The organism is Arthrobacter sp. GMC3, assembly GCF_002929305.1.
Classification (GTDB): Bacteria; Actinomycetota; Actinomycetes; order Actinomycetales; family Micrococcaceae; genus Specibacter.
The window spans coordinates 622,154-673,117 of record NZ_PJIO01000001.1 but is presented as its reverse complement, the minus strand read 5'-3'; the positions used below and the strand labels follow the sequence as shown (position 1 = coordinate 673,117).

Below are 50,964 nucleotides of genomic sequence, written 5' to 3'. Positions count from 1 at the left end.
CCCGCATCGGCCCCACCGTATGAGAACTCGAGGGACCAATACCCACCGAAAACAAATCAAAAACACCAACGGACATGTGAGTCCCTCACTAAAGACTAAATTCTTCCCGCCAGTGAAACCTGGCGGAGAGCTGGACACACCCTGTCGGGGTGCCCGGCCGATCCCCCTGCCGTGGCCGTCAAAGCGGCCACCGCAGGGAGCAACTGTACCGTCTAGGAAAGATTGGCCACGGACGGGTAGAGCGGGTGGGCTGTGGCCAGAACCTCAACCCGGGCGCGCAAACCGGACAGATCCGCGTCGGAATCGGCCAAAAGGGCCTCGGCAATGATGTCCGCCACTTCGGCAAAAGCGGCCTCGCCGAAGCCTCGAGTTGCCAAGGCGGGGGTGCCAATGCGCAGACCGGAGGTGACCATGGGCGGGCGCGGATCGAACGGCACGGCGTTGCGGTTGACGGTGATGTCGATGGCCGCCAACCGGTCCTCAGCCTCCTGGCCGTTGAGCTCGCAGTTGCGCAGGTCCACCAGAACCAGGTGAACGTCCGTGCCGCCGGAAATCACGGAGATTCCCTTGGCAGCAACATCAGGCTGGATCAGGCGGTCGGCCAGCAGGCGGGCACCAAGCAACACCCGCTCCTGGCGTTCTTTGAACTCCTCCGATGCGGCGATCTTAAACGCCACAGCCTTGCCAGCGATGACATGCTCCAACGGGCCGCCCTGCTGTCCCGGGAACACAGCCGAGTTGATCTTCTTGGCGATGTCGGCGTCGTTGCTCAAGATGATGCCGCCGCGCGGACCGGCCAGGGTCTTGTGCGTGGTGGACGTGGTGACGTGAGCGTGCGGCACCGGTGAGGGGTGCAGCCCGGCGGCCACCAGGCCGGCGAAGTGAGCCATATCCACCATGAGGTAGGCACCCACCAGGTCAGCGATGCGGCGGAATTCGGCGAAGTCCAGCTGGCGGGCGTAAGCGGACCAGCCGGCAACGATCAGGGCCGGCTTGTGTTCGAGCGCCAGACGCTCCACCTCAGCCATGTCCACCTGGTGCGTGTCTTCGCGCACCTGGTACGGGACCACGTTGTAGAGACGGCCGGAGAAGTTGATCCTCATGCCGTGCGTGAGGTGGCCGCCGTGGGCCAGGTTCAGGCCCATGATGGTGTCGCCGGGCTTGATCAGAGCGTGCATGACGGATGCGTTGGCCTGGGCACCGGAGTGCGGCTGCACGTTCGCGAATCCTGCGCCGAACAAGTCCTTGACGCGGTCGATGGCCAGCTGCTCGACGACGTCGACATGCTCGCAGCCACCGTAGTAGCGGCGTCCCGGGTAACCCTCGGCGTACTTGTTGGTCAGCACCGAACCCTGGGCTGCCATGACGGCGGCCGCTGTGTGGTTTTCCGAGGCGATCATTTCCAGGCCGGTCCGCTGGCGGGACAGTTCGGCGTCGATCTGGACGGCGATTTCTGGATCCAGCTCGGACAGCGGAGCATCCAGGCTGGCGGAGACTACCTGAACGTAGTCCACTCCGACGGCGCTCACAGCTCGCCACCGTTGGCAGCGGCGTACTCCGCTGCGGAAAGCAGCGGGCCCTCGGATTCCACGGACACCTTGAACAACCAGCCTGCACCGTAGGGATCGGAGTTGATCAGGGCCGGGTCATCGACGACGGCGGTGTTCACTTCGGTGACTTCGCCCGTGACCGGGGAGTACAGATCGGAGACGGACTTGGTCGATTCGATCTCACCGCAGGTGTCCCCGGCGGTGACGGTGGCGCCCACTTCGGGCAGGTCGACGTAGACGATGTCACCGAGGGCGTCGGCCGCCACAGCGGAGACACCGATGGTGGAAGGGCCGGCGCCATCGGCGGCGATCCACTCGTGTTCGACGGAGTACTTTAGTTCGGCAGCTACTTTGCTCATGATGATCCGTTCTGTTGGTTTGGTGAAGACTATGTACGTTGTGAAGGCGGCAGCGACGGAGCCGGTATTTCCTCGGCTGGGCCCACAGACGCGAGGGTCCCGTTGCGAGCTTGCGAGCGTCAGGGGCCTATCGGTCTGTCGTCCAGGGAAGGTGCCGACTACGCCGAGGCAACGGAGCCGGTGTTTTCGTAGGCGACGTAAAGGAGGCCTCCAAGGCCGCCCGCGGCCGACGGGCCGGATAGTCGCCGAGAAAATACCGGTCCGTTGCCGGGGCCAGAGAAGCAGGGCCCCGGCGACGCGGGTGTTACTTTTGGCGCTTGTAGAACGGCAGGGCAACCACTTCGAAGGGCTCAGCCTTGCCGCGGAGGTCCACGTCCAGCAGGGTACCGACTTCGGCATGAGCCACGTCCACATAGGCCATCGCGACCGGGTAGCCCAGGGTGGGACTCGGCTGGCCGGAGGTGACTTCGCCGATCGTGGCGCCGTCCTTGAGGACCGGGTAGTGTCCGCGCGCGGAGCGGCGGCCAAGGCCCTTCAGTCCCACGAGCTTGCGGCCAATGGTGGAGCCTTCACCGGATTCCTTGATGGCTGCGAGGGCCGTCTTGCCGACGAAGTCGCTTTCCTTGGCCAGTGAGACCACTGGGCCCAGGCCGGCGGAGTAGGCGTGGCCTTCCAACGAAAGTTCGTTGCCGTAGAGCGGCATGCCTGCTTCCAGGCGCAGGGAGTCGCGGGCAGCGAGCCCGGCCGGGATGAGGCCGTGCTCGGTGCCGTTGGCAAGCAGTGCCTGCCACAGCGCTGCAGCACCGGCGTTGGGGATGTAGATTTCGAAGCCGTCTTCGCCGGTGTAGCCCGTGCGTGCCAGCAACAGTTCCTGGCCATTGATGGTGACGTCCACGGCGGCGTAGTACTTCAGCTCGGTGACCAGGGCGTGCTGTTCGGCTGGTACCAGCGTCAGCAGGATCGCCTCGGCGTTGGGTCCCTGCACGGCGATGAGCGAGGTTTCGCTGGAGACGTCGTTGACCTCGACGTCGAACCCGGCGGCACGCTTGGCCAGCAGCGCAGCAACGGTGGCCGCGTTACCGGCGTTGGGGACCACCAGGTACTTATCATCGGAGCGTCGGTAAGAGATCAGGTCGTCGATGATGCCGCCGTCGGCGTTGCAGATCAGCGAGTACTTGGCCTTTCCCACGGCAACGGCGGACAGTTTGCCTGCCAGTGCGTAGTCCAGGAATGCGGCGGCGTCGGGGCCGCTGACCCAGACTTCCCCCATGTGGGAGAGGTCGAAGAGGCCCGCCGCGTTACGGACAGCGTGGTGTTCGGCCAGTTCGGAGGAATACTTCAGCGGCATCTGCCAGCCACCGAAGTCGGTGAAGGAGGCGCCGGCTTTTTCGTGTTCGCCGTAAAGGGCTGTGTGGTTCTCAGTCATGGGAATTCCTTTGCGGGTTAGTTTGAAAAGTCTTCGGCGAAGTCTTCGATGGGCGGGCAGGAGCAGACCAGGTTGCGGTCGCCCGCTGCGCCGTCAATGCGGCCCACGGGCGGGAAGTACTTGTCCTGGCGCAGTGCGGCCACCGGGAAGACGGCCTGTTCGCGCGGGTAGCCGCGCTCCCAGCTTGAATCGACGACGGCGGCGGCGGTGTGGGGTGCGTTGCGCAGCGGGCTGTCGGCCAGGGTGAATGCGCCGTCGGCGACCTGATCGATTTCGGCACGGATCGAAACCATGGCCGTGATGAAACGGTTGATTTCGGTCAGGTCCTCGGACTCGGTGGGCTCGACCATGAGGGTGCCGGCCACGGGGAAGGACAAGGTGGGTGCGTGGAAGCCGTAGTCGATGAGGCGCTTGGCCACATCTTCGGCCGTGACACCCGTGGTGGCTGTCAGTTCGCGCAAGTCCAGGATGCACTCGTGGGCAACCAGGTCGCCGGCGCCCGTGTAGAGGACCGGGAAGTGCTCGTTGAGCTGGGAGGCAATGTAGTTCGCGGCCAGCAGCGCCGACTTGGTGGCTTCGGTCAGGCCCTGCCCGCCCATGAGCTTCACGTAGGCCCAGGAGATGGGCAGCACGCCGGCGGAGCCGAAGCGTGAGGCGGAAATCGGGACACCGGCCCCTGCAACATCTGAAGAGTTGGCATCACCGGGCATGAACGGTGCCAGGTGGGCCTTGGCTGCGACCGGGCCCACGCCGGGGCCGCCACCGCCGTGCGGGATGCAGAAGGTTTTGTGCAGGTTCAGGTGGCTGACATCGCCGCCGAACTTTCCGGGCTGAGCCAGTCCTACAAGAGCGTTGAGGTTGGCACCGTCAACGTAGACCTGTCCACCGGCGGCGTGGATGGCGTCGCACACCTCGCGGACGTCGGCGTCGTACACGCCATGGGTGGAGGGGTAGGTGATCATGATGCACGACAGCTGGTCCTTGTGCGTCTCGATCTTGGCGGTCAGGTCGGCGTGGTCGATGGTGCCGTCTGATGCCGTGGCAACTACAACGACCTTCATGCCGGCCAGAACCGCGGAGGCAGCGTTGGTGCCGTGAGCGGACTGCGGAATGAGGCAGATGGTGCGCTGCTCATCGCCGCGGGAGAGGTGGTAGCCGCGGATGGCCAGCAGGCCGGCCAGCTCGCCCTGAGATCCGGCGTTGGGCTGGATGGAGACCTGGTCGTAGCCGGTGATCTCGCAGAGATCAGCCTCCAGGCCGCCGATCAGTTCACGCCAGCCCTCGGTCTGGGAATCCGGTGCGAAGGGGTGAATGGAGGCGAATTCGGGCCAGGAGATGGCTTCCATTTCGGCCGTGGCGTTGAGCTTCATGGTGCAGGAGCCCAACGGGATCATGGTCCGGTCCAGTGCCAGGTCGCGGTCGCTGAGGCGTCGGATGTAGCGCAGGATCTGGGTTTCGGAACGGTGCGTGTTGAAGACGGGGTGGGTCAGGAAGTCCGAGGTCCGCTCGGTGTCCGCGGCGAGCGCGAAGGCTGCAACGCCTGCGTGGTCGGTGCCGTCTCCTGCCGGTGCGGCACCAAACACGGCGGCCACGCGAGCCACGATGTCCGCCGTCGTGGTTTCATCAACGGAGATGCCCACGTGATCGGCGTCGATGGGGCGCAGGTTGATGCCGCCTCGTTCGGCCAGTGCAATGATGGCACCGGCGCGGCCGGGAACCCGCACCGTGAGGGTGTCGAAGAAGGAGGTGTGCGCGAGCTCCACGCCGGATGCATGCAGGGCTGCAGCGAGGCTGCGGGCGCGGCCGTGGACGGTTTCGGCGATCGCTTTCAGGCCCTCGGGACCGTGGTAGACGGCGTACATCGAGGCGACAATGGCCAGCAGCGCCTGGGCGGTGCAGATGTTGGAGGTGGCCTTCTCGCGGCGGATGTGCTGCTCGCGGGTCTGCAGGGCCAGACGGTACGCGGGCAGGCCGGTGTTGTCCTTCGAGACGCCCACGATGCGGCCGGGCAGTGAGCGTTCCATGCCATTACGGACGGCCATGTAGGCGGCGTGCGGGCCACCGAAGAACAGGGGCACGCCGAAGCGCTGGGCGGTTCCGACGGCGATGTCGGCGCCCTGCTCCCCGGGAGGGGTGATCAGGGTCAGGGCCAGCAGGTCAGCGGATACGGTGACAAGTGCGCCGCGTTCCTTGGCTGCCGCAATGACGGGTGCGTGGTTGAAGACGCGCCCTGATACACCCGGCTGCTGGAGGACCACGCCGTTGATCTCGCCGTCGGGCAGGCCCGCAGAAAGATCGGCAACCTCTACCTCGAAGCCGAGTGCCTCGGCGCGGCCCTTGACCAGTGCGATGGTCTGCGGGAGCAGGTCTGCGTCCAGGACGGTCTTGCCGTTGGCGGCGGTCTTGGACTTGTTGGCCCGGCGCATGAGCAGCACGGCCTCGGCCACGGCGGTGGCTTCATCGAGTAGGGAGGCGTTGGCCACCGGCAGTGCGGTCAGGTCGCTGACCATGGTCTGGAAGTTCAGCAGTGCCTCGAGGCGGCCCTGGGAGATTTCGGGCTGGTAGGGGGTGTAGGCGGTGTACCAGGCCGGCCCCTCCAGAATGTTGCGGCGGATGACGGCGGGGGTGACGGTGTCGTAGTAGCCCTGCCCGATCATCTGGATGGCTGTCTTGTTCTTCGCGGCCAGTGCGCGCAGTTCGGCGAGCACCTCAACTTCGCTCAGTGCGCCCTGAAGTTCCAGCGGGCTTCCCTGGCGGATGGAATCGGGAACCGCAGTGTCAACCAGCGAATCGACGCTGTCATAGCCGATGGCCTTGAGCATGGTGTCAACGTCGCTCTGGCGGCGGGCGCCAATGTGCCTATCGGCGAACACCGTGGGATTGGATGTGATTGTCATGAGGAACTCCAAAGAACGGCCGTCCCTGTAAAAGGGGTGCGGCAAGGGCTGGGTTCCTCCCCGCTCTGTCTTGGACCTGAGAGATTCCGCGTCCCTTGGAGATCAAGGGTGGCGCTTGCACCGTCGGTGAGTGAGGCTTTCGCAGCACTACTTTCCAGAGTTGCCTCGCCGTGGCGGTACAGGGGCCTGAGAGATTCCTGGGGAGGATTTGCTCCTACGGCGCCGCCGAAACTGCGGGAGGACTCTCCCGCCACGGTTCAAAAGGCGTTTTAAGTTGTGGGTGACTCGGCTCACAGATTACACGATGAAAGCAATCCGGGCAAAATCCGCGGATTCGAGCCACCCCTTGACCCAACCTTCGGCATGTCCGCCGGCATAGGGTCCGCCAATCTGACGCCGTCGCCGGTTTTGCATCTCAAGCACCTCAGGGTCTAGTGTGTGACTCGCATCACCTAAAAAGTGAAGCGCCCATTGATCCGCGGCGGGAGAGTTCTGCCGGTACGTTCTGCAGGCGCCGAAGGAGCAAACCCTCCCCGGGAATCTCTCAGGCCCATGTACCGCCGTGGCTAGGCAACTCTGGAAAGCAGTTCGGGAAACCGGGCTCACCGAAGGTGCAAGCGATCCCTTGCTGGCAAGGCATCGCGGAAACTCTCAGGTCCCAGACAGAGCGGGGAGGAACCCCAATCATCGTGGCACCCCTGCCACCGCAACGATGGAGTTCCTTTTGACGATCCACAAATCCGCGGCGACCCAGAATGCGGCGCCACAGCTTGAGCGTCAGCTGAGCAACCGGCACATCCAGCTGATCGCGATCGGCGGTGCCATTGGAACGGGCCTGTTCATGGGTTCGGGTAAGACCATCTCGGCGGCCGGCCCGTCGGTGATCTTCGTGTACATGATCATCGGTTTCATGCTGTTCTTTGTCATGCGTGCCATGGGTGAGCTGCTGCTGAGCAACCTCCACTACAAGTCGTTTAGCGATTTCGCCGCTGACCTGCTGGGCCCCTGGGCGGGCTTCTTCACCGGCTGGACATACTGGTTCTGCTGGGTGATTACCGGGATCGCCGACGTCATCGCCATCGCCGGTTATTCACAGGAACTCTGGCCGCGGCTTCCGCTCTGGATCCCCGGTCTTGTGACCATCGGCATCCTTTTGCTGCTGAACCTGACCACGGTGAAGGCCTTTGGTGAGACAGAATTCTGGTTTGCCTTGATCAAGATCCTCGCCATTGCGGCCCTGATCATTGTGGGCTTGTTCATGATCTTCAGCGGCTTCCGCTCTGAGGCCGGCCCGGCGACTTTCACGAACCTGTGGAGCCATGGAGGCTTCTTCCCGAACGAGTTCATGGGCTTTGTGGCCGGCTTCCAGATTGCCGTTTTCGCGTTTGTGGGCATTGAACTGGTGGGCACCACCGCGGCCGAGGCGAAGGACCCGGAGAAGAACCTCCCCAAAGCCATCAACTCCATCCCGATCCGGGTACTGCTCTTCTACGTGGGCGCCCTGATCATCTTGATGTCCGTCATCCCCTGGACCCAGTTCGCCGCCGGCCACAGCCCCTTCATCGCCATGTTCTCGCTCGCCGGGCTAGGTGCAGCGGCCACCGTGGTGAATCTTGTGGTGCTAACCTCAGCCATGTCCAGCGCCAATTCCGGCATCTACTCCACCTCGCGCATGGTCTACGGCCTGGCCCAGGAGGGTGATGCGCCGAAGCGTTTCGGCAAGCTCTCCAGCCGCAAAGTACCCAGCAACGCGCTGTTCCTTTCCTGCATCTTGCTGCTTTCCGGCGTCATTTTGATGTACGCCGGCCAGGACATTGGCCAGGCTTTTGAAATGGTGACCACAGTCTCCGCCGTCTGCTTCGTGTTTGTCTGGTCCATCATTTTGGCCAGCTACGTGGCCTTCCGCCGACGCCGCCCGGAGCTTCACAACAGCTCAAAGTTCAAGATGCCCGGCGGCATTCCCATGGTGATTGTGGTGTTCGCTTTCTTCGCCTTTGTGCTGTGGGCCCTGACCACCCAAAAAGACACCCTGCAGGCCCTTCTGGTGACACCGATCTGGTTCATTTTGCTCGGGGTTGTCTGGTTCTTCCTGCGGCGCCGCCCGAACCACCTGGCCCGCTACGCCACCTTCCAGGGCGACCTGGAGGCGGAGCGGATTGTGGCCGCCGAGCTCCTGGAGAACGGCAAGTAGGCGCACAAGCCACTCAGCGGGCGAGACGTTCGAGCACTTCTAGCGATGTGCACAAAATGAAGAACGACGGCGGTGCAAGGTACAGCCAGTTTCTGGCCGCCTTGCGCCGCCGTTCCGTCGTCGCCCTAACCACAGCGGCAGCGTCATAGATAGCAAAAGGGGTAATGACGATAAGTCCCGCCAGCGTGGACACCACTGGTCGTCCAACGCGGATTCGGAGGTGTGCCAGGTCTGTGGTCACCGTTTCTGCGCCATCAAGTACGCCTGGGGCGTTTTTTCGTCGTGGTCAGCGGCCCTGACGAGTTGCGCCTCGATGGCGAATCCGGCGGCTTCCAATTGCCCGGTGATGTGTTCCGGGGCCATCAGGTAGGCGTCCATGCTGATCTCGTGGCCGTAGGCGCGCTCGATGCGCCTCTTCGCCGTTCCCGTTTGGAAAGCGAGGAGGAGGAATCCACCTGCGGCCAAGGCGTTGTTCAGTGACACGAACACTCCCTGCAGGCGTTCGGGCGGGGTGTGGATGAGCGAGTACCAGGCAACAATTCCACCCAGTGTTCCCTCCCCTGGGTCCAAGGCTTCAAGGTTCCCCTCCGCAAAGGTGATGCCTGGATGGCTCTTTTGCGCCACGGCGACCATCTCCGGGGATAGGTCCATGCCGCTGGCGTCGAGCCCGAGCGAGGCCAGATGTGCGGTGATTCTCCCGGGGCCGCTTCCGACGTCGAGTACTCTCAGATTTCCGGTGCTGGCGACCCGCTCGGCGAAGGCTGCCAGCATGGCGCGGTCGTATACCTTTTCCGCCATGAGGTTGCGCAGGAGTTCCTCGTAGCTGACGGCGACGGCGTCATAAGCGGCGCGGGTATCTCTTACATCAAGCGGCTCAGTCATTTCATTGACCTTCGCTGGAAACGGAGCCGTTGTCTTTCTGCCATTTGGGGGCAGGCGGCGTCCAGTCGTTGAGGGCCGAGAGCAATGTCGCCGGGTTGTCTTCCACAATGAGAGTTGACCTTGTGCCCTCGGAGATGAAGCCGTTCGCCGTCATCTGGTCCAAGGCTCCCAACAGCGGTTCCCAGTACCCGTCGACGTCGTAGAGGGCCACTGGTTTGCGGTGGATGCCCAGTTGCTGCCAGGTCCATACTTCAAAGAGTTCTTCAAGAGTTCCCGCACCACCGGGGAGTGCAATAAAGGCGTCACCGAGTTCTGCCATGCGCATCTTCCGCGCATGCATGTCGCTGACAACCTCAAGCTGTGTCAATCCCGGATGCGCGATCTCACCACTAACAAGCGCCTGGGGTATGACGCCGGTTACCTCGCCCCCAGCGGCCAGGGCAGCGTCGGCCACCACACCCATCAACCCCACGTTCCCGCCTCCGTAAACGATCCCGATGGCGGATTGTGCCAGGTGTGCCGCCAGCTTGGCTGCTTCGTTGGGAAAGGACTCACGTGCCCCCATTGCCGAACCCGTGAAAACGGCGACCCGGCGGAGTCGCCCTCCAGCGGCGGCGGTCGGGGCGGTGTTCTGATCGTTCTGGTTCATGGGGCTATTCTCTCAGGGCAAAGCGCCCACTCAGCCACCGGATTGCTTGGCCGATGCCCCGATAGCTGTGAAACTAGGGACTACTGCGGTCGGCCGCTCGCTTCGGAGCCGCTGGACAGGCGCTGGTTCATTGGATTGAGGTTTCACATGTTCGACGTGATCATTAGTGGCGGAGGGCCCACGGGCATGATGCTGGCTGGCGAGCTACGGTTACACGGCGTTGACGTGCTCGTGTTGGAGAAGGACCCAGAACCAAACAAGGCCGTCCGCTCACTGGGCCTCCACCCACGCAGCATCGAGATCATGGACCAGCGCGGACTGTTGGAGACGTTCCTGGCCCATGGGAAGCAATATCCCGGCGGTGTGGGCCACTTCGCCGGAATCCCGACGCCGCGGCCGGTAGATCTCGACACGGCGCACAGCTATATCCTTGGCATCCCGCAACCTGTCACCGACAAGCTACTGGAGGAGCACGCCGTCGAACTCGGGGCGCAGATCAGACGCGGCGCCGAGGTGACAGGCGTCGAACAGGACGACGACGGCGTGACCGTAGCTCTAGCCGACGGCTCACGGCTGCGCTCGCGCTGGTTGGTTGGCTGCGACGGCGGCCGAAGCTTGGTTCGCAGACTGCTGGGCATCGACTTTCCTGGCGAAGCTGCAACCACAGAGTGGCTCCTTGGCGAAGTGAAAGTCACCGCGGATCCAGAGGAGCTTGCCCGGGTGGCGGGTGAGGTTCGAAAGATTCACAAGGGCTTCGGTATTGGTCCCGCCGGTGACGGCCTGTTCCGTGCCGTGGTGCCGGCGGCGACCGTGGCCGAGGACCGCACAGTTGCACCAACCCTCCATGAGTTTTCAACGCAGTTGCGGGCGTACGCTGGCACCGACTTCGGTGTTCACTCCCCGCGCTCACTATCCCGTTTTAGCGACGCCACCCGGCTTGCCGAAAAGTACCGTGTGGGGCGGGTCCTTCTCGCCGGTGACGCCGCACACGTCCACCCGCCGCTGGGCGGTCAGGGCTTGAACCTGGGGATCCAGGATGCTTTCAACCTCGGTTGGAAGCTTGCCGCAGAGGTCAACGGATGGGCGCCAAAGGGGCTGCTGGACAGCTACGAAGCCGAACGTCGCCCTGTCGCGGAAGATGTCCTGACCACCACCCGGGCCCAAAGTGAGCTGCTCTCCCCCGAGCCCGGCCCGCAGGCAGTACGGCGGCTGCTCACCGAGCTGATGGCGTTTGAGGACGTCAGCCGGTTCCTGGCCGAGAAGATCAGCTCCATCGGGGTCCGGTACGACTTTGGGGATGGTCCGGAACTGCTCGGGCGTCGACTGCGCGACACTCCCGTTTTCTCCGGGCGCCTCTATGAGCACATGCACGCGGGCCGCGGGCTCCTGTTGGATGCCAGCGGCAAGTTCTCGGTAGCGGGATGGGCAGATCGGATCGACCATGTGACGGCAGGCAGCGGCGAACTCGGCGCGCCCGCGATTTTGCTCCGGCCCGACGGGCACGTGGCATGGATCGGTGATGACCAGGGCGATCTCCTGCACCAGCTGCCAACATGGTTCGGTGCTCGCTCAGGAACGACGTCGGCCCGCCACTAGACCGTAAAGTAGCGGGAGTGCTGAGGCGATCATCAGCACGTTGCCGAGTACTGTGTCGCCGGCACGGACCACGGCACCGGCTATCAGCAGCGCACCGAAGACCAGTGCCGATCCGGCCCGCTGAACCGTGCGATTAAGCCGTGCCACTTGCCGTTCCAGGCGTCGGTTGCCCACCTGCAGCGAACCACCCTCGATCCTCTCAAGGAGCCCGTCCAGCCGTTTCGGCAGGCGCAATGCAGCTGCTGCTGTCTCGAGCACCTGTGTAGCCGCGTCCTTGACGAGGTGGCTCCCTTCATCGCGCAGTAACTGTGCGGCAAAGGGCTCCACCGAATCCCACAGATTGAACTTGGCATCCAGGGAGCTGCATACCCCCGAGGTCAAGGACATAGCACGGATTATGAGCAGGAAATTCTCCGGCAGCTGGAACGGCAAGGAGCGAACCACATCACCGAACTCCACCCCAAAATCACGGAACTCGCGCGGGTCCACGTCCCGAAGCTCGGCGAACCCCATCCCACCAAACCGGGCAAACAGTTGCGTCATGGCCCGCTCCAGGGCTGCGGTGTCGGCCGACGGTACCAACACACCCACGTCACTGATCGCGGCCACCAGTCCCTTGCCATCACGCGAGGCAGCGGCAATCAGCAGCTTCCGCAGCCCACTTCGGGTCGTGTCCGGCACCTCGCCCATCATGCCGAAATCGATAAATGTCAGCTTCCACGGATGCTTCGACGCCGAATCGGCGATCGGGGTGATGAAGATGTTGCCGGGGTGCGGATCGGCATGAAAGAAACCGTTGGTGAACAGCTGCTCGAACATGACCGATGCGAATACCGGGGCCACCTCCGCTGGATCGATGCCCGCGGCACGAAGCGCCTGCGAGTCCGTAATCTTGATGGCCGTAACATCTTCGAGGGTGAGCACGCGACGGGTGGTTCGTTCCCAGACGACGCCGGGCACGCTCACCCTCGGGTCGTCGGCGAAATCTGCGGCAAAGCGTTCAGCATTCGCCGCCTCATTCAAGTAGTCGATCTCCTCGAGACTGGTCTTTGCGAACTCCTCAACGAGGGCAGGGGCGTTGGCACGGTCGGACACCAGGCGCACACGACTGAGCCAGCCACCCACCTTGCGCAAAGCGGCAAGATCCACGTCGACAATCGCGTCGGTGCCCGGGCGCTGCACCTTCACCACCACGCTCTCAAGCCCGGTGTCGACGGCGTTGGCCGGGAGAAGTTGCGCCCGGTGGGCCTGTCCCAGAGAGGCGGCGGCGATGGGCGTCTCGTCGACCCACGCGAATACCGCTTCTAGAGGCGCACCCAGCTCCGCCTCGGCAGAGGCCCGGATGGAGTGGAACGGGACGGGCGGCACCTCGTCCTGCAGCCCTTCTAATTCGGCGGTGATTTCCGGGGGCAGCACATCGAGCCTTGAGGACATGAACTGACCTACTTTAATCATCAGACCGCCAAGATCCACTGCGAGCGCATGAAAGCGCTGAGCGAAGCGGCGCATCCGCTTCGCCCTATTGCGATCGGCAATCCGGCGCATTCCAAGGCGAGGCAGGAATAGTTCAAACCACCAGGTCACGCCAAGATTCCACGCGGCAAAGCGCAGGATCTTTCGGTAACGGGCACGGGTGCCCTTTGCCGCGGGCCGCGGATTTGCCTGCTCGCCTTGAACCGACTCCACCCGTTTCAGTCCTGGGCGAGGATTGAGTACAGTCTCCGGCGTGCCTCATCGAGGACCGCCACAGCCTCCTGCACCTGCTTCGAATTGCCCGTGCGGCCTACCTGAGCCGCCGCCTGGGCAAGCTCGACGCCGGCCTTGGGCAGTGCTGCGAACCCGCCTCCTGCTGCAGTGCCCGAGGATTCCCACGGTGCCGGCGCATCCCCACCGGCAACCTCCTCCCGACCGGCTTCGGTCAGCGAGTAGATCTTGCGTCCGTTGGATTCTTCGGCGATGATCAGTCCCTCATCGGCCAGCAACTGCAGCGTGGGGTAGACGGAACCCGCACTGGGCTTCCAGCTGCCACCGCTGCGCTCCTCAATTTCGTGGATGATCTGGTAGCCATGCATGGGCTGCTCCGCAAGGAGGGCCAGCACCGCGGACCGTACTTCACCTCGACCGGCTCGGGTACCCGAGCGCTTCTCAAACCTTGAACGCAGTTCCTCGACGGCCTGCCACACGCCGTCGATGTTGTTGGGGCCGAATCCGCCTGCCGGAAATGAATTATGCATCGCGATCTCCTTTGTCAATCCGAACGATTTACAACGATAGTTAACGATACGTCCAGTATTGCGCAGAAATCTATATTTCCAGGGTATGAAATTGTTTTCATAAAAATATTGCGATAGTGAACGATACACGTAGCGATCCCTTGACGGATCGCGAGGAGTTGCTAGTGTGTGCTCATGTCGACCTTTGACGCTTCCGGCCAGCGTAGGCGGACGGACCACTTGCCGTGGGCTTCAATCATTAGCTTGCTCGCTGCCGCAGGTCTCTTTATGGGCTCTGCACTCTTGCAGCTGATTGCCTCTCTCCAGCGGTGGGTCGTGTTCAGCGGTTCTCGGCAACTTGGTGACATCTCGGCCGAAGACCACCTCTTTGACTACTACTTTCCCTTCGACCCTTGGGTTCCCGTGGGGACGGCGGCACAGCTCTTCGGAATAGGTGCGCTGATTCAGGCGCTCGGCGTCCTCGTGATGGCGGTCGGCGTCGCGACCCTACCAAACGTGTCAGAGCGTCACAGGGGCATCGCGGCCATCATGGTTTCCGTCGAGATTGCGCTTGCCGTCCTCGTCGCGGCATGGTTCGGCTTACACGGAGCCCATGCCCTGGCGTCAGGGACCAGCGGCACTCCTTCTTCGCTGCAACACTTGTTTTTGCTGGGCTTTGTCTCGACCGACGCCCTGATAGCTCTTGCCGTTCTGTGGCGGAACAAATTGTGGGCAGCTTCCGTCGCTTGTGTGTTTTTGATCGGCCTGAGCCTGGCGGGCTACCTCCTAGCCACCTACGTGATTGCGCCGCTGTTCGCAGGGTCCTCCCACGACACGGCTCCCTGGACGGAGACTGTTGTTGCGGCGTCGACGGCGGCGGCGGGAATCGCGATGCTCTTCGCGTCAGGGCGGCTCGTCGCGGGGCGCCTCCACAACCGCTAGACCACAACTAGCTGATCGAGAGGCCAAGTCCCACACTGTTAATATTGCATTAGTGTGCCAGCGGGGCACTTGGAATCGTGTACCAAAGAGAATGAGTCGGGAATGTACATAAAGATCTGCGGTCTGCAGACCGAAGAAACTGTCGCTGCCGCCGTCGATGCCGGGGCCAACGCCGTCGGATTCGTCTTTGCACCCGGCAGTCCTCGGATCATCTCCGCTGAGCTCGCCGCAACGCTAGGACGCAGGGTTCCCTCCACTGTTGAAACGGTGGGCGTCTTCCGCAACCAGCCGATTGACACGGTCATCGAAACTGCGCGCCGCGCAGCCCTGACAACTGTCCAGTTGCACGGCGATGAGCCCCTGGCAGACATGTCCCGGCTTCGCGATGAGGGGTTCCGCACTTTGCGAGCTTTTTCGGCTTCCGCCTACACCGCCCTGGCCCCGGCCGAAAAGCTGGCCTGGGAATCCGAGCGCATCCTGCTCGACGCCGTCGAGCCCGGTGCCGGTGTGGCCTTTGATGCCGCCCTGCTTGAAGGTGCCATACCGCCGGTCTATTGGTTGCTGGCGGGCGGGCTCAACCCCGGCAACGTGGCGCAATTAATCGCAGCTCTGAACCCCAGCGGGGTGGATGTTTCCAGCGGCGTGGAATCTAGCCGTGGCGTCAAGGACTCCGGGTTGATCCGTGACTTCATCAGGGCGGCCAGCTAGGGCCAGGTTTGGCGCCTTTCAAGGGATCCTCGGCGTTTGAGCGTTCGTATTATGCTCTGTCTATGCCATCAACTGCCGCCTCGCCAGCGGTCCCCGCCCGATCCCAGGCGATTGCCTGCTCCAAAGCAGCATGGACACTTCTGCGCCATCGGCTGCTCCTTGTCATCGTGGTCACGGTGACAACGCAAGGCATCTACGCCTGGGCTGTGTTGCCGCTTTTGCTCATGCTTTTCCAGGCTGCCCTAAGCGCTGCGGGTGTTGACGGGCTCAGCCAGACAAGCCTTCTTGGTCTTCTTGGGAATCCGCTCTCCCTACTTGCCCTCATCCTGGTGATACTGCTCGCCACTTTCTTCGCCCTGTTGGAGATCTGCGTCTTTACCGTCATCGTGCAACTCTGCTTTCACGGGGAATCGCCGTCAATCAGCCCCGTTCTCCGTGGCCTGGGCCGAATTGGGCGGCGGGCCATGAGCTGGCAGATCATACTTTTCGCAGGCTACGCGCTTCTCGTAATTCCGCTGTCCCACATTGGCGTCGGGTCGGCGTTGACCTCTCATATTGCGATTCCAAAATTCGTCAGCGGTGAGATCACAAAGACTCTCCCGGGATCCATCGCCTATGTTCTCGTCGTCATCTCACTCATCTATCTGGGCTTGCGGCTCGCCGGAACAGCAGCTGCGCTCAGCGATGAAGAGCGCACCGTCCTTGACGCGATGCGGCGGAGCATGGCACTGACCAAACGCACACAAATCCACATAGTCGTGGTCACACTCGCCGTGGGGGCAGCCGCTGTACTCGTATTCTTCATGGCGGCGCTCCTTGGTGCCGTGCCAGTCGCCCTCTCCGCGTCCGGTGGAGCGGGGGCCCAGATGGCCGGAAGCATGCTGGCAGTCCTGAAACTCGTCCAGTTCATCGGCACAGGGATCGCGGCGGCGTTCCTCGCATTCTTCTTTGTCGCCCTCCTGTGCGGCGGCCAGCTCGCACCACCGCGCGAGGTACCTGCGCCCGATCGCATCTCACGGGTGAGTGCCGCCGTTGTTCTTACACTCTTCGTCATTCTCGCAACGCCACCCACCGTCTTCGCTACGTTGGCCGCGCAGCCGTCAGCATCACCGCTTGTCATCGCCCATCGCGGGTACACCGCTGGCGGGGTTGAGAACACCATCGAGTCACTGCGAGCCGCAGCGGCTGCCGGAGCCGACGTCGTCGAGATGGACATCCAAGAGACGGCTGACCAGAAGTTTGTTGTCATTCACGACGTCGGCCTGAAACGCCTGGCTGGAGACCCGCGCAGCGTGTACGAACTCACCCAGGCGGAATTGACCGGCGTCGTGGTTAGGCAGGACGGTCTTAGCGGGCATATTCCGACCCTTGAGGACTATTTGCATACGGCTGACGAGCTCGGGATCCGTGTTTTGGTCGAGGTCAAGCCGCACGGTCATGAAGCCCCGGGGTTCGCCAAGCGGGTGGTCCAGGTGATGGACCGTCTCGATCCCACGCGAAACCACATGATTCAGTCTCTGGACGCAGGCATCGTCGAGGCGATCGTCAGCGCGGACCCTGGTCGCGACGTCGTCCTCGTTACGGGATTTCAGCTCGGCAACGCCCCAAGGACGGGGGCCGCAGGTGTCGCCATCGAGGACTGGTCCTACTCGGACGAAATGCTGGTGAATCTGCACGACGACAGAAAGCGGTTGTTTGTCTGGACCGTCAACGATTCAGCCCTCATCAATGAGTACCTGGGCAAGGGTGTGGACGGGATCATCACGGACCGGGTTGCCGAGGCAGTCACCACTCGTCAGCTCCAAGAAACCATCAAGAACCCGCTCTCCCGATACCTTAATCAGTCCCTTCGCGATATTTCCGGGCCGTGACGAATCCGCCTTTGTGAAAGCCGCTCTTGTCCCCGGAGCTAGCGTTGGGCGTGATTGGCGATTGCGGTGATGTCTTCGACAGTGCCATCGGCAATAGTTCGGACATGCTCGGTGATCATTGCCAGCGGCCAGTCCCACCATGCGGCATTGAGTAGTTGCTGGATCTGCGGTGCGGTGAAGCGGTGGCGGATGAGCGTCGCGGGGTTGCCTCCCACGATCCCATAGTCGGGCACGTCTTTTGTAACGATCGAGCCGGTGGAAATGATGGCGCCGTTGCCGATGCGGATGCCGGGCATGACTGTCACATTGCCGCCGATCCAAACATCATTTCCCACCACCGTATCGCCGCGATTGGGCAGGTCAGTGACCAAGTCGATGTGCTGGCTCCACGAGCCGCCCATTATCGGAAACGGGTAGGTGGACGGCCCGTTCATACGGTGGTTGGCCCCGTTCATAATGAACTGAACGCCGGCTGCGATGGCGCAGAACCTTCCGATGACCAAACGTTCCGGACCGTAGTGGTGGAGCACATTTTTGCTTTCGAATGCTGTGGCGTCCACTGGATCGTCATAGTAGGTGAAGTCGCCGACCATGATCAGGGGATTGGTGATGAGCGGTTTCAGCAGGACGACGCGATCCTGGCCCGGTATCGGGTGAAGTATGTTCGGGTTTGGAGGACTATCTATTGAGGTCACCCGTTCATCCTAGATCCTGCTCCAACCAGACTCGTTGGAATCCCGGGGCCTGCGTGGACCCAGTCTGCGCCTTGGGCCTGCGAGAATGAGCGTATGCCGTTCCAGAACTACCCGGTACGGGGTCTGTCGGAAGACCCCACGAATATCCTTGACCGTGGTCAATGGCCAGCGACTCTGCCACCCGTGGCCCAGGTATTGGACCACGGCCTCAATCTGACGCCCGCGACAGTCTTCGTTGGTGAGAATGGTTCGGGTAAATCCACCCTGGTGGAGGCGATCGCACTCGCCTACGGATTGTCACCCGAAGGTGGTTCGACAGGCGCCCGTCACACTACGAGGTCCACCGAATCTGTACTCTCCGATCACTTGCAACTCATCAAAAATGCCGGAACGACGAGGCGCGGCTACTTCCTGCGCGCAGAAACCATGCATGGATTCTTTAGCTATCTAGAGGACAATCCGGGCCGAAACGGCGACATCCCGTTCCATGAGATGTCGCATGGTGAGTCATTTTTGGAGTTGGCTCTCGATCGATTCCGAGGACCCGGACTATGGGTACTAGATGAACCGGAGTCCGCGCTTTCCTTCTCGGGGTGCCTTGCCTTGCTCGGTGTCCTCAAAGACCTTTTGGCAGCTGGGAAGTCCCAGGTAATCCTGTCCACGCACTCGCCAGTTCTCGCGGCCCTGCCCGGGGCCCAGATTCTGGAAGTTGGATCGTGGGGTCTGCGACCACAGACTTGGGAAGACCTGGATCTGGTCGGGAACTGGAAGTCATTCTTGGATTCACCCCAGCGCTTCCTCCGACATTTATAGGCGCCGGTCCACCACGGGCCTGCCGGTGGTGGACGATTGTTGAGACAATGGTGGAGTGTATTCGGAACTAGCCCTTGATGGAGGGCCCACGATTTGGCGTTCGATCGGCAGTCACGGCGCGATCATTGCCGCTGATGGATGCGCAGACCTGATCCTCCGGGATGAGGAGGTTTTCGTGGCGGGTCCGTCAACTTGTTGGATAGAGACGCGCGCCGATGGTGATGACGGCGCCCTGGGCCTGCGTTTCTCGCCCGGGCGGGCGAAGACTGCACTTGCCCTCGATCTCAGCGAAATCAGCGATCAATTGGTGCCGTTGTCCGATTTGGTGGGGCGCGAGGCCACTATTCAAGCGCGTGAGCTGCTGCTTCGCGCCAGGGAAACCTGGCCAGCCGCACCCGACCTTGTCGCCGTGCTCTGTGCAACCGCAGGCCAAGCCCGGCCATGGACGTCGCTCGTGAGCTTTCATGCGCGGCGTGGAACACCGTCGTGGAAAGTCGCGCAGCTACTTGATTGGTCGCCGCGTACCTTCCGACGTCGGATGCTCGCCGATTTCGGGTACCCCTACCTAACGCTGGTGCGCATCGATCGCGCCAAGCGAGCACAGGCATATATGAGGGACGGCGCTAGCCCCATCGAGGCCGCAGCGAGGGCAGGCTATGCCGACCAGCCGCACCTCTCACGAGAGTTCCGGCGGCTGGTCGGGGCGAGCCCGGGTCAGTTTTCTACGAGCGCCGCGTAGAGGTCGATGGAATTGCCGTCTGGGTCAAGGAGCGTCGCGTAGCGCTGTCCCCAGTGCGCATCCCACGGCTCCACATGCGCAACGTATCCGGCTTTAGTCAACTCAGCGAACGCCGCATCAACAGCCGCAGGACTGCCTTTGTCGAACGCCAATGCAATGTGATGCCCGCCCGTTGGTGAGACGTAGCCGGCGTCGAACCCGCGAATTGTCTCGATGGTGTCCCACGCCAGGACCGTCCCGTCGTCGAGTCTCGCATCGACGTGCGGCGAGTCATCCTGGCCTTGTTCTATATTCACGCCCAGCGTCCGGTAGAACGCCAGCGACGCGGCCATGTCCTTGGTGACGATGCCGATAAATCCTAGTTTGAGTGTCATGCCCTCACTCTACGAGCCTCGAAACTACCCGTCTTGAACAAAACGGCCAGCACAGCGACTGCATGCGGAATCGATCGGGATAGCTGATGCCAGAATGACGAATTGATTTCAATCATCTCCGCCCCTAGCAACCTGGGTTTGCGGCCTCCAGCGCCGGTCGGCAGGACTCGTGCGCAACGAGACCGCCATGATCGGGCATGCCATCGGTCTTGCCGGCGGCCGCCGTCGAAAGTCCTGATCCTGGAGGCCTAAGTCCCGAGGCCCTGGTGACGCTGCTACACACCTTGGTCGTGGCGGTGTGTGCGGATGCGCAGGCTGACTAGCGCGGCCAGGAGCAGTGCGGCAGCGGCGATGGTGAAGCTGGTTTGCATGCCTGCCACAAACGTGTCCAGGGTGGCGATGAGAGCACCGAAAACGGCGATCGCAACCGCGCCCCCTATCTGACGGAAAGTGTTGAAGACTGCGCTGGCGGTCCCGGCGCGTTCGGCCGGAACACTGGAGAGGACCACGGCGGTCACGGGAGGCATGGCGATGGCACCGCCAGCGCCGGTGAAGATGAGGAAGAGGCCGGCCAAAACTGGGGATCCCATGGGGGCGGTAGTGACCAGGCCGATGAAACCTGCGGCCATCACGGTAAGCCCCAAGGTGATCGGCATGTGGGGGCCGAACCTGTTCGAGAGAGTTCCACTGATGATGTTGCCTGTAATACTGAACGCCGCTGCCGGAAGGAAGACCAGGCCGGCCAGCAATGGTGAGAGACCAAGATGTTGCTGAAGGTAGAGGCTGACGACGAACACGGAGCCGAAATTGCCGACCATGAAAACGAACCCGTCAAGGAGGGCAATGCGCATCCCCGTGGACCGGAAGAGATCCAGCGGCATCATCGGGTGCGGGACACGGGCTTGGATAAGCAGGAAGCCAGCTACCCCGACGCCGGCGATCACGAGCGAAACGATCACGGAAGCATGCCCGAAGCCCTGCCCCCCACCCGTGATCAGCCCGAACATCAGCGCCGTCAACGCGATGAGGGCCGCCCCCTGGCCAGCCCAGTCGAATGGCATGGGCCGTTTAGGGGAATGGGCCACAAATCCCAGGAACACAAGCATGGTGATGCAGACCGGGAGGTTGATGCCAAACACGAGCCTCCAGTCCACAGTTGTGAGCAGTCCGCCTGCCAGAGGGCCCACCGCACCAGCGACGGCACCGCCTACCGCCCAGATGCCGAGCGCGTGCGTGCGTCGCCTCGGGTCAGGGAATGCTTCCCGAATCAATGCCATCGATGCTGGCAGCATGACCGCTGCCCCGGCGCCCTGAACGACGCGCGCCGCTATCAGTACGCCCAGGCTGGGAGCGACTGCACATCCGATCGAGGCGAACAGGAACAGCACGATGCCACTGCCTAGGGCCCGCTTCGCACCGATCCGGTCAGAGAGGTTGCCGGCAAAAAGAAGGAGTGCTGCAAACGGCAGGGTGTAGCCATCGATCACCCACTGCCGCCCAATAGTCCCGCCTCCGAGTTCTTGCCCGATCTTGGCCAAGGCCAGGTTCACGATCAGGATGTCAAGGGTGATGAGGAAGAATCCCATAGAGGCCAAGACAAGGGTGACACGTGCCCGGGGCGGGTCAACCTTGACCGTTGTGGTGGAGGGCGAGGCGATCCCGGTGTTCATGCGTCTCCATGTTCGGCCATGGTCTGGAGCGCCTCAGCAGCTGTTTCGCTGGCGCCTGTCCGGGTGGCGGCCCAGCTGGCTAACAGACGCAGGCGCTCCTCCGACGGGGACCCCGGCTCTGCAGCGTAGATCAAGAATGAAAGGTCGGGTTCGGTGGTCAGCTCGAGTCCTTCATAGGCCAGGGTGAGGTCTCCGACAATTGCGTGGTGGAAACTTTTGACGCCGGTGCCGTGACGTCGCACATTGTGCGCTCCCCATCGTGTCCGGAATTCGTCGCTGCGGGTAGAGAGCTCCCCAATGAGGTCCTGCAGGCCCTTGTCGTAGGGATCGCGGCCGGCTTCCGTTCTGAGAATGGCGACAGAGGCATCTGCGGCTGTGTCCCAGTCGGGGTAAAAGACACGGGAGCGTGCCAGGTCGAGGAAGTTGAAGCGGGCAAGGTTTCCGAGGCCGGGAGCCGCAAAGACATCCTCGTAGAACGCCCGGCCCAAGGCGTTGGTTGCCAGAATATCCATGCGGCCGTTGCGTACGAAGGCAGGCCCGGTGGTGATGGTGTCCAACGCCAACTGCAGCCCCCGGCGAATGGGCGCTGGCTTCTTGACGGCTCGCCGCTGGAACTTCAGTCCGGGGGTGGCGGCGGCACGGGCGAGATCGCTCAGGTGTGACCGCTCCGCGTCATCGAGTTGGAGGGCGCCGGCAATGGCGTCCAACACTCCGGCGGACGCCCCTGCGATGTTGCCGCGCTCCAACTTCGCGTAGTACTCCACGCTGAGGTCGGCGAGCATTGCAACCTCAGCGCGGCGCAATCCTGGTACGCGCCGGTGGCTGCCGCCTGCGGGAAGTCCCGCCTGTTCGGGTCTGATTCGTGCACGCCGCGACGTCAGGAATTCGCGGACCTCCGTTTGATTTTCCACACCCCCACGGTACGCGCCAACGCCGCCAGAAGGGATGCCCTACCAGTACACCTCTCATCAGGGACTCCCCCACCCGTACGAAAAGACGTTGACTAGAAACACCAAATACAACCGAGCACTTAGATCAATGGGAGATGCACCATGACAGAGAACGCAACGTCGAAATGGACGGGAGGACAGCGCGCGTTCGGTGATTTCGCCCCCGGACTCGTCCACTACACAGATGAGGTGCTTTTCGATGAAGTCTGGGAACGCCCTGAACTCTCTAAGCGCGATCGCAGCCTGATCACCGTCACAGCACTCATCGCCGGTGGAAACACCGAACAACTCGCCTTTCATCTGGCCTACGCCCGGGACAACGGGGTGACCGAACAAGAACTCATCGAGGCGATCACCCACTTGGCCTTCTACTCAGGCTGGCCGAAAGCCATGTCGGCCATGACCGTGGCCAAGCAAGTATTCTCAACCACCCGGCAAGATGCCTAGACAACAGAACCAAGGAAACGAGAAAGAGACCCATATGAGCAAGGTCATTCTGATCACCGGGGCCGGACGCGGGCTCGGTCCCAACATCGCCCGGCAGGCGCTCTCTGCCGGCCACCGCGTCATCGCGACGGGTCGCAGACCCGAGAAGATCCAGGAACTGCTGGGAGAGAGTGAGAATCTCCTGGTCACCGCCCTGGATATCACCAGCACCAGTGAGGCCGTCAAAGTCGTGAAGTCCGCAGTCGAGAAGTTCGGCCAGATGGACGCCCTGATCAACAACGCCTCCACTTTTCAGGCCGGCTACTTCGAAGAAATCTCGCCAGAGGCGATGCGCCAGCAGCTCGAAACAAACCTGTTCGGCCCGATGAACGTCACACGCGCCGTCCTGCCGCAGATGCGCCGGCAGCGATCCGGCCACGTCGTCACCATCTCCTCGACGGCGGGGATCATCGGCCAGGAGTTCTGCGCAGCCTATGCCACCAGCAAGTTCGGTGTCGAAGGATGGATGGAATCTCTTCGTTTCGATCTGGAACCTTTCGGCATCAACACGACGATCGTCGAACCCGGGTTCTTCCGCACCGAGCTACTCGAAGAAGCATCCACGTCTTGGGCGGACCTGACGATTGAGGACTACGCCGACCGGACTAGGGAAACCAAGGCCGGCTGGCAGTCAATGAACGGGCAGCAAGCCGGTGACCCGGTCAAGCTGGCGCGAGCCATCATCGCCGTCGTTGGAGCCGGACAGCCGCCCTTGCGGTTCGTCGCCGGAGCCGATGCGATACCGGCTGTTGCCGACAAGGGCCGTGAGATCACGGCACAGGCAGAAGCGTCCCGCGAGCTCGGCTTCGACCTCAACATCACCAACTAAGGAGATTACTCATGGAATTCATAAATGTAGCCCCGACGGGCAAGGGACCTGCCGCACAGTTCACAGGCGACGTCTGGTACGACGTGATCTACACAGGCACAGATCCCTCCCGAACACGCACGAACATGGTTCGCTTCTCCCCCGGAGCACACACCTTCTGGCACCACCACGTCCTGGGCCAGACCCTGCACGTCGTTGCCGGCATCGCCCTTGTGGGCACCCGTGACGGTGTCATTTTCGAGGCCCATCCCGGTCAGACCATAACTTGCCCTCCCGGTGAGGAACACTGGCATGGCGCTACCGAGGACCGGTTCATGGAACACCTTGCCATCTGGGAAAGCGCAGTAGAGGGCACCCCCGAGACTACTTGGCTCGAGGAAGTCACCGACGACCAATACCAGGCTCCGCGCAGCCGCCAGTTCTGAAGGACGACCCCGCCACCGTCCTCGCCAAAGCCATTCCGCGTTCGCGTGGCTTACCAATCCGTCGAGCTTGAACAGGGTGGAGGGCAAAAACCCCTACAAACTACGGTTTACCGCAGCTTGTAGGGGTTTTGTCGTGGAGCTAAGGAGATTCGAACTCCTGACCTCTTCTTAAATGGTCATGTTTTTAATGGTTTCTAACGTTACCTAAAACCCCTAGAATCCGCGGCAAACCGGGGTTTTCGACAAGCTATCACAACACTCGGAAATCGCTTATTTTGGGCTCAAAGCGTGTCGTTTCCGTGTCGATCTCGCAGGGCCAGAAGCGGACCAAAGTTTGCTCGCTTGCGACCACTTGAGCCTTTGCCGTGTTCGAACCTTCGCTGGCTCCGATCCGGCGCCGGATTCCCCTTGCACCCACCCCGGTCCGGGGCCACGATTGTTGCGGTGCTCAGAAGTCCAAACCCCAGCAGCCAAGGCTTCAGCCCAGGCGAAATCTCCCGGGCGTTGTTTGCAGGGTTCGGAACCCTCAAATTGTGTACCGTATATGGCCCCTTCACCGGGCAAGTCATCGAACACCTCTTACGACACAGTCGATGGCGCGACGCCGCGACGATGCAGGTCAGGGACGGATATGTCCGGTGGAGGACCGGCTTATGGGAAACGTTGGCTATGTCTATTTGGGACACCCTTGCGGTCAATGTCGGGTGCCGGCGTGGGAAAAAGCTTGCCACGGCTGCCATACTTCCCTTAGGAAGACGTCGGGCGTTGTCTATAGGGGATTGGGAATCGTGAACGGTTCAGTGTGGATGTTGGTCGTGGCCGGTATTTTTGTGCTGGTTGTCTTAGTGCTTGTAGGACTGCTGGTGGCGGGACGACTACGCGGACGCACCCCGGATCCCGAAGCGGGGCCGCCGGAACATGTACCGTACCCTCGAGGGGAAGCAATCCCGCCTAGGGGATCCCGGTAGCTCGTCATTCCACCGCGGCAGTGGTCGACCGCAAATCAGGCGAGCCGCGCACCTCGGTAGTGACTCGAATTCCTTTGAAGACTAGATCTGTACTCTCGGACGCCAACTGCATGGCGACGCGTTCTGCCTTTGCCTGACAACCCAATTTGGCAACACTAATGGCCCAGTCAGGGTTCCACCAACAGGAGGGACTTTGCCTTGACCCGATCGGCAAGCAGTAGATCAGCGACTGTATGGCTCCACTCGCCCTTAACGTACGACTGTTTCCTTTTTCACTGGTGCCCCCGTATAGAGCAAGGCTTAGAATCTGATCCAGTCCCTTTTCATGATCATCGATCGATGGCAGTTCGCCGGATCGCCCGACTGATATCGCCGTTGGGTGGAAACTTTGGCGGTGAATGTCTTCGGACTCCTACTGCCCTCTCTACCCGCAGGATTGCTTGTGATTGAATGATGACACTGTTGCAGTACACGCCCGAGCCCGTCAGCTCACATACGAAAGAGTGAACTATTGTCACATCAAGAGGCATTCATCCGTTCTCTAGTTGATGAAGCACTCAACCGTACCCGCCCAGAACATTGGCCTGAGCTAGAATCGAGCCACGGCCTGGTTCCGGGAACATTGACTGACTGGGTGGACCGATTTGGAATCGAGATAGTCGCTCTCCCGTTCTCCTCGCTCCATATTTGGATCGGTGAATCACCACTTGATGTCGAAAGATTTGGCGAGTATTTCGATCATGATCCTGCCTACTGGGACCTAGAAGTTGAAGATATCGAGATCGCGACTACAGATATAACAGGATGCCGCTTCTCCATTGACCTCAACGAACGATTCCTCTACGACGAAGATCTCCTGCATACCGTCTGGATTCCAACGCCTGTTCGGGTACGAGACCTCATCGACGAACTTGGACTGAAGTCGGCCATAGCAATAGATGAACTCGTCGCTGCTTGTGCCGCCCGAGAGATCACAACCGCGAATGCCGCATTTACTTACGGGGACCCCACGCAGGTCATAGATGATAAATCCAAGCTCTACAACGGAATTACATACCTGGGCGCCTTCAAAAATCACTGAAGTAAAGCGACAAGGCATCCACCCGATCGAGTCAAGAAGCCCTTTCTCGAGCTTTCTCCATGAAAAGACGTCCCGGTGAACGTTGGGTTTACGGGGCGGTATTGAGCGTCGCTAGTTCCCTGATCTGTGCCGTGATGGCGGACCTGTAGGGGTCGTGCGAGGAGTTTAGCGATGTCGCCGGGTCTGACCAGTTGGTTCTGGGGTAAAGCCATACTGGGTGGGAGCGTATTTCTGGTTCTTCCCACTGGTAACGGGGCCAAATGTGAGCGTGAAGGAATGGATCCGTGTTGCCAAGAATTTCGATATTGACCCGGAGAAATGCAGGGTCCAACTGTCTGCAGGCTATTTCGACTGCTTCGGCTAAAATATCGACGCTGTTCAAAAACGATGATCGTTCAGTGCGAGGTAGATCTGAAAGCCGATCAATTCCGATCCTGTCTGTGATCAGTACGGAGTACCCGGGCAGCCATTGAACGTCACCGATAACAGCAAATCCACCGTTGAGGTGTGCCATTACCGTGGGATTCTCGCCTTTGATCGCTGACCCGATGCGATCCATCTTCCAGGGCTCCATTGCTGACCTTTCGTGAGGTTGAACGCCAGTATCTGCATCAACTGGGTGCTTGGTTCCGAATAATTACTCACAAACCGAAACATTGTCGAACACTCTACTGTACCGGTAGCTTTCTCTCCCGGCTCTCGGAGGGGGCCAAAAACCTAATACTCTCGTCCAACACTGTCCGTGGGGGCAGCGCATACCCGATGATCAAGAATTCGACCAGCCAATCATCATTGTCCCGTAGAACGCTCGGCCTACGGTCGGTCCTCGTAACCAGCACCGTCGCCCTGGTATCCGGCGAGTATCCGAATGACCTGGTGGCGCACCATATTGGGATCGACCCCAAGCCTCACCAACAATTGCACAGCTACGCCTTCACCCCCGCGGATCAGACCCAACAGGATGTGCTCGGTGTCAATGTATTCGTGACCGAGCATCAGCGATTCACTAAGCGAGAACTCCAGCACCGACTTGGCATGCGTAGTGAACGGGATACTCCCATTGGAGGCCAGCTGTCCCTCCCCAACCCCAACGATCGCCAGCACCTGTTCCCGGACGTCATCGAGGTGGACATTCGAGGCTTCAAGAGCCTTCTCGGCAACGCCGCCGCCTTCACGAATGAGGCCAACCAGGATGTGCTCCGTACCGAAGTAGTCGTGGTTGAGCATGCGGGCCTCTTCCTGGCCCAGCACAAGAACACGCCGTGCTCGATCCTTAAAGCGCTCAAACATTTCGCCACCCTCCTGGCCACTGCTTGATCTGATGCTACCCAGTAACTGGCCAGCATGGGCTTTTGCCCCGCAGGACGTTCCGCATACGGACGCGTAATCGCAGTGCAAACGACTTCTGTCTTCCGACGCAGTCGAACCAGAGAAAAACCACTGGTGAGCCCGCACGTCGAAACGCTACTGAGTAATTGGCGAGCACTGCAGAGTTGGCCAATTACGATGTATTAATGCAGATCATCTGGCTTTATGGCCCACCCGCAGTGGGAAAGTCGACTACGGCGTGGCAGCTCTACGTTGATCTAAGCGCCACGGGAATATCGTGCGCGTACGTGGATATCGACCAACTCGGAATGTGCTATCCGGCGCAATTGCAGGATCCCGACCGACACCGACTAAAGGGCTTGGCCCTAGCGGCGATCGTCCCCAACTACGCCAATGCCGGAGCAGGAACGCTGATCATCTCTGGCGTCTTGGATCCGAACCTCATCCCCTGGTACCACGAGGTACTGAACGGAACCGATCTGGTGTTCTGCCGGCTGAGCATCGAAGAAGATGAATTGCGCAGGCGGCACGACGCCCGCAAAGCCAGCCAGGACACTTGGCAGAACTCCCTTGAAGCGATGCACGCTCTCGATGCTGCGCGTTTGACCCATCTGAGAATCGAAGCGAAGGGGCAAACGCCTCAGGAAGTGGCTGATTCCCTACGGATCAAGCTCCGACTCACCTCTGGCACGCGCACCGTTGCCACACCATTGTTCAGCAGCCGCGCCGCAGTAGAAACGATCCACAGACAGCCATCCGGCGAGATCATCTGGCTGACAGGAACCTCTGCAGTCGGCAAGTCCACCGTCGCGTGGGCGACCTTTTCATTGCTGCGAACGCGCGGAATCACCGCTGGTTATCTGGATCTGCAACAACTCGGCTTTGCCGGAAATGCCCTCGGAGACCCTGACCATGTTCTTCAATCAGCGAATGTTGCCTCATTGTGGGAATGCTTCGGTGCCGCCGGAGCCACCCATCTCGTTATGTCAGGTTCCGCCGAGACTGACGAGCAGGTTCACTTGTACCGAGAAGCATTCTTCTCGGCGCACTTGACCCTGTTCTGCCTTCGCGCATCAAGGGAAACCTTGGAAGAACGGGTTCGGTCACGCGGACGAGGCGAAGGTCCGCGATTGGCCGGCGATAGGCTCGTTGACCAACCCGCTGCAATTCTTGAGCGGGAAATTGACCGAAGTTGGACGGACCAACTGCGCCTGAATTCCAGGTGCATTGGGGACGTTGTCATCAATACCAACGGTCTGACGCCAAAGACGATTTCGGAGCAACTAACTTCTGAATCGACACGGAGTATGCAGAATCAAACCTGAATCTAGTAGGACTGTCCCGCAGAGCGTTCCCCTGCGGACGTGGGCGGCTCGACCGCTACAGGTGACATGGAATCGCAAGTAGTGGGCTTCTAGTGGTCAAAGACGAGAACGTTGTCTGCGATCTTCGTCCATCCCGGTTCAATTTTTCCGGTGTCGGAGTCATCCCCTAAAGGAATCGTTGACAACTGATCTTTCGACGACGACATATTTACAATCTCACCGCTTCGTCTCGTGTCGCTGCAACCAACCTGCCAGTCAGGGCCCTCACCTGGCGGAATAACGGCCAAGCACGTGGTTCTGGCATCGTCGTTTTGTAGTGCGAAGTACCGCACCCCGTCTCTCGTGGCGAGCAGGCGCGAACTGTCCCTGTCCACATACTCCTGCAAGGTGACAAATGACGGCAGTATATCTTCGGGCGCAGCCGCGCGATCCAAAGCCCTGAGCCCCGACTCACCCGAACAACCGCTGAGTAGAAGCGCAGCAAGTCCCGCTGCGACAACGAGTGAATACGGCGCAAGTTTCATTTTCCCCCCCAATATCGATTTCACCCGACGCTACAGCATAGGTTTCCCGGGGAAGCGCAAGAATATGAAAACCATGATGCCCAATAAGATTCCCGTAGAGGGTTCGATTTGCGGGCACCGGGGTGACATTTAGCGCTGCGAAAAAGCCGCCATTTATCGCTGCGATCCACAGACGCCAGCGTCCGAAGCGCTCCAACTATTCATGATCATCAGACTATAGGAGGCGACGCAGAACGCCTTCGCCGGTCACCGTTCGGTGCGCGGGATACCGGAACTGTCATTCCCAAATGGCGGAAATTTCGACTGGGTAGCTTGCCGAGACGTTGTAGGCTAATTCCTCTAACGCTGAATGATTGGTTGTACTTTGTCTTACATCGCTGACGGAACAATGGTGGGTGAACGGCAGGCTAGGGGTTGGTTGTGGAGAGTGAAGTGTCGCCTTCCACCTCAGGAAAATGCTGTGGTGTCCGGAATCCCGGCCTCATTTGGTCAATGGGCTGCATTTGGCTGGCTCGGCCCCGACCACGATTACACCGATGGATATACGCCAAAAACTTTCATCCATACACTTGAAGCCGCCGCCACGGCGCCTGTCTTCGTCACCAGGGGCTTTCACAGATGCCCATACTGCCCCACGTCTCCTGGAAGTCTTGGCCCGACAGAGTACCAAAAACACGACGGAAAATATCTACAATTAGGCTCAGCATGCCTGAAAGTTACCGATCAGCAGCACAGAGTCTGGCTAGCCCCTGATCTTGTTCTGCATTACATCAGCGAACACGGCTACCGTCCGCCCAGTGAAATCTCGGATTCTGCAACTTCGTGAGAATGATGTGGCCCACCAAGATATGGGGCATGCGTCAACGGTATGCCGACGGCAGTCAGGGTGTCTGCAAAGTCGTTTAGCTGTAGTTAGGCCAGCGAGTTTGCAGACATCCTGGTGTAAGACGTGGGTCGGTGGTTCACTCTGGCCACCACCACACTATCCCGAGTACACACTCTCCTGAAGGCCAAGAAGGGCCCGCTGACCGTTCCCCTACGGGCAGGCCCTGTGTGGCTTCCATTGGCAAGCTGCAGTCCAGTGGCCACTTGACTCAGCTCACCCTTAGCGTACGATTTTTCCGTTTTCTGCGGCGACCCCATTTCCACTTGCACCATCCGGCCGACACTGCCTTGGTTGCCCCGGCACCCTCACCAGGACTACAGTTTTGAGGTTCCCAAGGAAATCCCCGAGGTGGTGACGTCACCAGCATCACGACCCGCAGCAATATAGGTGGTTGGTCATGGCGTCTTCGCTGCCGCGGGTGCCGGATGCGTCCATGGAGCGTTTGAAGGCCGTCTGGCCACTTGGGCCCCGCCGTGCGCCGTCCAGCTGCCAGGAGATCGTTCTTCTCACCTCATTGAGGGTCGCGGCGCGGTTCGAGGCCGCGGTCGTCCGTACCTGGGTCAGTGACCTTGAAGGCTCCGGTCTGGAGGCCGACATCGCCGGCTCCGTGGAAGTACTCTCCGAAATGGTGAGCGGGGAGCTGGACGGCTTCCACTCACGCGCAATTGCCGAGGTGCTGCGTCGGCTTGGATCGGGCTACGAAGTGGGCGACTTATTCTGCGACGACCAGGTGCTTGGGCTCGCCTAGGCAGCTGGCCCACCAGGGACTGATCGCATGATCCTAGCGGTGATAGTCCCCGAAGGAAACTCGCATCCAATCTGCAGTTCCTGACCAACAAAAGACTCCCCTGCACTGTCGGCTCCATGACCAACGTCGATGTTGATCACAACCGCTCCTGGACGAGGTCGCCGCCTGGCTCCTCGGCGACGTTTATGATGATCGGCAGACTCTTCGGGTAGGTCGGCAAGTGTGTTGCGCAATTGACATACCGCCCACGCCACCTTGTGTTCGCACTCCACCCGTCGCCCTGACTAGCACCTCTCCCTTAGACCGGACCTATTGGCCCGGCACTCCTAGAACTGTGTCTACCCGACAGGCAACTGGACCCCCTTGACGATGAAACGGCCAGGTGCATCGTGAGAGGGTCTGCGAATCCAAGGACCGCTGCCCGGAATGATGCTAGTCCCTGAATTGGTCCTCAAACCCAGGCGCCGAGGCATGAGCATGCACGTGCTGGGCCACTCACGAAGGTCATTTCGAAACTCTAGGATTTCAAAAAAGCCATGCCTCTCCGACGATTGCCCCTTTGGATAGAACCTTAAATACAAAGGCTAGTTTGAGCAGGTTACGGGTAGAAATAGTTCAAAAATCGTGATTAGACTGATCTGCCTCGCAACCACCAAGTGGGTTGCGGTCATAAAATGATTGGGGAATGTTTTTGATTATGAGCATCCATAAAACAACTAGTTTAAAAAGAATCAGCATCATTTTTAGATATTCTCTTGTGAGCGTTGCAGCCGTCGGTTTAGTCTTTGGGGCCACGTCAACCGCGACAGCATCGTCACCGGTTGACGCGGACAGCCAAGCAAAGACCGCGCTAAAAAATCTGGGCTTGTACACAGCCCCCCTCGACGGAGTAGAAGATTCCCCTGGAGACGGAGTCAATGTGGCTCGTGTTGATTCCGCCAAAGGCCTTGTCGTCCCGAGTGGTTCAGCAAGTGGAGACATGACCTTGAAGCCAGCGGGGGTTGGTGAGACAAGCCGCATTTCTTCCGGAATCAGCACGTACAAGGTGGATAATAGCTATAGCTACGTGCTTACCGACGCATCCTCCGGGGCCAACGCCGGCTACAGCATCATCAACTCATCAAGTGCACCGACAAACTATCGATACCAGATCGATGTTGGCGACAAGCCCGCCATCCTCGAACTAACTTCAGAGGGTTCAGTGTTAGTCAAGGACGCATCTGGCGTTGTTGTGAACGTGTTAGCTCCGGCTTGGGCCAAAGACGCCTTGGGGACGGACCTTAAGTCCTCCTACACGGTGGATGGAAACATCGTCACGCAGACGGTGAACCACAAGGGTGCCACCTATCCCGTTGTAGCAGATCCGCGGGCAGCCTGTGATTGGTTGTACTGCACCGCCGAATTCAACAAGACAGAAACTGATGCCATTGCCACCAACGCATGGGGCTGGACCGGAATCCTCGCCGGAGGTTGCACAGTAATCGCCGGCCCCGTTGGGGGAACAGCCTGCGGAATTGGCGGCGCCATTTGGGCGACTACTGCCAACATCGCGAAATCCACAGGCCAATGTATGGGCCTGCGAATGGGCAGGCCAGGTGGGCCATTCTTCGGCATAACGGCTTTCCCAGTTGTATATAATGGTAATAATTGCTACTAGATTTTGAAAGGGAGTCGCGGAAATGTTTCTAAGCGATTACCGAAAAACTCTATATACCGGCTGGAGTGGCGCCGTGTTTATAGCTCTCATGCTGGTTGGCCTGCTCATCGCTTTCATTCCGACTGACAATAGTTTCATCAGGTCTTTCTGGATGTATGCTTATTTTCCAGCAATGCTTGTTCTATGTACAATAATTCTTCCTCTGGAAGTAAAGCGACGAAGTAAGAAGGGCATTTCTTCGGCTCGGTAATAGTTCTAGCAACAACAGCACGGTCAATGTCAGTTAGCTCCACTCGGGATACCTGAACATGACCGTGCTGTTGTATTTTTGTTCCCGTGATGCAGTAACTATCTTGGGTGTTCTCGGTTCCTGTCCATCGTAAGAGGACCGGAAATGGTTATTGCCATTGATGGAACTGCAGGTATTACTAAGATTTAGTCAAAAATCCGGACGGTGAATCCAGCCAGAACGAAGACCGGAACAGTGCCCGGCACCACGGCCCGCCTTCCCATAACCCGGCCTGAGGCGTCACCCAGGTTGCCTTGCAAGTAGTCCGCCAAGAGAAAACCAATCGAGTCACCTTGGAATCCTTGCCACATCAGGGATCGCGGTGTCTTACTACCATGTCCCATAATCAACAGATCGCAGAGCGCGCCCTGGCGACCCTACGGCTGTCCATCTGCCGTTTCGAGATCCTGAAGCTGTCCACCGAGGAGCGCGAGTCGTTGGCTGACGCAAGAGACAAAGTCAACCAGCACGACGATCCGGGAGACTTCGAGCCTATGCCGCGTTGGTGGCATGAAGACGCCCCGCTGCACTGGGACACCAAATACGCCTGAGGGTCCGCCCCACCGTGAACGAAGACTAACCCCGCCCAGATTATCCGAGCGCCCTCTTCGCTCCCCGACTGACCATTTCCGTGTCAAACGCGCCGGACACACCAGCCCCAACGACGGACAGCCCGCCAGTCACCAGCTCTCCAGGAACACCAACGGCCGCGTCTGCCCCAAGAATAAGAGCGCCGCCAAGAGCCTCCACGACACCCACGAGTTTCCCGCTACGCACAGGCTCTGAGTGGCTTCCATTGGCAAGCTGTAGTCCACTGGCTACCTAGATCGCCTCGCCCTTAGCGTACGATCTTTTCGGTTTTAGGCTTCTGACCCCTACTTGTCACCTGCGATGCTTCGTTGTATGGATACGCCGCCGTCGCTGCATCGTGCAATTCGCTCATCAGCACAGGAGATTGTTGCCCCTCGGTTCTTATGGGGCTTAGTCGCTCCAGTGGTCGTTAGTCAGCTGGTACAGCTCGTGCGTCTGCCAACGCCCTTGGATGCGAAGGTAGTTTGGCACGGTGCCGTAGTGAATGAAGCCGCAGCGTGCGAGAACGTGTTGGGAGGCCCGGTTGTTCACCAGAGTCTCCCCCTGCAGGCGGTGCAGGTTCAGCTCTGTGAAGGCCAAGCGGATCAACTCGGACAGGGCACCGGTTGCGATGCCCTGTCCGGTATGGTCCTGGTCGACGGCATAGGCGACGCTAGCTGATTGGAAGGCTCCGCGGATGATGGAGTTGAGGTAGGCGCGGCCAACAAGCTTTTCGTCGGCCTCAATCAGGTACATGTTCGAGGTGCCTGTTGATCGGGCCCGTTCGGTGTCAAGGATGAGGCGTGCTTGGAAGGGCACCGTGTAGTACTCGTCAGAACGGATCGGTTCCGAGGTCTGAAAATAGCGACGGTTGCGGGCGAGCAGATCCGCGAGAGCGCCAGCATCGGATGTGGTCGGCGGGCGTAGGGTGATGGCCATCTGTCCATCATGCCGGAATCCTCCGCTGCTGCGTCAAACGTGGGCCTCGGGCTGTCTCCACTCCGAGTGCCACGGTGACTGCTTTGCGCAGATAGGGTTCACCTGCAGACGCACAAGCGGTGTGCTGGCGACTTGGACCTCCAATGCACCGCCTTCAAAGAATATTCAAAGGCCTTCGGCTCAAGTCCAAGATGAAATTGCTTGTAGCTGTAGGCTGAGCCCGTGAACAATCGCAACAGTGTCTTGTGGTCTCTCGTCGGCTCGCTCGTTGTCAGCGAGTTCACGCTCTTCGCCATGCTGTATGTGAATGGCAACTTCCCTGCACATATTGCGATTAGCGTTGCAATCGCTCTCGGTGTCGGAGTGTTCGCGTCGATGCGCCGAAGTCGACGACCGAACGGAAAGCGCACCACGCCGACACGCTAGTGAGTACGTAGCTAGTTGCGGTGCAAGTACGCGCAACTGGATGTCAGGAAACAACCGCAAGGTTTCCAATGACGGCTGACGTCGCACGGAATCGAAATACCGAAGTGGAACTCCTAGTAAATCGCTTCCACAACCGTTCAAGGTGCCCAAATATCCCCTGGACAGATGTCCGCATTCCGTCCCACTCAAGGTTCCGCATCCGAGCAGGCGATCGCATCCCAGTGGTACCCGCAGTTGGCAAACCGTGCACCTTGCAGTGAAATTGACAGTGACTTCTCGTCTTGACCAGACCAGCCTGCACTTGCGTGTCGGCGTACACAGTGACGGAGAACCCTGCAGCTCAACTTGCACGAGGCAGTTGGGCCCTAGTTGCCTGCAGCGGGTTGGTTATTAGGAGAACCGCCATCGGAAGCGCCGGACCTAACGCCGGAGACCTGACGCCGTTCAACATACTTTCTGCGAAGTATCATTGCCCACCGAATGCCGAAGCTCGCGATAAGGACTGCAAGCGGAAGAGCCGCGATTATGGTCCCAGCAATATCCGTGTGCACTACCGTGACGCTAGGAACCGTTTGGGTATAGGTGCACACGAAGCGGATGGGCACCAACTCAGACTCGGATCCGGGCAAAGGCCCCTCGTACACCGGCGGCAGGCCCGCCGGCAGCTTTTCAACACAAAACTCCCACAGCCTGTCGCGTCTAAACCCTGTGAAGAAAAAGGAAGCTAACTTTTCAGCAATCAGGTAATACCACCCCAGTGCCAACGCAAGGAGTGGAACCGCAAATAGGTCAAGGCGGCCGAAGGATGTCCGTTTCATCGACGATCTCCATGTCTTGGGGCGGCAGGGGCATCCGTTGAATCTCGTTGGAGCGAGAATTCGAGTTGAAATCCTCAGGATAGTTCCATAGTCGGGAAAACCTCACACTCGACTTGGAAGAGACCTCACGGTATATGACTGTCACGCAGGAGGTTTCGCATACGGCCCTACATACTATGGTTCGATGCGACGCCAGCCGTCGCGGGCTGTCCAGTTCTGTGGGTCGAACTCGAAGTAGCTGCCCTGGCCGGGTTGATCATGTTCACGGCTGATGGGTAGGCCCATCAGGTCACAATAGAGCAGCGTTCCGACGGCGCCATGGGCCACATAGGCAGTCGAGGCTGCGGTATTCAGACTATGTCGGCGGATGGCGTCGACGATTCGTCGCTGCGCTTCCACGGCAGTCTCCCACCCGCGAACACTAATGGTCGGGTGCGCGAAGAACTCATTGGCCGTCGCCTCGAATTCGGGTCCGGGAAGGTATCCCGTCGCGGACCGATCATTTTCACAGAGGCCAACGACCTTAGTGCAGGAGAGGCCGGTCAACGCGGCGAGTATCGCGCCCGCTTCTTCTGCCTTCCGCTCGGTACTGGTGATGATGCGACCCAATTGATTCACCCAGTCAAAGCTGGCCAAGTGAGTTGCGCGGGAACGACCAGCATCCGACAGATTCCAATCCTCGATTCGAACCTGAGGGTCGACGTTCACTTCCGGATGGGTGATGAAGTACGAAGGCATGGCCTCAAAGTAGCTGATGATCAGCGCTGGCAAGGAATCCACTGCCAGCAAGTCGCGCGCGTCCCGTAGACCGTTCCTTCTCCGACGCTGGTGACGCCATGGTGAATCCTTTGTTGCCAAGTGGCATGACTAACGAACTGCCATAGGATCGATTCGTTTGATATTTGCCGGGACTGGGCAGGCGGGTAGTCCGTCGCCTATGTTCGATGAGAACGTTTGGGGATTGTCATGGAGCCAGAGGATGCTGTTCGGCTTGCCATAGATGTTGCTGAAGAGGGCTTGAATGCCGGTGAGATGCCCATCGGCGCCCTAGTTTTGCTCGGGGACCAGGTTGTAGCCAAAGCCTTCACGCAGGAGCGGGCCTTGGGCCGCCGTGGCACCGGATCTGACCCGGGCCCTGGAGAAGTTTGCCGCCCCGCCACCGCCTGCCGCTCTCCTAAGCATCACACCTCCTCCACCAATTCCTGGGCCTGGCTTGTAAGGATGGAGCCATGAATGGCGTTCCACCCCGGTACCTTGATGACTACCTTTGCCGGATCCAGGCACCAGATTCAATTGCGCAGCAAGCGGCTGCGCAATTGAATCTGGTGCCGCCAACGCCACGATTTCATGGCCAAACGAGCTCCAAATCCCAGTGTCCCGTCTCATCTAAGTTGGACCACGAAAAGCGCGGGATCTAGTGGAATGGTCCAGCAAGTCAGGCTAATTCGTGTCCAGCGCGTCGGATGTCCCGCAGGAGGAACCTGGGTGACACGCCGCTCTCGGCCAACGTCCAAGTGGTGAGGTGTTGGATCGGACACGGATCCGCCAGTGTCATTTCCTCATTGAACCGGAGTTGGATTCCTGGGAACATAATTCGGATCGCTGGTGGATTGAGCCTAGGTGGCGTAGCAACTCGTGTTTGCTGCCGATACATTTTGTTGGATCCAATCCGATGTCAGCTGGAGCCCGTCGTTCAGGGATACCTGTGGTTCCCAGCCCGTGAGGTGGCGAACCGCAGTGTTATCTGAAATCAGGCGGTGCACTTCGCTTCGTTCTGGGCGGATCCGGGCGTCTTCAACCAAGATCTGTGCGGTGCTTCCCGTAATATCGATGAGCTTTTGCACGAGGGCGCCGATTGAGATCTCGTTGCCGGTGCCCAGATTGAGAACCTGCCCGTTGGTTTCCCGGGTTGCGCCGATGGCCATGAATCCTCGTGCCGTGTCAGTGGCGAAGGTGAAGTCCCGGGTGGGGGTGAGCGATCCGAGACGGATTTCCTGGGCGCCGCCGTGGAGCTGTTGCAGTACAGAGGGGATGATCGCCCTCGCTGATTGACGTGGTCCATAGGTGTTGAAGGGGCGGCAGATGGCGACCTCGGTTTCGAAGCTGTTCCAATAGGACTGCACCAGCGTGTCGGCGGAGATTTTGGAGGCGGAGTACGGCGATTGGGGTTGAAGCGGGTGCGCTTCATCGATGGGTACATACCTGGCGCTTCCATAGACTTCGGATGTCGAGGTGTGGATCATCCGGCTGTTGAAGCGTCGGCAGGCCATGAGGATGTTGTGCGTTCCCGTGACGTTTGTCTGCACGTAGGCTTCGGGTGCCGTGTAGCTATAGGGGATACCAATCAGGGCGGCAAGGTGGAAGACGTGGGAGGTGCCTTCCACCGCGTCAAGAACGCAGCCGCTGTCGCGGATGTCGCCGGTGATCAGAGTGACCTGTGGGTGCTCCTGGTATGCGGCGAGGAAACCCTTTTCCGCGTAGGGCTTGTAGTGGGTGAAGGCCCGGACATGGGCGCCAGCTTCAACAAGGAGTTCCACCAAGTTGGAGCCGATAAATCCTTCGGCGCCGGTAACCAAAACGGTGTGGTTCTCAAAGGCCTTGGAGTAGTTGCTGTTGTTCATGGTTTGCTACTTTCGGTTGGATCGGTTCTTGATGAGGTCGATTGCCCAGGACGCCATTTCTCCCGCAGCGTGGCGGTGTTTGTCGGTTGAGGCCCGGGCCGACATCGATCGAAGTACTTCCGGTGCTGACAGGAGATCGTCAATCAGGCCGGCCAGTTTTCCCTGCGCCAGGTCTGCGTCTTCGACCGTCATTGCTGCGCCCTTGGCGACCATGGCCTGAGCGTTGTGCCGTTGGTGGTCATCAGCTGCCCACGGGTAGGGAACGAGGATCGATGGCACCGCGTTTTGTGAGAGTTCGGCGATGGAGGCGGCGCCCGCACGGCTGATGAACAGGTCTGCGGATTCATAGGCGGCGTTCATGTCATCGATGTGCGCTATCAGGTGCACCTTCGCCCCGACGGGAAGGGACGCCAGTTTTTCAGCAGCCCTGTCGAAGTCTTTGCCTCCGGTCTTGATCAAGAACACCGTGTCGTTGGACGAGCGGCATTTTGAGGCCGCCTCCAGGGCCGCATTCGTGAGGCTGACCGCACCTGCACTCCCCCCGCTGACAACGATTAGTCGGTTGCCCGCCTGAAGTCCCAGGCGTTCCCGGAGCCGGTTTGACCCGTTATTGTGAGGCGCGTGCGTGGTTTCCCGGATGGGTAGCCCGACGACGCGGACATCGTATTTCGACCCGCGTTTGTGGCCTTCGACCTCGGCAAACACCACGCCAAGGTTCTGGGTAAAGGTCAGAGCAAACTTGTTGGCCTTGCCAGGTATGGCATTGGATTCGTGCAGCAAGCGCGGGACTCCGGCGAACCAGGCGCCAAGAACCGCTGGCATGCTCGGGTAGCCGCCCATGCCGATCACAAGGTCCACGCGGTCCCGACGAAACTTCACCGCGCTTTGAACGGCGGACGAAAGCAGAATGAAGGGAACCAGGTATCGCTTCCACCCTTCCTGGCGGCTAAAGGGAATCACTCTTACCGGGGCGAAGTCATAGCCGTTCATGGGAATGAGGTCGGATTCCATGCCGCGTTTGGTCCCTGAAAACGTAATCCTCATCGTGGGGTCAAGCGTGCGCAGCTGGTCGGCGACAGCCAAAGCGGGGTAGATGTGGCCACCGGTTCCGCCGGCAGCCATCACCACATGCAACCGATGATCGGCGGCTTCGGGTTGGTCAGTGTTTTGGTTCATGCTCATAGACTGTCCGCCGAATATTAAGGGTTTCTGAATTCGGTTTCACTAAGCTGGAGGCATGGACAAGCCGACCGTAGTGATGATTGTCGACGATGATGCAAGCGTGCGAAGTTCGACCAAATCGCTATTGGAAGCAGAAGGGTACGCCGTGCGTACTGCCGCCGACGGGCTTGATGCGCTCAATCAGTTGAGCGACGCTGAAATCGACATGCTTGTTGTCGACGTGACCATGCCGGTGATGGATGGTCTGGCGTTCTGCCGGGTTTTCCGCGCCACCGGCGCCCGGACTCCAATCTTGTTGCTGACTGCACGGTCTGAAATTGAAGACTGTGTTGCTGGACTCGACGCCGGGGCCGATGACTACCTCACGAAACCTTTTGACGTTCAGGTCCTCACAGCGCGGCTTCGTGCTCTTGGACGTCGTTTGCCGCCGGTTTCCGGTCCGCCCTCGGGGCTGCGCCTGGACGAAGCCGCCTACACGCTCGAACGGGGCATGCAGATCATTGGCCTGAGCCGGACGGAGTTCGCTATCATCTCCGTGCTCGCTGAAAACCATGGAAAAGTCCTCTCCCGGGCTCAGATCGGCGATGCCGTCTGGGGATATGATCTGGGGCCGGCTTCCAACACCATCGAGGTCTACATCAGCAGCCTGCGCCAAAAGCTTGAGGCAGACGGCTCGCCGCGAATCATCAAGACGATTCGCGGCGTTGGTTATATGTTGAGCGACAAATGACGCTCCGGACCCGTATTGCGTTGGCTGTGGCCGCGGCCGTCGCTCTGGTTTCGGTGGTCCTTGCCGGTGGAGTCTTTTGGCTGGCCTATAACGAGATCCGAACCAACCAGGACCTCGCTCTCCAGCGAGAGTCAGGCCGCGTCTTGCAGATCTACTATGCCACGGGCTCCCTCGATGAACCCGAGCACTGCGAGTGGCTGACGTCGCCAGCCTGTGCCGTAATCATTGGGCCCGACGGCAAACAAGAGAATGTGGCAGGTCCGGGCCCGACGATGGTTCTCAACGACCAGATCCGCGACGCAGCCCGCGAAACGTCGCCAAGTTTCTTGAACACCGAGTCCTCGGACGGAACGACGCTCAGGGTCTATGTCAGGCAGCTCCCGGGTGAGCGTGCGTTGGCTGTCGGGATGCGGGATGACCGCGTCCAAAAGAGTGTAGAGCGGTTAGCGTGGTTCCTGATATTCCTCTGCCTGGGTGCCACCTTGGCAGGTGCTGGGGCCGGGTACCTCTTGGCCCGCCGGGGCATGAAACCCATTCAGCGGCTGACCCAGAACGCCCAGGAAGTCGCCCGAACTAAGGATCCCACTGCGATCATTGATGTCACCAGAAAGGATGAAGTGGGTCAGCTCGCGCTTGCCTTTGCGTCGATGCTCAATGAACTTAGGGAATCCCAGGAGCAGCAAAAGCACCTCATCGCCGATGCCTCACATGAACTCAGGACGCCACTGACTTCATTGCGCTCGAACATCTCGTTGCTGCAGCAACGGCCGCAATTTGACGACGAGATATTCAGGGCCATCGACAGCGAAGCACTCTCCATGCAATCGACCGTCGAGGACATCATCGACTTGGCCCGGGGTCAGGAATCCCTCTTTTTTACTGAGGGGATCCTCCTGTCCGAACTCGTGCGGCATTGCTTCGAGCTGGCCCGGCAGCGATTCCCCGATATCCAGTGGTCGCTGGAGGTACCGCCGGGAGCGGAGTCGTTTGATATCGACGGTGATAGGGCATTACTGAGCCGTGCCATAGGGAACTTGCTTGAAAACGCGGGGAAGTACACCCCCGACAAAGGGCAGGTGAACGTCGAGGTTCAGGTGGTCGACGATGCCCTGCAAATCACCGTCATCGATTCAGGATTAGGTATTCCCCAAGAAGAACTGGAGCGCGTATTTGAACGCTTCTACCGGGCACCTGCAGCCAGAAAAACCGTTGGGTCGGGGCTGGGCCTTGCCATGGTGAAAGCGACGGCTCTGCTTCACCATGGACAAGTCGAGGCGTTCTCGAACACCTTTGGTTCCACGTTCGTGATGAAGATCCCGCGAATTCTTCGATCAGACATGCCCTAGACCCGGCTTGCAGCCAAACATGATCAAATACTCAGGGATGTCCCACAGAGGGTTCCTTGGGCCCTAAACGGGACAACATTTGAAGGCGTTCAGGTGAGATCGAGGCACGGGCTGGTGTCCCGACCATAGTGAGACAGACTAGCCCGGTGGTCCACCCGTAATGAGACAGATCTTGCTACTGGTCCAGGTGTAGTGAGATTGGTCCACTTTAGATGAGACGGGGACACCCAGGGTGTTCTTGACTCAAAGCGTGTCGTTTCCGTGTCGTTGGGCCATTTTTGGGCAATCAAAAACTCCTCCGAACCGACGTTTCCGCAGGTCAGAGGGGTATTGAAGTGGAGCTAAGGAGATTCGAACTCCTGACCTCTTCGATGCGAACGAAGCGCGCTACCAACTGCGCCATAGCCCCGTGACGGCCGTTACACCACCAACTTTTCTAGGGTAAACCCACCAACACCCAGTTTCCAAAATCGACACGAACTAGACCCGAAACGAACCGGCTTCAAGCCAGTCACTGAATTCAATGGCTCCCAATTCTGCGCCTGGGGCCAGGTTCTTCCCTGCGCGCAGAAAAGTTCCGAAGGCGCCCGGCAACGGTACCGGCGTCACGAGGCCCCGCGCGGATGTGGCCGACTTCCACTGTTCCGCCAGCGCCTTCATGCTCCACACTGACGGTCCACCCGCACGTACGGATCGGTGAAAACTGGCCGAATCCGTCGACGCCCAGGCTGCCTCATCCACCAGAATTCTGGCCACGTCCGCCGTCGCAATTGGCTGGAAGGAGACTCCTGTGAATGCAGGAATCAACCCAACCTTGGACCCCGCGGAAAACAACCCGGCAAGCAGATTGTGGAACTGCGTGGCGTAAACCACCGATGTTGGCATGCCAGCCGCCTCGTAGCTGCGTGCACGGGCCGCCTGGACCTGGTAGTAGCCCATAGAGCACTCCGCAGCATTGACTATGGTCAACAGAACGCAGCGCTCGATCCCTGCACGGGAGGCTTCCGCCAGCACGGCAACGGATGTCCTCGGCAGTGCCTTCAGTGCAGAGCCCGTCTTGGCATCGAGTGTCTCAATAAGAACGTCCGCGCCCCCAAGCGCGACCGCCATTCCAACGCCTGAGCGAAAATCCCCAGCCAGATACTGCACCCCGGCGATTCGCTCAGCCTCAAGAGGGACATGCCTACTGACCGACCTCACCACGAAACCTCGCCGAACAGCCTCAGCGACCACGGCCCTGCCCGCGATGCCCGTTCCTCCAGCAATAGCCACAACTACCATTTTTTGACCCTACACTGCGGCTGTTAAGAAGAAAATGGCCGGACCCCAGAGGGACCGGCCATTCAAACATGTTGCGTTAGGCCCTGCGGCGTTGCAGAACGTCGTCGAGGTTGTTCAAAGCGTGGTTTGGCTTGGCCACCTTCGCTGCCACAGCGCGATTCGCCGGCGAAGCGCTCTTGCCGCCGTCGATGACAACAGGGGCAGTGGTTGGCGCGCCAACACCGGCCTGGTCGGCCTTGATAGATGTCCCGGCCGATTTTGGCACTTCGGGAACAATCAACGCGGTGGTCTGTGAGGCTGCCCGGGCCGCCGTCACGTACGCAGGAACAGGGACCTCCACGGGCTCCCACGTTTCAGTTTCCGACTCGCCCTCGGCAAGGGTCTGAGTGTGTGCCAACTTTGCATCCGCGGTGCCCTTGGCAGCTACGCGTAAGGCCGCCGTACGCAGTTCCTCCGCGGTCAGCGGCTTTTGCACGGTAGAAGCGACTTCAGCTGTTCCGCCAGCGGCACCGTCAAACAAGGTTGTCTCCGGCTGTTCGCCAGCGGAACTGGCGGGTGCCGCGGAGTCCTCGTCCGCCGTCGTATGTGCAGCATTGAAAGAGGCGGCACGCCGAAGGTTTTGGTCCCGCACTGCCAGCGAACGCAAGCCGGCTAGAACTGCAAGAAAAATTGCCAGTCCCGCCCACGCCAATGGCGCTGACCCAATATTGAAAACGTTCAAGGCGCCGGAAATTCCCGCTGTCAAGAGGCCCAAGAGCCCAACAAGAGCAACCAACGTTCTACCCCATCGAATATTCAACGGGGCAGGACCGTTAGAAGGGATAACGGATGACGGTTCCGGCTCCACATGAGTGTGGGCGTCGGAATTAATGCTTTCCATTGACGTCTCCTGCGACTGCTGAGTCTGGCGTGCCGGCTGCGGCGTGGCAGTGATCGAATACTACCCAAGCATGGGGGCGTCTCAGTGAGCGCCTCCACATTTCAACCTTAAACGGCAAACATGTCCCAAGCGGCATTACTGCCGGTGTGTCGCGAGGCGAGTGAAGATTTCCACCCTACAGCTGGCCCGAGACGGCAAAGGGCGTCAGCTAGCGACTAGAAAGCCACCGGTCAAGGATCCCATAGGGCACCTCATCGGCAGTCAACGCAAAACTGCGGTGATCGGCCCACTCACCATTGATGTGCAGGAATCGCTCGCGCACGCCCTCATCACGGAACCCGAGCTTTTCCACAACACGGAGACTGGGCCTGTTTTCCGGACGGATATTGATCTCCATCCGGTGCAGCCCCAGCGTCCGGAAACAGTGGTCTGTCGCCATGGCCACGGCCGTTGGCGCAATACCCCGTCCGGCATAACCCTGGTCCACCCAGTAGCCCAAAGTTGCCATCATGGCCGAGCCCCACATGATCGAAGACACCGTTAGCTGTCCCACAATCACCGGCTTGGACTTCCCAGGAACCCGCTCCGCGATAATGAAAGGCAGGGCCGTGGCAGCGTGCGCCTGCTCATTCAGTGCCCGCACCATGCCACCAAACGTTGGCAAATCACCCTGACTGGCAGGGTTGCTTGCCTCCCACGGCTGCAACCAGGCGGCATTGCGGGATCGAACGGCCGTCCACTCCGCCTTGTCACGATATTTGAGCGGGCGTAGGAGCAAGTCTCCCGATTCCAAGGTCACCGGCCAGATGGCCCGCCCCCACATGCGGATTACTTCGCCAGGTCGGCTGTGAACTCTCCCAGCCATTCGCGCAGGTCCGGGCCCAAGTCCTCACGTTCGCAAGCCAAGGTCACCACTGCTTTGAGGTAGCTGAGCTTGTCGCCGGTGTCGTAACGCCGGCCGCGGAACACCACGCCATAGACGCCGCCTCCCTCACCTTCACGCGTTGCAAGAGTCTGCAGGGCGTCGGTGAGCTGAATTTCGTTGCCACGCCCCGGAGGGGTGTTCTCGAGAACTTCAAACACGGCCGGGTGGAGAACATAGCGGCCGATCACGGCGAGGTTCGACGGCGCATCTTCGACGGCTGGCTTTTCCACCAGGTGGTTGACACGAACATAGTCCTGGCCGTCGATCACGGTCATATCCGCACAGCCGTACGCTGAAATCTTGTCCATCGGAACTTCGATCAACGCCACCACGGAACCGCCGGTGCGGGCCTGGACGTCGATCATGATTGTGAGCAATTCGTCCCGCTCGTCGATCAAGTCGTCGCCAAGGAGAACGGCAAACGGTTCGTTGCCGACGTGGGTCTTGGCACGCAGCACCGCGTGACCAAGCCCCTTGGGGTCACCCTGCCGGACGTAGTGGATCTCACCCAGGTCGGTTGCGTGCTGGATAGCCTCCAACCGCTCGGTGTCGCCCTTGTCCTCAAGCAGTTTCTCAACAGTGGGGACGCGGTCAAAATGGTCTTCAAGGGCGCGCTTGTTGCGACCCGTGATCATCAGAACATCCGCCAACCCAGCACTGACGGCTTCCTGGACCACATATTGGATAGCAGGCATATCCACGACGGGCAGCATTTCCTTGGGCATGGCTTTGGTCGCCGGCAGGAATCGGGTCCCCAGTCCTGCCGCGGGGATTACGGCCTTGCGTACGCGCGAAACATCAGTCATGCTCCTAGACTAACTGACGATGCAGACTTCTTGCCGGACACTGGTGCGAAGTTGCACACATCATCCTATGAAGGGCAGGTCAAGTAAATGCCGCCACTTTCCAAGGTCGAGTGGCGTGCGCAGATCCGCAGCCACCGCCTTTCAATGGACGACGGCGACCGTGCCCGTGCCGCTGCTGGCCTAGCCACCGCTGGTCTTCAGATGGCCTCGCGCCTAGGATCAAACCCGAACGCCGCCGCAATTTCTGCCTACGTTTCTGTAGGCTCCGAACCGTCAACCGGCTTGCTATTGACGGCGTTGACGGACGCGGGCCACACCGTGTTTGTACCTGTCTGCGAGTCCGACCATCAGTTGAACTGGGTTGAGTGGCGCCCTGGCGCCCCCATGGCGCGAAGCACTCTGGCTCCCGTCATGGAGCCTGTGGGCACACGATACAGCTTCGCGGAACTTGGCGACGTTGCGGTAGTCCTACTTCCTGCTCTTGCGGTCGACACTTCAGGGGTGCGCCTGGGCCAGGGCGGAGGTTACTACGACCGCTTTCTGGCATCTCTGGCAACCACCAACAACGGTGCGCTAGCCGGCGTTTCGACGGCCGCCGTCGTCTACGAACACGAAGTGATGGCGCCCTTGCAGCTCCCCCACGATGCGCATGATCAGCCCGTCGGCTATGTCCTGACGCCACAAGGCTTCCTGGTAACCGTGAAATAATGCGGACCCACCGACCGTTATGCAGTGCGGTGATAGAATTAGCACTCGGGACCATGGACTGCTAGGCAGGACGGTCCCGACGCATGTATCCAGGAGGAAAACCAGTGCCCACATACGCTTACGCCTGCAAAGATTGCAACCACGCATTCGACATCCAGCAGTCCTTCAGTGACGATTCGCTGACCGTCTGCCCGGAATGCCGCGGCGCACTGCGCAAGAAGTTCAACTCCGTAGGCGTTGTCTTCAAGGGTTCCGGTTTTTACCGCACCGATTCGCGCTCCGGTGGCAGTTCGGTTCCGGCCGCTTCGCCGAGCGAATCCTCCACCAGCCCCGCTTCAAGTGTGAAGAGCTCGACGCCGGCAAGTACCAGCGCTGGAAGCTCCACTGCCGGCAAGGCGCCGGCGGCCGTCGGTAGCTAAACCCCTCCACAGGGGGCGCACTTCGGATCGTTGTCCACATTCTTAAGTTTGACGCTTTCTGGAGCTGCCCGTTCCCTTTAGCGTTGGCCTATGAAGTTCCCCAGAAGTTCGGCAAACGCACCACCAGCCAACCGTCCAGTATGGCGAGGGGCGCCTCGCCTGCGACCCTTATCGCGGCTGGAGAAGCTTTCACGCTGGGTGACCCGGCGGCGCCGACTAGTCGCTGCGATCCTACTTTGCGCGGCTGCCGCCCTGACCGTGCAACAACTGACTCCGTCAGTCCCTGTCACAACAGAGGTTCTCGTGGCGGCTCGCGACCTTCCGGCCGGACATGCCCTGGCGGCCGCGGATCTCACGGCCGCACGAGTCAGCCCCGAGATTGTTCCCGACGGACATCTGGCCAAGTCGGAGTCATCGGGGCAGTGGGTCGGGCGGCAGGTCTCCGGTCCTGTCCGGCGCGGGGAGGTCATGACCGATTCGGCACTCTTGGGCGAAGAACTCCTCATCGGTTCAGCGCCTGGTAGCCAGGCAGTGCCTTTGCGCCTGGCCGATGCAGCAACTGTTCAACTGCTTCGTCAGGGCCAGCTTGTCAACGTCGTCTTGAGCGCCAACTTGGGACTCGACGGTCCAGCCAGCAATGAAGTTCTGGCACGGGCGGTCCCCGTCCTATGGACCCCGGCACTCGCAGCTACCAACAGTTTGCTGCCGGGGCCTGAGGTGGATGGCCTGGTGGTGGTTGCCGCAACTCCGGACCAGGCAACACTCCTAGCCGGCGCCTCAGCTCGGGGGAAAATCTTTCTGGTAATGGTCAAGTAATTGTCGGCTACCAGCCCGAGTCACCAACCGCTACTTCTTGCGAGATTCCTTCACCGCCGCAAAGTAGCGGCTCGGGCCGGGGAGGTAGCACAGGATCATGGCCACGGCACTAAACGCGGTCTGAGCCAAGGTTGGGTACCCCGTGGGGTACTGCAGGCCCACGAGCTGAACAAGCGTCAGCAGGGCCAACGCGGCACCCAGCGTCCTGGCCCAGGCCCGGCCCTGCCCAACAAAGTGGGCGATCATCAGATAGGCGCCGACTGTCACGATGCCGGCCACAACCACTGTCACCACACTGGTGGATACCATCATGTCCAGCTGGCTGGCGGGGCTACCGTTGGCAGCTAGCTGTGCCAGCAGAATTTCCTTCCGGGCAGAAGACGTCGCATAAACGGTGGCTATCACCGACGCCAAGGCCTGCATGAGCGCGGTTGCCCACATCAAGACCATGGCTACACTCACCAGACGTGGCCGCGGCGGGCTTTCTGGCCCATTGCGGAATGAACCGCGCAACGACTTGCCGCTAACAGGAAACTTCGGCTGATTGGTCACGTCGCCCTGGTTCCCTAGCCCCAATGTGGTGGCTTGTTTTCTTGCAACCATTCATCGTGGCCCTGGCCGCCAAGCTCGTCACCCCAGGTGTGCGCCGCATCGTGGGGGGCCACCTTAGGCAGGACGTCGTCCGTGTCGGGCTTGAGCGCGGGCACATCCTTATTTTCGGCGTCGACGCCGCTGCTGACCGTTGGCTCGTTTGCTGTCTTGCTGGTCTCGTCCACTGTGGTCGGGCTTCCTTCACTTGCAGATACTGCGTCTTTGTCGGTGTCCGGCGCTGGTGTCCGGCGCCGGGAACGTGGGGAATCAATAACAGCAGTCATTGAGGTGTCCAGGGATGCGCCAATCAGTGAAGTTAGCTCGGCGTCAACTGCTGTGGAGGACAATCCCAGGTATCGGCCAATCTGGTCCGCACAACTAGACGGGTCAGTAAAGACCTCGATGGTCCACAACGGAACATAGCGCCAACCGAGCCGTTCCAGCATTTGCGGGCGCAAACGGCTTCGTTCGCGAACACTCATGCTTTGGTACTTCGCGGTGCCGTCGGACTCCACGGCTACTGGAACTGGAATTTCGTGTTCTTCCCGGCCCAACAAGGAGACAGGATCGGGTGCCGCCACAATGTCCAGTGCACCGTCGTAGTGGTGCCACACTCGTGCACCCCTGGCCCGCAGACGGTCTGCAAGATCAGCCACCAGAGGGTCTTCACCAGCGCGTTTCTCGCTGTCTTGGGCCCTTGACGCGGGCGTGCCCAGGAGCGAGTTGCCAGCCAGTTCACGGTCCAGTAACTCAAAGAAGTCCACAGCGCCATAGCTGAGCCGTTGCTCGTCCAAGTCCTCCGGACGGAAACAGGTGATGATGTGAATGTGGTTCCGGGCCCGGGTCATGGCCAGGGCAAACTTTGCCCGGCCGTCAGGCTCGGACAACGGGCCAAAGCCGTGAAGTGCTCTCCCGTGGGGTGTGCGACCGTAACCGAGTGAGAAGATGACCCGGTCCCGGACCAAACCGGCGGCGCGGTCAATGGTGACAACCCGGAATGACTCCGGGCCTGACTCAAAGAAACTTGCCAGCAACGGATGGTTGGCCATTTGCAGTCGGATGGCCTGGGCAACACGGACCGCATGGCGTTCGCTGGCCGAGATCACGGCCAGGGATTCGCGCGGACGCACCCTTGCATGCTCAAACACCATGTCCACAACACGATTGACCTCGGCCACCACGGATTCGACGCCGCCGCTGCCAGCCCCGGGGAGGCCTTTGCCGTCCGGGAGATAGTCGACGGAGAGTGACTTTTCCAAGCCTGTCACGGCCCGACCGTCGGGCAAGCGTTGCAGCTGTGAGTCATAGAATCCGCTGCTCAACTGCAGGACCAGGTCCTCGTCAACGGCACGGTAGGACACTGTGAGGCGGTGGCGTGGAAGCACCCGGGACAACGCGCCCAGGACGCTTTCCAAGGGGTGCTGATCGGCGGCTTGTGCTGCTGCGTCCCCTACCGAAACATTGAAGCTACGCGGGCAGGCTGTCTGCTCGTCACCGAAGGCGATGACCTGATCTGCCCTGGCCAGAGAAGGCAACGCCGATTGCAGGGAAGTGGATTCGGCATCCAAAATGACGACGGCGTCAAAGCGGAAGTCGGCGGGGATTGCCGATGGCACCACCAAAGGACTGGCGGTGAAGACGGGAACCAGGTTCTTGAGCAGGTCAGGTGCCTGGACGCCCAAGGCATCCAGGGAGACCCTGCCGTCCTTGAGAACGTTGCGGAGCATTTCACCCTGCCGGTTGCGACCGGATACTACTTCACGCCACTCCTGAGCGAGTTTCCAGCGTATTCGTGCCGGACCGGCGGCAACATGGGCCTGATCGGCCAACCGGAACTCGGCCTCTAAACGGCGCAGATTTTCACCGTCCGACATGGCCAAGTAGTCATCGCCACTGATCATCGCTTCAAGGGCCGACTGCCACCAGGCAAGTTCGAGCTCCGCGTTCGTCTCCCTGTGCCCGACCTCGCGGCGTGACAAATCATCAAGGAGCTCCCCGAGCCCCTGTTCACGCATGCTTTCAAGCAGCAGAGTACGCTCCGGCAGCGTCTCTAGTGATTCCTTGTCCTGTACTAGCGCATCAAGGCGGCCTACCAATTCGCCGTCGTTGAAATTAACCAGATCGCCGCCGTCAACGGTGCGTTCCAGGATGGTGCCGAGCGCAGTTAGCTTCTGAAACAGGTCCGTGTAGGTACGGTTCAGCTCTGCCAAGCCCGCGGGAACGGTGGGATGCCGTTTGCTGGTGGCGGCCTGAGCCCACAGGGAACTTTGTTCGTTGACAAGCACCAAAGACTCGTGCAAATCGGCAATGTGGACACCGGGTCGGACAAAGTCCTTGGCGTTCCGCCGGTAGCGCGCACGCTGCAGAGCCGGCATGTCGATACCGTTCTCGCGACGCCAGGCAGTGGTGGCTGTGGCCGCGATCATCTCATCGATGGGCCAGTCGAAAACGTCCGACTTGAATTTATCCAGGCTTTCACGAATGGCCACCAACATACTCAGCTGGCGCCCCCACTGGGCAAAAGTATTGCCGTGTCGGATTTGCCCAAAGTCGGCAACCTCGTCCATCTTCGCCGCAAAGATCGGTACCTGTTCAAACAGGTCCTGCGCCAGCCCGTAGGCGACTTCAGTTTCCTTGCGAGTCACCATGCGGGCCCCGTGCCAGGCACTACTGACGGCAACCTGGCTGAACGCGCCAAGTTCCGCGGCACGCCGCAGGCGACCGCTGAGGTCCCCGCGGTCCCTGACGTTGTCCAACACGCTGCGCTTGAGCCTGACGGTGGTGGCCGGCGCCGGGTGAATGGAGGTCAGCTCAGCCAGCGACTGCATAGCCTG

General features: G+C 60.3%; 47 protein-coding genes, 1 tRNA gene, 1 pseudogene and 2 riboswitches (1 of these 51 running past the window's edge). Of the genes and pseudogenes, 21 read left to right on the top strand and 28 right to left on the bottom strand.

All coding sequences use genetic code 11. From position 1 onward, the window contains the following. The 5 genes from CXQ94_RS03255 to gcvP form a co-directional block, all read right to left on the bottom strand. Positions 1–76, bottom strand: a 76-nt coding sequence (locus tag CXQ94_RS03255; protein ID WP_146070221.1) for a serine dehydratase beta chain, incomplete at its 3' end; no start/stop codon positions are given. Between the two features lie 136 nt (positions 77–212). Beyond that, entirely contained in the window at positions 213–1,529 is a 1,317-nt protein-coding gene (glyA, locus tag CXQ94_RS03250) for a serine hydroxymethyltransferase (protein ID WP_104086758.1), read from the bottom strand. Beyond that, on the bottom strand, positions 1,526–1,909 hold the full coding sequence (gene gcvH, locus CXQ94_RS03245) for a glycine cleavage system protein GcvH (RefSeq protein WP_104086757.1): 384 nt from the start codon (positions 1,907–1,909) through the stop codon (positions 1,526–1,528). The genes glyA and gcvH overlap by 4 nt, the downstream gene beginning before the upstream one ends. Before the next feature lie 304 nt (positions 1,910–2,213). Then, positions 2,214–3,335, bottom strand: a complete 1,122-nt coding sequence (gene gcvT, locus CXQ94_RS03240; protein WP_104086756.1) for a glycine cleavage system aminomethyltransferase GcvT — start codon at positions 3,333–3,335, stop codon at positions 2,214–2,216. Between the two features lie 17 nt (positions 3,336–3,352). Next, a complete protein-coding gene (gene gcvP / locus CXQ94_RS03235; RefSeq protein WP_104086755.1) occupies positions 3,353–6,232 on the bottom strand; it encodes an aminomethyl-transferring glycine dehydrogenase in 2,880 nt (959 codons plus the stop codon). A gap of 164 nt (positions 6,233–6,396) precedes the next feature. Next, a riboswitch (glycine riboswitch) is annotated at positions 6,397–6,492 on the bottom strand. Positions 6,493–6,704: 212 nt separating this feature from the next. After that, positions 6,705–6,802: riboswitch (glycine riboswitch) on the top strand. Between the two features lie 154 nt (positions 6,803–6,956). Here gcvP and cycA point away from each other — a divergent pair. Beyond that, positions 6,957–8,423, top strand: a complete 1,467-nt coding sequence (gene cycA / locus CXQ94_RS03230; protein WP_104086807.1) for a D-serine/D-alanine/glycine transporter — start codon at positions 6,957–6,959, stop codon at positions 8,421–8,423. A 237-nt stretch (positions 8,424–8,660) separates the two neighbouring features. Here the strand turns inward: cycA and CXQ94_RS03225 are convergent, their stop codons facing one another. Together CXQ94_RS03225 and CXQ94_RS03220 are read right to left on the bottom strand one after the other, a co-directional pair. Beyond that, on the bottom strand, positions 8,661–9,305 hold the full coding sequence (locus tag CXQ94_RS03225) for a class I SAM-dependent methyltransferase (protein ID WP_104086754.1): 645 nt from the start codon (positions 9,303–9,305) through the stop codon (positions 8,661–8,663). A 1-nt stretch (position 9,306) separates the two neighbouring features. Beyond that, on the bottom strand, positions 9,307–9,954 hold the full coding sequence (locus tag CXQ94_RS03220) for a TIGR00730 family Rossman fold protein (protein WP_104086753.1): 648 nt from the start codon (positions 9,952–9,954) through the stop codon (positions 9,307–9,309). Between the two features lie 147 nt (positions 9,955–10,101). On the opposite strand from CXQ94_RS03220, the gene rox reads away from it, so the two are divergent. Then, on the top strand, positions 10,102–11,550 hold the full coding sequence (rox, locus tag CXQ94_RS03215; RefSeq protein ID WP_104086752.1) for a rifampin monooxygenase: 1,449 nt from the start codon (positions 10,102–10,104) through the stop codon (positions 11,548–11,550). Here rox and CXQ94_RS03210 read toward each other — a convergent pair. Further along, complete coding sequence (locus CXQ94_RS03210) at positions 11,524–13,236, bottom strand: AarF/ABC1/UbiB kinase family protein (RefSeq protein WP_104086751.1); 1,713 nt, start codon at positions 13,234–13,236, stop codon at positions 11,524–11,526. The two genes, rox and CXQ94_RS03210, sit on opposite strands and share 27 nt — an antisense overlap. A gap of 5 nt (positions 13,237–13,241) precedes the next feature. Next, positions 13,242–13,784, bottom strand: coding sequence for a PadR family transcriptional regulator (locus tag CXQ94_RS03205; RefSeq protein WP_104086750.1), 543 nt, complete (start codon positions 13,782–13,784; stop codon positions 13,242–13,244). A 174-nt stretch (positions 13,785–13,958) separates the two neighbouring features. Between CXQ94_RS03205 and CXQ94_RS03200 the strand changes: the two genes are divergently transcribed. From CXQ94_RS03200 to CXQ94_RS03190, 3 genes are all read left to right on the top strand, one after another. Next, positions 13,959–14,705: a hypothetical protein gene (locus CXQ94_RS03200; RefSeq protein ID WP_146070220.1), complete on the top strand. Its 747-nt coding sequence runs from the start codon at positions 13,959–13,961 to the stop codon at positions 14,703–14,705. A 102-nt stretch (positions 14,706–14,807) separates the two neighbouring features. After that, on the top strand, positions 14,808–15,413 hold the full coding sequence (locus CXQ94_RS03195; RefSeq protein WP_104086748.1) for a phosphoribosylanthranilate isomerase: 606 nt from the start codon (positions 14,808–14,810) through the stop codon (positions 15,411–15,413). 62 nt (positions 15,414–15,475) lie between these two features. Next, positions 15,476–17,284, top strand: coding sequence for a glycerophosphoryl diester phosphodiesterase membrane domain-containing protein (locus tag CXQ94_RS03190; RefSeq protein ID WP_104086747.1), 1,809 nt, complete (start codon positions 15,476–15,478; stop codon positions 17,282–17,284). A gap of 38 nt (positions 17,285–17,322) precedes the next feature. On the opposite strand, the gene CXQ94_RS03185 is transcribed toward CXQ94_RS03190, so the two are convergent. Then, positions 17,323–17,979 (bottom strand): CatB-related O-acetyltransferase, encoded by a 657-nt coding sequence (locus CXQ94_RS03185; RefSeq protein ID WP_258066595.1) that lies wholly within the window; start codon positions 17,977–17,979, stop codon positions 17,323–17,325. Positions 17,980–18,072: 93 nt separating this feature from the next. On the opposite strand from CXQ94_RS03185, the gene CXQ94_RS03180 reads away from it, so the two are divergent. Continuing rightward, a complete protein-coding gene (locus tag CXQ94_RS03180; RefSeq protein WP_104086746.1) occupies positions 18,073–18,792 on the top strand; it encodes an AAA family ATPase in 720 nt (239 codons plus the stop codon). 55 nt (positions 18,793–18,847) lie between these two features. Further along, positions 18,848–19,531 carry a helix-turn-helix transcriptional regulator gene (locus tag CXQ94_RS03175; protein ID WP_104086745.1) on the top strand — a complete coding sequence of 228 codons (684 nt, stop codon included), beginning with the start codon at positions 18,848–18,850 and terminating at the stop codon, positions 19,529–19,531. On the opposite strand, the gene CXQ94_RS03170 is transcribed toward CXQ94_RS03175, so the two are convergent. From CXQ94_RS03170 to CXQ94_RS03160, 3 genes are all read right to left on the bottom strand, one after another. Next, positions 19,507–19,905, bottom strand: coding sequence for a VOC family protein (locus CXQ94_RS03170; RefSeq protein WP_104086744.1), 399 nt, complete (start codon positions 19,903–19,905; stop codon positions 19,507–19,509). The two genes, CXQ94_RS03175 and CXQ94_RS03170, sit on opposite strands and share 25 nt — an antisense overlap. Positions 19,906–20,180: 275 nt before the next feature. Further along, positions 20,181–21,575 carry an MFS transporter gene (locus tag CXQ94_RS03165; RefSeq protein ID WP_104086743.1) on the bottom strand — a complete coding sequence of 465 codons (1,395 nt, stop codon included), beginning with the start codon at positions 21,573–21,575 and terminating at the stop codon, positions 20,181–20,183. Continuing rightward, on the bottom strand, positions 21,572–22,486 hold the full coding sequence (locus CXQ94_RS03160) for a helix-turn-helix domain-containing protein (RefSeq protein WP_104086742.1): 915 nt from the start codon (positions 22,484–22,486) through the stop codon (positions 21,572–21,574). The genes CXQ94_RS03165 and CXQ94_RS03160 overlap by 4 nt, the downstream gene beginning before the upstream one ends. A gap of 141 nt (positions 22,487–22,627) precedes the next feature. Here CXQ94_RS03160 and CXQ94_RS03155 point away from each other — a divergent pair, with 141 nt between their 5' ends. The 4 genes from CXQ94_RS03155 to CXQ94_RS03140 all read left to right on the top strand — a co-directional run bounded on the left by CXQ94_RS03155 (position 22,628) and on the right by CXQ94_RS03140 (position 26,314). Next, positions 22,628–22,972: a carboxymuconolactone decarboxylase family protein gene (locus CXQ94_RS03155; RefSeq protein WP_104086741.1), complete on the top strand. Its 345-nt coding sequence runs from the start codon at positions 22,628–22,630 to the stop codon at positions 22,970–22,972. Between the two features lie 34 nt (positions 22,973–23,006). Beyond that, positions 23,007–23,840: an SDR family oxidoreductase gene (locus tag CXQ94_RS03150; RefSeq protein ID WP_104086740.1), complete on the top strand. Its 834-nt coding sequence runs from the start codon at positions 23,007–23,009 to the stop codon at positions 23,838–23,840. A gap of 11 nt (positions 23,841–23,851) precedes the next feature. Beyond that, positions 23,852–24,265, top strand: a complete 414-nt coding sequence (locus tag CXQ94_RS03145; RefSeq protein WP_104086739.1) for a cupin domain-containing protein — start codon at positions 23,852–23,854, stop codon at positions 24,263–24,265. Between the two features lie 1,479 nt (positions 24,266–25,744). After that, positions 25,745–26,314 (top strand): immunity 22 family protein, encoded by a 570-nt coding sequence (locus tag CXQ94_RS03140; protein ID WP_219816970.1) that lies wholly within the window; start codon positions 25,745–25,747, stop codon positions 26,312–26,314. Between the two features lie 843 nt (positions 26,315–27,157). Here the strand turns inward: CXQ94_RS03140 and CXQ94_RS03130 are convergent. After that, positions 27,158–27,604, bottom strand: a pseudogene (locus CXQ94_RS03130) (Clp protease N-terminal domain-containing protein); the annotation flags it as partial. Positions 27,605–27,828: 224 nt separating this feature from the next. Here CXQ94_RS03130 and CXQ94_RS03125 point away from each other — a divergent pair. After that, the gene (locus CXQ94_RS03125) at positions 27,829–28,968 is read left to right on the top strand and encodes a hypothetical protein (protein WP_146070218.1); all 1,140 of its coding nucleotides are present in this window, start codon (positions 27,829–27,831) and stop codon (positions 28,966–28,968) included. An 89-nt stretch (positions 28,969–29,057) separates the two neighbouring features. Here the strand turns inward: CXQ94_RS03125 and CXQ94_RS03120 are convergent, their stop codons facing one another. Continuing rightward, a complete protein-coding gene (locus tag CXQ94_RS03120; RefSeq protein ID WP_104086734.1) occupies positions 29,058–29,492 on the bottom strand; it encodes a hypothetical protein in 435 nt (144 codons plus the stop codon). A 1,283-nt stretch (positions 29,493–30,775) separates the two neighbouring features. On the opposite strand from CXQ94_RS03120, the gene CXQ94_RS03115 reads away from it, so the two are divergent. The 3 genes from CXQ94_RS03115 to CXQ94_RS03100 all read left to right on the top strand — a co-directional run bounded on the left by CXQ94_RS03115 (position 30,776) and on the right by CXQ94_RS03100 (position 33,623). Then, positions 30,776–31,126, top strand: coding sequence for a hypothetical protein (locus CXQ94_RS03115; protein ID WP_104086733.1), 351 nt, complete (start codon positions 30,776–30,778; stop codon positions 31,124–31,126). Positions 31,127–31,811: 685 nt separating this feature from the next. Further along, a complete protein-coding gene (locus CXQ94_RS03105; RefSeq protein WP_146070217.1) occupies positions 31,812–32,783 on the top strand; it encodes a hypothetical protein in 972 nt (323 codons plus the stop codon). A gap of 624 nt (positions 32,784–33,407) precedes the next feature. Next, positions 33,408–33,623, top strand: a complete 216-nt coding sequence (locus tag CXQ94_RS03100) for a hypothetical protein (protein ID WP_104086731.1) — start codon at positions 33,408–33,410, stop codon at positions 33,621–33,623. Between the two features lie 430 nt (positions 33,624–34,053). On the opposite strand, the gene CXQ94_RS03090 is transcribed toward CXQ94_RS03100, so the two are convergent. Continuing rightward, positions 34,054–34,581, bottom strand: coding sequence for a GNAT family N-acetyltransferase (locus CXQ94_RS03090; RefSeq protein WP_104086729.1), 528 nt, complete (start codon positions 34,579–34,581; stop codon positions 34,054–34,056). A gap of 222 nt (positions 34,582–34,803) precedes the next feature. Here CXQ94_RS03090 and CXQ94_RS22145 point away from each other — a divergent pair, with 222 nt between their 5' ends. After that, positions 34,804–35,007 (top strand): hypothetical protein, encoded by a 204-nt coding sequence (locus tag CXQ94_RS22145; RefSeq protein ID WP_146070216.1) that lies wholly within the window; start codon positions 34,804–34,806, stop codon positions 35,005–35,007. 365 nt (positions 35,008–35,372) lie between these two features. Here CXQ94_RS22145 and CXQ94_RS22425 read toward each other — a convergent pair whose 3' ends face one another. The 5 genes from CXQ94_RS22425 to CXQ94_RS03065 all read right to left on the bottom strand — a co-directional run bounded on the left by CXQ94_RS22425 (position 35,373) and on the right by CXQ94_RS03065 (position 39,622). After that, positions 35,373–35,825 carry a hypothetical protein gene (locus CXQ94_RS22425; RefSeq protein ID WP_104086728.1) on the bottom strand — a complete coding sequence of 151 codons (453 nt, stop codon included), beginning with the start codon at positions 35,823–35,825 and terminating at the stop codon, positions 35,373–35,375. Positions 35,826–35,999: 174 nt separating this feature from the next. Next, positions 36,000–36,605, bottom strand: coding sequence for a histidine phosphatase family protein (locus CXQ94_RS03080; protein WP_258066621.1), 606 nt, complete (start codon positions 36,603–36,605; stop codon positions 36,000–36,002). A 267-nt stretch (positions 36,606–36,872) separates the two neighbouring features. After that, positions 36,873–37,007, bottom strand: a complete 135-nt coding sequence (locus CXQ94_RS23025) for a hypothetical protein (protein ID WP_258066592.1) — start codon at positions 37,005–37,007, stop codon at positions 36,873–36,875. Between the two features lie 434 nt (positions 37,008–37,441). Next, complete coding sequence (locus tag CXQ94_RS03070) at positions 37,442–38,446, bottom strand: SDR family NAD(P)-dependent oxidoreductase (RefSeq protein ID WP_104086726.1); 1,005 nt, start codon at positions 38,444–38,446, stop codon at positions 37,442–37,444. 6 nt (positions 38,447–38,452) lie between these two features. After that, positions 38,453–39,622 carry a glycosyltransferase gene (locus tag CXQ94_RS03065; protein ID WP_181034049.1) on the bottom strand — a complete coding sequence of 390 codons (1,170 nt, stop codon included), beginning with the start codon at positions 39,620–39,622 and terminating at the stop codon, positions 38,453–38,455. A 61-nt stretch (positions 39,623–39,683) separates the two neighbouring features. Between CXQ94_RS03065 and CXQ94_RS03060 the strand changes: the two genes are divergently transcribed. Next, positions 39,684–40,358: a response regulator transcription factor gene (locus CXQ94_RS03060; protein ID WP_104086724.1), complete on the top strand. Its 675-nt coding sequence runs from the start codon at positions 39,684–39,686 to the stop codon at positions 40,356–40,358. Further along, on the top strand, positions 40,355–41,704 hold the full coding sequence (locus CXQ94_RS03055) for a HAMP domain-containing sensor histidine kinase (RefSeq protein WP_104086723.1): 1,350 nt from the start codon (positions 40,355–40,357) through the stop codon (positions 41,702–41,704). Before CXQ94_RS03060 ends, CXQ94_RS03055 begins: the two co-directional genes overlap by 4 nt. Positions 41,705–42,040: 336 nt before the next feature. Here the strand turns inward: CXQ94_RS03055 and CXQ94_RS03050 are convergent. From CXQ94_RS03050 to galU, 5 genes are all read right to left on the bottom strand, one after another. Then, positions 42,041–42,113: transfer RNA gene (locus tag CXQ94_RS03050), tRNA-Ala, on the bottom strand. A 71-nt stretch (positions 42,114–42,184) separates the two neighbouring features. Then, positions 42,185–42,985 (bottom strand): SDR family oxidoreductase, encoded by an 801-nt coding sequence (locus CXQ94_RS03045; RefSeq protein ID WP_104086722.1) that lies wholly within the window; start codon positions 42,983–42,985, stop codon positions 42,185–42,187. Between the two features lie 76 nt (positions 42,986–43,061). Then, the gene (locus CXQ94_RS03040; RefSeq protein ID WP_146070215.1) at positions 43,062–43,865 is read right to left on the bottom strand and encodes a hypothetical protein; all 804 of its coding nucleotides are present in this window, start codon (positions 43,863–43,865) and stop codon (positions 43,062–43,064) included. 208 nt (positions 43,866–44,073) lie between these two features. Then, the gene (locus CXQ94_RS03035; protein WP_104086720.1) at positions 44,074–44,688 is read right to left on the bottom strand and encodes a GNAT family N-acetyltransferase; all 615 of its coding nucleotides are present in this window, start codon (positions 44,686–44,688) and stop codon (positions 44,074–44,076) included. 5 nt (positions 44,689–44,693) lie between these two features. Next, positions 44,694–45,596 carry a UTP--glucose-1-phosphate uridylyltransferase GalU gene (gene galU, locus CXQ94_RS03030; protein ID WP_104086719.1) on the bottom strand — a complete coding sequence of 301 codons (903 nt, stop codon included), beginning with the start codon at positions 45,594–45,596 and terminating at the stop codon, positions 44,694–44,696. Positions 45,597–45,683: 87 nt separating this feature from the next. Here galU and CXQ94_RS03025 point away from each other — a divergent pair, with 87 nt between their 5' ends. The 3 genes from CXQ94_RS03025 to CXQ94_RS03015 all read left to right on the top strand — a co-directional run bounded on the left by CXQ94_RS03025 (position 45,684) and on the right by CXQ94_RS03015 (position 47,539). Further along, positions 45,684–46,304, top strand: coding sequence for a 5-formyltetrahydrofolate cyclo-ligase (locus CXQ94_RS03025; RefSeq protein ID WP_104086718.1), 621 nt, complete (start codon positions 45,684–45,686; stop codon positions 46,302–46,304). Positions 46,305–46,408: 104 nt separating this feature from the next. Next, positions 46,409–46,723, top strand: a complete 315-nt coding sequence (locus CXQ94_RS03020; protein ID WP_104086717.1) for an FmdB family zinc ribbon protein — start codon at positions 46,409–46,411, stop codon at positions 46,721–46,723. A gap of 90 nt (positions 46,724–46,813) precedes the next feature. After that, the gene (locus CXQ94_RS03015) at positions 46,814–47,539 is read left to right on the top strand and encodes an SAF domain-containing protein (RefSeq protein WP_104086716.1); all 726 of its coding nucleotides are present in this window, start codon (positions 46,814–46,816) and stop codon (positions 47,537–47,539) included. Positions 47,540–47,569: 30 nt separating this feature from the next. On the opposite strand, the gene CXQ94_RS03010 is transcribed toward CXQ94_RS03015, so the two are convergent. Together CXQ94_RS03010 and CXQ94_RS03005 are read right to left on the bottom strand one after the other, a co-directional pair. Continuing rightward, positions 47,570–47,989, bottom strand: a complete 420-nt coding sequence (locus tag CXQ94_RS03010) for a hypothetical protein (RefSeq protein ID WP_104086715.1) — start codon at positions 47,987–47,989, stop codon at positions 47,570–47,572. A 116-nt stretch (positions 47,990–48,105) separates the two neighbouring features. Continuing rightward, positions 48,106–50,964: the 3' portion of a DUF4011 domain-containing protein gene (locus CXQ94_RS03005; RefSeq protein ID WP_104086714.1), read on the bottom strand. The gene runs 1,260 nt beyond the window's last position; only the last 2,859 of its 4,119 coding nucleotides appear in the window; its start codon lies beyond the right edge, outside the window — the gene reads right to left on this strand; its stop codon occupies positions 48,106–48,108.

Excerpts from the sequence above, each read along its gene's own strand:
- CXQ94_RS03090 (WP_104086729.1), bottom strand. The coding sequence starts at position 34,581 with ATGGCCATCACCCTACGCCCGCCGACCACATCCGATGCTGGCGCTCTC.
- CXQ94_RS03045 (WP_104086722.1), bottom strand. The coding sequence starts at position 42,985 with ATGGTAGTTGTGGCTATTGCTGGAGGAACGGGCATCGCGGGCAGGGCC.
- CXQ94_RS03220 (WP_104086753.1), bottom strand. The coding sequence starts at position 9,954 with ATGAACCAGAACGATCAGAACACCGCCCCGACCGCCGCCGCTGGAGGG.
- CXQ94_RS03040 (WP_146070215.1), bottom strand. The coding sequence starts at position 43,865 with ATGGAAAGCATTAATTCCGACGCCCACACTCATGTGGAGCCGGAACCG.
- CXQ94_RS03195 (WP_104086748.1), top strand. The coding sequence starts at position 14,808 with ATGTACATAAAGATCTGCGGTCTGCAGACCGAAGAAACTGTCGCTGCC.
- galU (WP_104086719.1), bottom strand. The coding sequence starts at position 45,596 with ATGACTGATGTTTCGCGCGTACGCAAGGCCGTAATCCCCGCGGCAGGA.
- rox (WP_104086752.1), top strand. The coding sequence starts at position 10,102 with ATGTTCGACGTGATCATTAGTGGCGGAGGGCCCACGGGCATGATGCTG.
- CXQ94_RS03180 (WP_104086746.1), top strand. The coding sequence starts at position 18,073 with ATGCCGTTCCAGAACTACCCGGTACGGGGTCTGTCGGAAGACCCCACG.
- CXQ94_RS03120 (WP_104086734.1), bottom strand. The coding sequence starts at position 29,492 with ATGAAACTTGCGCCGTATTCACTCGTTGTCGCAGCGGGACTTGCTGCG.
- gcvT (WP_104086756.1), bottom strand. The coding sequence starts at position 3,335 with ATGACTGAGAACCACACAGCCCTTTACGGCGAACACGAAAAAGCCGGC.
- CXQ94_RS03105 (WP_146070217.1), top strand. The coding sequence starts at position 31,812 with ATGTTTTTGATTATGAGCATCCATAAAACAACTAGTTTAAAAAGAATC.
- CXQ94_RS03015 (WP_104086716.1), top strand. The coding sequence starts at position 46,814 with ATGAAGTTCCCCAGAAGTTCGGCAAACGCACCACCAGCCAACCGTCCA.
- CXQ94_RS03190 (WP_104086747.1), top strand. The coding sequence starts at position 15,476 with ATGCCATCAACTGCCGCCTCGCCAGCGGTCCCCGCCCGATCCCAGGCG.
- CXQ94_RS03205 (WP_104086750.1), bottom strand. The coding sequence starts at position 13,784 with ATGCATAATTCATTTCCGGCAGGCGGATTCGGCCCCAACAACATCGAC.
- gcvP (WP_104086755.1), bottom strand. The coding sequence starts at position 6,232 with ATGACAATCACATCCAATCCCACGGTGTTCGCCGATAGGCACATTGGC.
- CXQ94_RS03070 (WP_104086726.1), bottom strand. The coding sequence starts at position 38,446 with ATGAACAACAGCAACTACTCCAAGGCCTTTGAGAACCACACCGTTTTG.
- CXQ94_RS03165 (WP_104086743.1), bottom strand. The coding sequence starts at position 21,575 with ATGAACACCGGGATCGCCTCGCCCTCCACCACAACGGTCAAGGTTGAC.
- CXQ94_RS03100 (WP_104086731.1), top strand. The coding sequence starts at position 33,408 with ATGTCCCATAATCAACAGATCGCAGAGCGCGCCCTGGCGACCCTACGG.
- CXQ94_RS23025 (WP_258066592.1), bottom strand. The coding sequence starts at position 37,007 with ATGCTTAGGAGAGCGGCAGGCGGTGGCGGGGCGGCAAACTTCTCCAGG.
- CXQ94_RS03170 (WP_104086744.1), bottom strand. The coding sequence starts at position 19,905 with ATGACACTCAAACTAGGATTTATCGGCATCGTCACCAAGGACATGGCC.
- CXQ94_RS03145 (WP_104086739.1), top strand. The coding sequence starts at position 23,852 with ATGGAATTCATAAATGTAGCCCCGACGGGCAAGGGACCTGCCGCACAG.
- CXQ94_RS03155 (WP_104086741.1), top strand. The coding sequence starts at position 22,628 with ATGACAGAGAACGCAACGTCGAAATGGACGGGAGGACAGCGCGCGTTC.
- CXQ94_RS03150 (WP_104086740.1), top strand. The coding sequence starts at position 23,007 with ATGAGCAAGGTCATTCTGATCACCGGGGCCGGACGCGGGCTCGGTCCC.
- CXQ94_RS03035 (WP_104086720.1), bottom strand. The coding sequence starts at position 44,688 with ATGTGGGGGCGGGCCATCTGGCCGGTGACCTTGGAATCGGGAGACTTG.
- CXQ94_RS03200 (WP_146070220.1), top strand. The coding sequence starts at position 13,959 with ATGTCGACCTTTGACGCTTCCGGCCAGCGTAGGCGGACGGACCACTTG.
- CXQ94_RS22425 (WP_104086728.1), bottom strand. The coding sequence starts at position 35,825 with ATGAAACGGACATCCTTCGGCCGCCTTGACCTATTTGCGGTTCCACTC.
- CXQ94_RS03060 (WP_104086724.1), top strand. The coding sequence starts at position 39,684 with ATGGACAAGCCGACCGTAGTGATGATTGTCGACGATGATGCAAGCGTG.
- CXQ94_RS03065 (WP_181034049.1), bottom strand. The coding sequence starts at position 39,622 with ATGAACCAAAACACTGACCAACCCGAAGCCGCCGATCATCGGTTGCAT.
- gcvH (WP_104086757.1), bottom strand. The coding sequence starts at position 1,909 with ATGAGCAAAGTAGCTGCCGAACTAAAGTACTCCGTCGAACACGAGTGG.
- CXQ94_RS03055 (WP_104086723.1), top strand. The coding sequence starts at position 40,355 with ATGACGCTCCGGACCCGTATTGCGTTGGCTGTGGCCGCGGCCGTCGCT.
- CXQ94_RS03225 (WP_104086754.1), bottom strand. The coding sequence starts at position 9,305 with ATGACTGAGCCGCTTGATGTAAGAGATACCCGCGCCGCTTATGACGCC.
- CXQ94_RS03125 (WP_146070218.1), top strand. The coding sequence starts at position 27,829 with ATGCAGATCATCTGGCTTTATGGCCCACCCGCAGTGGGAAAGTCGACT.
- CXQ94_RS03025 (WP_104086718.1), top strand. The coding sequence starts at position 45,684 with ATGCCGCCACTTTCCAAGGTCGAGTGGCGTGCGCAGATCCGCAGCCAC.
- CXQ94_RS03115 (WP_104086733.1), top strand. The coding sequence starts at position 30,776 with ATGGCGTCTTCGCTGCCGCGGGTGCCGGATGCGTCCATGGAGCGTTTG.
- CXQ94_RS03010 (WP_104086715.1), bottom strand. The coding sequence starts at position 47,989 with ATGGTCTTGATGTGGGCAACCGCGCTCATGCAGGCCTTGGCGTCGGTG.